This is a genomic window from Ruegeria sp. G2 (assembly GCF_056533505.1).
Map to the genome: position 1 here is coordinate 1 of NZ_JBQFON010000013.1, position 57,671 is coordinate 57,671.

At 54.2% G+C, this 57,671-nt stretch carries 50 protein-coding genes and 3 pseudogenes (1 of these 53 running past the window's edge); 22 read left to right on the top strand and 31 right to left on the bottom strand.

Annotation, left to right across the window (positions count from 1 at the left end):
- The first annotated feature begins 283 nt into the window (after positions 1–283).
- Complete coding sequence (locus ACR0DU_RS19155; protein ID WP_480876699.1) at positions 284–1,339, top strand: tyrosine-type recombinase/integrase; 1,056 nt, start codon at positions 284–286, stop codon at positions 1,337–1,339.
- Positions 1,340–1,420: 81 nt separating this feature from the next.
- On the opposite strand, the gene ACR0DU_RS19160 is transcribed toward ACR0DU_RS19155, so the two are convergent.
- Positions 1,421–2,476 carry a ParB/RepB/Spo0J family partition protein gene (locus ACR0DU_RS19160; protein WP_480876702.1) on the bottom strand — a complete coding sequence of 352 codons (1,056 nt, stop codon included), beginning with the start codon at positions 2,474–2,476 and terminating at the stop codon, positions 1,421–1,423.
- The gene (locus ACR0DU_RS19165) at positions 2,473–3,783 is read right to left on the bottom strand and encodes an AAA family ATPase (RefSeq protein ID WP_010442314.1); all 1,311 of its coding nucleotides are present in this window, start codon (positions 3,781–3,783) and stop codon (positions 2,473–2,475) included. The genes ACR0DU_RS19160 and ACR0DU_RS19165 overlap by 4 nt, the downstream gene beginning before the upstream one ends.
- A gap of 373 nt (positions 3,784–4,156) precedes the next feature.
- Here ACR0DU_RS19165 and ACR0DU_RS19170 point away from each other — a divergent pair, with 373 nt between their 5' ends.
- The 4 genes from ACR0DU_RS19170 to ACR0DU_RS19185 all read left to right on the top strand — a co-directional run bounded on the left by ACR0DU_RS19170 (position 4,157) and on the right by ACR0DU_RS19185 (position 8,618).
- Positions 4,157–4,855 carry a DnaA N-terminal domain-containing protein gene (locus tag ACR0DU_RS19170; RefSeq protein ID WP_480876705.1) on the top strand — a complete coding sequence of 233 codons (699 nt, stop codon included), beginning with the start codon at positions 4,157–4,159 and terminating at the stop codon, positions 4,853–4,855.
- A 574-nt stretch (positions 4,856–5,429) separates the two neighbouring features.
- Positions 5,430–5,552 (top strand): hypothetical protein, encoded by a 123-nt coding sequence (locus tag ACR0DU_RS19175; protein ID WP_480876708.1) that lies wholly within the window; start codon positions 5,430–5,432, stop codon positions 5,550–5,552.
- Positions 5,553–5,989: 437 nt separating this feature from the next.
- Positions 5,990–7,699 carry an ABC transporter ATP-binding protein gene (locus tag ACR0DU_RS19180; protein WP_480876711.1) on the top strand — a complete coding sequence of 570 codons (1,710 nt, stop codon included), beginning with the start codon at positions 5,990–5,992 and terminating at the stop codon, positions 7,697–7,699.
- Between the two features lie 7 nt (positions 7,700–7,706).
- Positions 7,707–8,618 carry a glycosyltransferase family 2 protein gene (locus ACR0DU_RS19185; RefSeq protein WP_480876714.1) on the top strand — a complete coding sequence of 304 codons (912 nt, stop codon included), beginning with the start codon at positions 7,707–7,709 and terminating at the stop codon, positions 8,616–8,618.
- A 262-nt stretch (positions 8,619–8,880) separates the two neighbouring features.
- On the opposite strand, the pseudogene ACR0DU_RS19190 reads toward ACR0DU_RS19185, so the two are convergent.
- Positions 8,881–9,540 (bottom strand): annotated as a pseudogene (locus tag ACR0DU_RS19190) (IS6 family transposase).
- Positions 9,541–9,666: 126 nt separating this feature from the next.
- A complete protein-coding gene (locus ACR0DU_RS19195; RefSeq protein ID WP_170781411.1) occupies positions 9,667–10,377 on the bottom strand; it encodes a GntR family transcriptional regulator in 711 nt (236 codons plus the stop codon).
- A gap of 228 nt (positions 10,378–10,605) precedes the next feature.
- Here ACR0DU_RS19195 and ACR0DU_RS19200 point away from each other — a divergent pair, with 228 nt between their 5' ends.
- The 8 genes and pseudogenes from ACR0DU_RS19200 (at position 10,606) to ACR0DU_RS19235 (ending at position 18,314) form a co-directional block, all read left to right on the top strand.
- The gene (locus tag ACR0DU_RS19200; protein WP_480455284.1) at positions 10,606–11,793 is read left to right on the top strand and encodes an ABC transporter substrate-binding protein; all 1,188 of its coding nucleotides are present in this window, start codon (positions 10,606–10,608) and stop codon (positions 11,791–11,793) included.
- A gap of 95 nt (positions 11,794–11,888) precedes the next feature.
- The gene (locus ACR0DU_RS19205; protein WP_480876718.1) at positions 11,889–12,758 is read left to right on the top strand and encodes a branched-chain amino acid ABC transporter permease; all 870 of its coding nucleotides are present in this window, start codon (positions 11,889–11,891) and stop codon (positions 12,756–12,758) included.
- Between the two features lie 4 nt (positions 12,759–12,762).
- The gene (locus ACR0DU_RS19210) at positions 12,763–13,749 is read left to right on the top strand and encodes a branched-chain amino acid ABC transporter permease (RefSeq protein WP_010442323.1); all 987 of its coding nucleotides are present in this window, start codon (positions 12,763–12,765) and stop codon (positions 13,747–13,749) included.
- Entirely contained in the window at positions 13,746–14,528 is a 783-nt protein-coding gene (locus ACR0DU_RS19215) for an ABC transporter ATP-binding protein (RefSeq protein WP_010442324.1), read from the top strand. Before ACR0DU_RS19210 ends, ACR0DU_RS19215 begins: the two co-directional genes overlap by 4 nt.
- A 3-nt stretch (positions 14,529–14,531) precedes the next feature.
- Entirely contained in the window at positions 14,532–15,254 is a 723-nt protein-coding gene (locus tag ACR0DU_RS19220) for an ABC transporter ATP-binding protein (RefSeq protein WP_010442325.1), read from the top strand.
- Between the two features lie 7 nt (positions 15,255–15,261).
- Entirely contained in the window at positions 15,262–15,939 is a 678-nt protein-coding gene (locus ACR0DU_RS19225; protein WP_010442326.1) for an aspartate/glutamate racemase family protein, read from the top strand.
- Positions 15,940–16,470: 531 nt separating this feature from the next.
- A pseudogene (locus tag ACR0DU_RS19230) lies at positions 16,471–16,956 on the top strand (aldehyde dehydrogenase family protein); the annotation flags it as partial.
- A gap of 20 nt (positions 16,957–16,976) precedes the next feature.
- A pseudogene (locus tag ACR0DU_RS19235) lies at positions 16,977–18,314 on the top strand (aminotransferase class III-fold pyridoxal phosphate-dependent enzyme).
- A 471-nt stretch (positions 18,315–18,785) separates the two neighbouring features.
- On the opposite strand, the gene ACR0DU_RS19240 reads toward ACR0DU_RS19235, so the two are convergent.
- Positions 18,786–19,706 carry a haloalkane dehalogenase gene (locus ACR0DU_RS19240; RefSeq protein ID WP_480876724.1) on the bottom strand — a complete coding sequence of 307 codons (921 nt, stop codon included), beginning with the start codon at positions 19,704–19,706 and terminating at the stop codon, positions 18,786–18,788.
- A 385-nt stretch (positions 19,707–20,091) separates the two neighbouring features.
- On the opposite strand from ACR0DU_RS19240, the gene ACR0DU_RS19245 reads away from it, so the two are divergent.
- The 5 genes from ACR0DU_RS19245 (at position 20,092) to ACR0DU_RS19265 (ending at position 26,408) form a co-directional block, all read left to right on the top strand.
- Positions 20,092–21,822 carry a sensor histidine kinase gene (locus tag ACR0DU_RS19245; protein ID WP_480876727.1) on the top strand — a complete coding sequence of 577 codons (1,731 nt, stop codon included), beginning with the start codon at positions 20,092–20,094 and terminating at the stop codon, positions 21,820–21,822.
- On the top strand, positions 21,819–23,159 hold the full coding sequence (locus ACR0DU_RS19250; protein WP_480876730.1) for a sigma-54-dependent transcriptional regulator: 1,341 nt from the start codon (positions 21,819–21,821) through the stop codon (positions 23,157–23,159). Before ACR0DU_RS19245 ends, ACR0DU_RS19250 begins: the two co-directional genes overlap by 4 nt.
- A 125-nt stretch (positions 23,160–23,284) precedes the next feature.
- Complete coding sequence (gene dctP / locus ACR0DU_RS19255; protein ID WP_480876733.1) at positions 23,285–24,295, top strand: TRAP transporter substrate-binding protein DctP; 1,011 nt, start codon at positions 23,285–23,287, stop codon at positions 24,293–24,295.
- A 68-nt stretch (positions 24,296–24,363) separates the two neighbouring features.
- Positions 24,364–24,996, top strand: coding sequence for a TRAP transporter small permease subunit (locus ACR0DU_RS19260; protein ID WP_480876735.1), 633 nt, complete (start codon positions 24,364–24,366; stop codon positions 24,994–24,996).
- 11 nt (positions 24,997–25,007) lie between these two features.
- Entirely contained in the window at positions 25,008–26,408 is a 1,401-nt protein-coding gene (locus tag ACR0DU_RS19265; protein ID WP_480876738.1) for a TRAP transporter large permease, read from the top strand.
- Positions 26,409–26,787: 379 nt separating this feature from the next.
- On the opposite strand, the gene ACR0DU_RS19270 is transcribed toward ACR0DU_RS19265, so the two are convergent.
- From ACR0DU_RS19270 to ACR0DU_RS19345, 16 genes are all read right to left on the bottom strand, one after another.
- A complete protein-coding gene (locus tag ACR0DU_RS19270) occupies positions 26,788–27,069 on the bottom strand; it encodes a hypothetical protein (protein WP_480876741.1) in 282 nt (93 codons plus the stop codon).
- 826 nt (positions 27,070–27,895) lie between these two features.
- Complete coding sequence (locus ACR0DU_RS19275) at positions 27,896–28,993, bottom strand: M56 family metallopeptidase (protein WP_480876744.1); 1,098 nt, start codon at positions 28,991–28,993, stop codon at positions 27,896–27,898.
- The gene (locus tag ACR0DU_RS19280) at positions 28,980–29,375 is read right to left on the bottom strand and encodes a BlaI/MecI/CopY family transcriptional regulator (protein ID WP_010442339.1); all 396 of its coding nucleotides are present in this window, start codon (positions 29,373–29,375) and stop codon (positions 28,980–28,982) included. The genes ACR0DU_RS19275 and ACR0DU_RS19280 overlap by 14 nt, the downstream gene beginning before the upstream one ends.
- A 65-nt stretch (positions 29,376–29,440) precedes the next feature.
- The gene (locus ACR0DU_RS19285; protein ID WP_170546425.1) at positions 29,441–29,842 is read right to left on the bottom strand and encodes a DUF2160 domain-containing protein; all 402 of its coding nucleotides are present in this window, start codon (positions 29,840–29,842) and stop codon (positions 29,441–29,443) included.
- An 8-nt stretch (positions 29,843–29,850) separates the two neighbouring features.
- Positions 29,851–30,648 carry a carbohydrate ABC transporter permease gene (locus ACR0DU_RS19290; RefSeq protein WP_010442341.1) on the bottom strand — a complete coding sequence of 266 codons (798 nt, stop codon included), beginning with the start codon at positions 30,646–30,648 and terminating at the stop codon, positions 29,851–29,853.
- The gene (locus tag ACR0DU_RS19295) at positions 30,645–31,508 is read right to left on the bottom strand and encodes a carbohydrate ABC transporter permease (protein ID WP_170546422.1); all 864 of its coding nucleotides are present in this window, start codon (positions 31,506–31,508) and stop codon (positions 30,645–30,647) included. The genes ACR0DU_RS19290 and ACR0DU_RS19295 overlap by 4 nt, the downstream gene beginning before the upstream one ends.
- Complete coding sequence (locus tag ACR0DU_RS19300) at positions 31,505–32,581, bottom strand: ABC transporter ATP-binding protein (RefSeq protein WP_170546419.1); 1,077 nt, start codon at positions 32,579–32,581, stop codon at positions 31,505–31,507. The genes ACR0DU_RS19295 and ACR0DU_RS19300 overlap by 4 nt, the downstream gene beginning before the upstream one ends.
- A gap of 1 nt (position 32,582) precedes the next feature.
- Complete coding sequence (locus ACR0DU_RS19305; protein ID WP_170781405.1) at positions 32,583–33,632, bottom strand: ABC transporter ATP-binding protein; 1,050 nt, start codon at positions 33,630–33,632, stop codon at positions 32,583–32,585.
- A gap of 87 nt (positions 33,633–33,719) precedes the next feature.
- Positions 33,720–35,459: an ABC transporter substrate-binding protein gene (locus ACR0DU_RS19310; protein ID WP_010442345.1), complete on the bottom strand. Its 1,740-nt coding sequence runs from the start codon at positions 35,457–35,459 to the stop codon at positions 33,720–33,722.
- 227 nt (positions 35,460–35,686) lie between these two features.
- Positions 35,687–36,112 carry a hypothetical protein gene (locus ACR0DU_RS19315; protein ID WP_319544307.1) on the bottom strand — a complete coding sequence of 142 codons (426 nt, stop codon included), beginning with the start codon at positions 36,110–36,112 and terminating at the stop codon, positions 35,687–35,689.
- Between the two features lie 28 nt (positions 36,113–36,140).
- Entirely contained in the window at positions 36,141–37,196 is a 1,056-nt protein-coding gene (locus ACR0DU_RS19320) for an ABC transporter ATP-binding protein (RefSeq protein ID WP_319544308.1), read from the bottom strand.
- Positions 37,196–38,443, bottom strand: a complete 1,248-nt coding sequence (locus ACR0DU_RS19325) for an MGH1-like glycoside hydrolase domain-containing protein (RefSeq protein ID WP_480876752.1) — start codon at positions 38,441–38,443, stop codon at positions 37,196–37,198. The genes ACR0DU_RS19320 and ACR0DU_RS19325 overlap by 1 nt, the downstream gene beginning before the upstream one ends.
- 5 nt (positions 38,444–38,448) lie before the next feature.
- The gene (locus ACR0DU_RS19330; RefSeq protein ID WP_480876755.1) at positions 38,449–39,657 is read right to left on the bottom strand and encodes a carbohydrate ABC transporter permease; all 1,209 of its coding nucleotides are present in this window, start codon (positions 39,655–39,657) and stop codon (positions 38,449–38,451) included.
- Positions 39,657–40,892 (bottom strand): carbohydrate ABC transporter permease, encoded by a 1,236-nt coding sequence (locus ACR0DU_RS19335; RefSeq protein WP_170772447.1) that lies wholly within the window; start codon positions 40,890–40,892, stop codon positions 39,657–39,659. The genes ACR0DU_RS19330 and ACR0DU_RS19335 overlap by 1 nt, the downstream gene beginning before the upstream one ends.
- A 65-nt stretch (positions 40,893–40,957) precedes the next feature.
- The gene (locus tag ACR0DU_RS19340) at positions 40,958–42,313 is read right to left on the bottom strand and encodes an extracellular solute-binding protein (protein WP_170772445.1); all 1,356 of its coding nucleotides are present in this window, start codon (positions 42,311–42,313) and stop codon (positions 40,958–40,960) included.
- A gap of 18 nt (positions 42,314–42,331) precedes the next feature.
- A complete protein-coding gene (locus tag ACR0DU_RS19345) occupies positions 42,332–43,471 on the bottom strand; it encodes a LacI family DNA-binding transcriptional regulator (protein WP_480876759.1) in 1,140 nt (379 codons plus the stop codon).
- 104 nt (positions 43,472–43,575) lie between these two features.
- Between ACR0DU_RS19345 and ACR0DU_RS19350 the strand changes: the two genes are divergently transcribed.
- On the top strand, positions 43,576–43,866 hold the full coding sequence (locus ACR0DU_RS19350) for a hypothetical protein (RefSeq protein ID WP_480876762.1): 291 nt from the start codon (positions 43,576–43,578) through the stop codon (positions 43,864–43,866).
- Positions 43,867–44,020: 154 nt separating this feature from the next.
- Here ACR0DU_RS19350 and ACR0DU_RS19355 read toward each other — a convergent pair whose 3' ends face one another.
- The 10 genes from ACR0DU_RS19355 to ACR0DU_RS19400 all read right to left on the bottom strand — a co-directional run bounded on the left by ACR0DU_RS19355 (position 44,021) and on the right by ACR0DU_RS19400 (position 54,508).
- Positions 44,021–45,175: a Gfo/Idh/MocA family protein gene (locus ACR0DU_RS19355; RefSeq protein ID WP_480876765.1), complete on the bottom strand. Its 1,155-nt coding sequence runs from the start codon at positions 45,173–45,175 to the stop codon at positions 44,021–44,023.
- Positions 45,175–46,230 carry a sugar phosphate isomerase/epimerase family protein gene (locus tag ACR0DU_RS19360; RefSeq protein ID WP_480876768.1) on the bottom strand — a complete coding sequence of 352 codons (1,056 nt, stop codon included), beginning with the start codon at positions 46,228–46,230 and terminating at the stop codon, positions 45,175–45,177. Before ACR0DU_RS19360 ends, ACR0DU_RS19355 begins: the two co-directional genes overlap by 1 nt.
- A gap of 27 nt (positions 46,231–46,257) precedes the next feature.
- Positions 46,258–47,286, bottom strand: a complete 1,029-nt coding sequence (locus tag ACR0DU_RS19365; protein WP_480876771.1) for a LacI family DNA-binding transcriptional regulator — start codon at positions 47,284–47,286, stop codon at positions 46,258–46,260.
- A 37-nt stretch (positions 47,287–47,323) separates the two neighbouring features.
- The gene (locus tag ACR0DU_RS19370; protein ID WP_480876774.1) at positions 47,324–48,946 is read right to left on the bottom strand and encodes a dihydroxyacetone kinase subunit DhaK; all 1,623 of its coding nucleotides are present in this window, start codon (positions 48,944–48,946) and stop codon (positions 47,324–47,326) included.
- An 11-nt stretch (positions 48,947–48,957) separates the two neighbouring features.
- Positions 48,958–49,950 (bottom strand): ABC transporter ATP-binding protein, encoded by a 993-nt coding sequence (locus ACR0DU_RS19375; RefSeq protein WP_480876777.1) that lies wholly within the window; start codon positions 49,948–49,950, stop codon positions 48,958–48,960.
- Positions 49,943–51,040, bottom strand: a complete 1,098-nt coding sequence (locus tag ACR0DU_RS19380) for an ABC transporter ATP-binding protein (RefSeq protein WP_170546374.1) — start codon at positions 51,038–51,040, stop codon at positions 49,943–49,945. Before ACR0DU_RS19380 ends, ACR0DU_RS19375 begins: the two co-directional genes overlap by 8 nt.
- A gap of 2 nt (positions 51,041–51,042) precedes the next feature.
- Positions 51,043–51,231 carry a hypothetical protein gene (locus ACR0DU_RS19385; RefSeq protein WP_480876782.1) on the bottom strand — a complete coding sequence of 63 codons (189 nt, stop codon included), beginning with the start codon at positions 51,229–51,231 and terminating at the stop codon, positions 51,043–51,045.
- Complete coding sequence (locus tag ACR0DU_RS19390) at positions 51,228–52,166, bottom strand: carbohydrate ABC transporter permease (protein ID WP_480876785.1); 939 nt, start codon at positions 52,164–52,166, stop codon at positions 51,228–51,230. The genes ACR0DU_RS19385 and ACR0DU_RS19390 overlap by 4 nt, the downstream gene beginning before the upstream one ends.
- Positions 52,163–53,110: a carbohydrate ABC transporter permease gene (locus tag ACR0DU_RS19395; protein WP_010442362.1), complete on the bottom strand. Its 948-nt coding sequence runs from the start codon at positions 53,108–53,110 to the stop codon at positions 52,163–52,165. The genes ACR0DU_RS19390 and ACR0DU_RS19395 overlap by 4 nt, the downstream gene beginning before the upstream one ends.
- A 78-nt stretch (positions 53,111–53,188) precedes the next feature.
- On the bottom strand, positions 53,189–54,508 hold the full coding sequence (locus ACR0DU_RS19400) for an ABC transporter substrate-binding protein (RefSeq protein ID WP_029622076.1): 1,320 nt from the start codon (positions 54,506–54,508) through the stop codon (positions 53,189–53,191).
- 386 nt (positions 54,509–54,894) lie between these two features.
- On the opposite strand from ACR0DU_RS19400, the gene ACR0DU_RS19405 reads away from it, so the two are divergent.
- From ACR0DU_RS19405 to ACR0DU_RS19415, 3 genes are all read left to right on the top strand, one after another.
- Positions 54,895–55,674, top strand: coding sequence for an MOSC domain-containing protein (locus ACR0DU_RS19405; protein WP_480876790.1), 780 nt, complete (start codon positions 54,895–54,897; stop codon positions 55,672–55,674).
- A 231-nt stretch (positions 55,675–55,905) separates the two neighbouring features.
- Positions 55,906–57,363: a xylulokinase gene (gene xylB / locus ACR0DU_RS19410; protein ID WP_480876793.1), complete on the top strand. Its 1,458-nt coding sequence runs from the start codon at positions 55,906–55,908 to the stop codon at positions 57,361–57,363.
- A protein-coding gene (locus tag ACR0DU_RS19415; RefSeq protein WP_480876796.1) for an aldose epimerase family protein crosses the window boundary here: on the top strand, positions 57,360–57,671 show its 5' end (the start). The gene runs 636 nt beyond the window's last position; 312 of the gene's 948 nt are visible here — the first part of the coding sequence; its start codon is at positions 57,360–57,362; its stop codon lies off the right edge, out of view. Before xylB ends, ACR0DU_RS19415 begins: the two co-directional genes overlap by 4 nt.

Below are 57,671 nucleotides of genomic sequence, written 5' to 3' on the forward strand. Positions count from 1 at the left end.
CTCAAGTAACCTGTTCGAAATCTATTCGGCGGAAACAATCGTCAGATCACACAGGCTCGTCAACTAGACCCCAGAGTTTGCGACACATCCGCTGCAAGTCCTCAGAGTTTCATTTCACCCTGTACCGTAAGCTACCCCTAGCAGCCCCCTGCCCGCTTTACACGCATAAATTAGCCTTTTTGACTATTAGTTCTGCTGCAATATAGATTCTCTGTTAAACTCGATAAATATCCCTTATCATGTTTGATTGATTTTACGGGGAAATCAGCACAGAATGTGCCCCATGAAGCCGCCCGCCCTCTATCTTCCAGCCGCCTCCCCTGCCCTGTCGCAGGCGGATCAGAAAACGCTGACCGACCTGTATGTGCGCGGCACGCCGGCCAATACGCTGCGCGCCTATGAGCGGGATCTGCGCTACGTGACGGCATGGAAAGCCGCGCGTTTCGGGTCAGCCCTGGATTGGCCGGAAAGTGAGGCCATCGCGCTGGCTTTTATTCTCGATCACGCCCGCGATCTGAACGACGCACCAGAAACGGATGTAGCGCGCGAAAGCGCAGAAGCGCTGATCGCGCAAGGGCTGCGCAAGTCCCTCTCCTGCCCGGCCCCGTCTACGCTCGACCGGCGCATCGCCTCCTGGCTGGCCTTCCACCGGATGAAGAACCTGACTTCGCCCTTTGACGCGCCCCAGGTCAAGCAAGCCCGCGCCAAGGCCCGCCGAGCGGCGGCCCGTCCCCCTGCCCCAAAATCGCAGCATCCGATCACCCGCGATGTACTGGAGCAGCTGCTGGCCACCTGCCACGGCACGCGCCGCGATGGCCGCGACCGGGCGCTGTTGATGCTCGGCTGGGCTTCGGGCGGTCGGAGGCGCTCGGAGATCACCGGGTTGATGCGCGAGGATGTCTCGCTCAAGGAATTTGACAAGAGCGGCATCGTCTGGCTCTCGCTGCTGGAAGCCAAGACCACCCAGAAGGGCGAGACCCCGCGACTGGTGCTGAAGGGGCGCGCCGCGCAAGCCTTGGTGCATTGGATCGAGATTGGCGGGATCGAGGATGGACCGCTGTTCCGCCCTGTCTCAAAAGCGGATCGTGTGCTGAAACGTCGTCTGAGCCCGGATGCGATTTATCAGATCGTCAAACACCGCCTGAAACAAGCCGGATTGCCCGAGGATTTTGCCTCGCCCCACGGGCTGCGCTCGGGGTTTCTGACCCAGGCCGCACTGGACGGTGCGCCCATCCAGGCCGCTATGCGCCTGTCTCTGCATCGGTCTATGGCGCAGGCACAGAAATATTATGACGACGTCGATATCGCCGAAAACCCGGCAACGGACATGCTGGGGTGAGTTGGAGCTAAACGAGGAAGGCGGTAACCCATGGGTTACCGCCATTAAAATCAAAAAACGTAAGCATGGGTAACCCGCGGGTTACTTCTCGTTCAAAACAGCTTCGAAAGCTTCAACCGCCCTCTGGAGCTTAGAACGGTCAATCGAACTAAAGTCTTGACCGGACAATATTCTGCACTCTCCTTTTCGCGCAGTGATTTTTGAAGCGCCCACATGAAACTCATACTTCACGCTCTCGACTTTCTCACGTCGCTTGCCTTTACCCCGTTCAGAATCAGTATCCGCCAAGAAAGCATCAAGCACCGCGTTTTGCTCATCAGCTGTGGATGCGCGCGCCAACACATCTTTTAACACAGCAGCTGAACCCGACGAAGCTCGAAGTTTCCGCGCAACCTCAACGCCAAGATTTCTGGAGACACTCTTAGGAAACGGCAACGCGCCATCAAGTTCATTGAGCAGGTAAACAAAGCTACGAATATAAGAGCGTTTCATCTTGTGCAGGGATGAGTAAAGCCTTCCGACCAAAGCTTCTGCATCCCCTGCCCCCAACTCAGAATCGTTGGAAGCAAGAATTGCCACTTGCGCCATCTCAGCAAAAGTCAGGTCCTCTCGAACAACGTTCTCTTCAACCATGTCAATGTAAAGGTCGATGCGGTCACTCTGGGATTCAGCAACTCGCGCTGTAACACTGGAAAACCGTTCATCACCGGTCTCCTCATAAAGCTGCTTGAGAGCAGTTACTCGTCTCCAACCCTTTTTGAGCTGGAATCGACCATCTGAATCCTTATAAAGCTCTATGGGCTCCTTCTGGCCGCGTTCCTGAATAGAAGCCTTGAGTTCATCCATCTCATCCGAACTTGCGACGGCCGATAGATCCAAGCGATCTCTTGGAAGATCTGTCGTAAGAATTTCATTGATGCTGACCGCAACCAAAACTCGCCCCTCGTCACGAGCTTTGCGATACTCCTTGGCATCGGAGGCATTTTGCCGTCGCTGTTCGACACGGTTCTCAGTGCTTTCATTTAAACTGTTTGCTGTCTCGCGTACCGCAGCCCCCATTGGGCCCACTTCGCGGCGGCGTGTTTTCTTGATGTCATCTTCATCAATTGGAGTGAAGCCAAATTTGTTACCGCTCATTCTACCCGCTCCTCAACTTTAGTACGCGCCTCCCAGGCCCGTAGGACGACGTCCTTAAATTCACTGTATGCATTATCAAAGGACAGACGCGCCCGTTTCCATGTGTCCCGAGTCATCTGCCTATAGTCCTGCTCGTAGACAGACATCTGGAACCTACCAGATTGCTCGACCGCACGTGTCATTTCGATGGGATTTTGACAGACATCGGCCCCGAAGACATTTTTGAAAGCGTCCATCATCGCGACATGCAGAGAGTTGCTGGCCTCGAAGCGAGTCATGAGAACACGTATGTCATCGAACCTTTTAGGAAGAGTAATACCAGCATCCTGTGCAATACGTTCGAAACCGCTGGTTATGTCTTCCAAGGCGTCGCCAAGCTGACCAAGATAACTCGTTGTGCTGTCGTACTCCCAATAGCCAGGACCAGACGGAATATAGAGGATATCAGCCGCAAAGGCCGCATTCAAAGACTGGTATCCAATTGCAGGCGGACAATCGAAAACAATCAAATCATATTGATCGTCTGGCAACTCATCGAGATATCTTGCGACGCATCCAAAAAAACTCCATGCCTTATGAATGGACCTATACTGAGCGGAAGCAAATTCAACGAAGGCGGCGTTCGCGCAGCTCGGAATGATGTCAATCGTCGACCATGAAGTTCTTTGAATGAAATCCTGTACACGCTGTGCGCCGATTGACTGAACATCTTCTGGCAACTCGTCGGCAGTAGGGTAGGGGCAATCTGCAGGATCATCATATTCGTCCGCGATCCGGTTCGCCTCACGGCAGAGGTCGCGACACATAATGCCCCAGACAGTATTCCACTCTCTTACTTCAGCCAGACCCATTGAATGAGTGAGTGTCGCCTGGGGGTCAAAGTCCACCACCAAAACACGATAACCATCAAGCGCAGCCGCATTCGCCAAGTGCTGAGCAACGACAGTTTTGCCAACACCACCCTTAAAGTTCGAAACCGCCACTCTCATAGCCCGGCCTGCCGGCCTTTGAGGCAGAAGGCTCTTACCCCTAAATCTCAGACGCCGTCTCAGTTCATTAATCTCAGCAAGAGAAAACCATCTTTGCCGTCCATCATCTTCAGTCGCTCCTTGCGGAAGAGACGGGTCTTCGGCCAACTTCTTTCTCAAGGTGTCGGCCGGGACATCAAACATGAACTGGCTAATTTCCCAGATTGAGAATGGTCGAAGAACTTTCTCGTCTGCAGGCGAGAAAGTAGCGCGGCGGACGGCAGCCTGTTGAGCCAGGCTTCGTTCGTTCATAGCTTGAAGGTCGGTGTGGTCACGCATGATGTTGCTCTTGTTATATGACGGTTGTCTTTTAATAACGCGATTTTCGGAAACTGCAAAACGTAAAGAATAGAAATTCCGCTTTTTTGCCTATGATCCGTTAAATACGGGATGAAATTCAAATGCCAGGCTATGTTTTGGTGACAAGTGGCAATCACTAACTAGATATATGGTGACATTCACCCTCTAATGGGGTGTCATCCTGTATGTCACCTATTACCTATTAACCGAATTTTCTTTTGATTTTGAAAATGAAGTAGGTATCCTGCTTTTCAAAGTTCGTTGACAAACTACGGGATTTCATCACACTGAACCCAATTGATGGAATCGGACAGCAAGACCGATCCGTTCGAGGCACAGTGGCAGTATCAAAATGGAAATAAAACGATTTACAGGACATCAGGCCGGTTCACAGAAGTACGATCTACTAACTGCAATCTCTGTTGCGGGATTATGTGGTACACCCGGTTTTCAAAATTCAATGATGCGGCTCATTGCGTTGATAACCGCCCGATACAACTGGCGCACTGATGAGCTGACGGTCGGACAAAAGGAAATGGCCCGCCTCTGGTCCGTGGACCAGCGAACCGTCAAGCGAGAAATTAAGCGGTTAACGAGTTATAACATGCTTCTTCAGCTTAGGCCCGGAGTTAGAGGCCGTGTTGCGGCGTACCGACTCAACTACGCGGAAATTTATCGCCTAAGCAAACCAGTTTGGCAAAATGTTGGTTCTGATTTTGTATCACGCATGGAAATGCAAATACCAAAACCATCCGAAAAGGTCGTTCATGTTCAATTTGGTCAAGAAAAACAATTAGAAGTCGAACCTGAGAGACAAGATCTTCAAAGTCCGTGGGGCAGGGCGCTCCAACGCCTATCAGAGTCAGAAATGTTTTTGTTCAAATGCTGGTATCGTGACCTTCAACTTGTTGAAACCCAAGATCAGACGATCACCTTGCGTGCGCCAAGCAAGTTCATTGCACAGTACATTCAGTCTCACCATTTGAAGCCTTTGCTTGGAGCTATCCAACTTGAATTTGGGCGAATTCAGAAGGTGCGTCTGATAGGCTAACTGGAACATGCCGTTGCTTTGCTTGAATTTGTTTGAATTAAACCAGTCAGATTTTCAGATTGAAACTAGTAGAGAACCGTTCTTTGTCGCAGTCGTTGGTCGGAGTGTTGCAGCTTCGCGTGTTAATTCCAATTGAGGCTTGGTCTGCAATGATATTTGGGAAAGTCTTGTGATCTATTTCAATGGCGCGCTCTACCCAGTATCTGTGATCCTATTTGCGGTCTACTTCTGCGTTCGAAACGGCGTTTCCTGTCGTGATCTAGAAGAAATACCGGCTGAAAGTAGTGTTAAGGTCGAACATGCGAGGATGAACAGCTGGTTAGTAATGTATTCATCCTTGGCGGGTCGCAAATCAAAGAAGTGAACAAAATCTACAAGCAGGATCACCGGTTCATCAAGCAGCTTACGAGGCCCGTGCTTCGCTTCAAATGCTTCACCCCAGTTGTTGCAGGCATCGAAACAGCCAATTTGATCGGTAAGAGGCCGCTGGAACGTTCGGCATGCGGATTCCGCTAATTTGCAGAGTTCGCTGAATAATTGAAGCTAATCAGAGTGATAGCTTTATTCCTCTGCAATGTTTGCGACAGTTCCACAGATTCTACTTGGTACGGTTGAGGTCTGGCCCATTATCGGATCAGACATTCAGGATCGGATGCAACATGAATCCGATCAGTACAACAATATTGTCGCGTTTTAATCAAAACCAGCTACCTCTCTCCCTCGAAGAGAGGGGGGCTGCGCGCAAGTTCAGACCATCTTACATGGGTGCGATCCCGAGTTTTGGGTCAGTTGGTTTCAACATTTGAACGAGGCCGAAAGGGTAGGGGCCCAGGCTATGCTTGTCGCGCCTTCTCGTTTATTGCCCATTACATTGCATATCAGTGGTCAGGGCGGGTTTTGGCGGTCGACACACCGATCAGGACATTGCGCATCGAAACCGTGGAATAAGGCGGAATACCGCGTGGGCTTGCCCAATAGAGAGCGGGCGACTATCTAGCGGGCACGATTTATGAGTCTGTCATAACAGACATGTCTCGATCCTGATCACAGTGGGCATGTGCATTGCAAAAGATCAAATCAAAGTTTGCGGCAGTACTAAGCGATTCCGTCTTGTGGCGTTTGCTGTCAGAGAACATGCGGGAGCAAATGCTGCCGTATACCATTGCAATTATCGCGATGGTGTTTGTAGCGGGGACTACAGCTGGTATCGCGTTCATCATGCGCGATGTCGTTGACTCGCTGTTCGACAGTGAGAATTCGGCCAAGATCTTTGGCGTTTCGATGGTCGTGTTCACTATTTTCTTGGTTAAAGGTGTCGCCACCTACGTCCAGGTTGTAGCATTGACCCGCGCTGGGAACCGGATCGTATCAAAACAGCAGATCAAGCTATATGACAAGCTTTTGCGGCAGGGCGTATCTTTCTTTAACCTGACCGAAAGCTCGGATTTGCTTTTGAGAGTGACACAGACAGCACAGGCTGCGCGGACGGTTATCGAAATAATGGTCACGACCGCCGTTCGAGACATGCTTACATTGATCGGTTTGCTTGCCGTGATGTTCTATCAGCAACCAGTCTTGTCCCTCTTTACGCTAATCGTCGGCCCGCTTGCAATTCTGGGGGTTCGGATGCTGCTTCGTAAGGTCCGCGATATTGCGGATATGGAGTTGCAGTCGATGAGCGCGATCATGAAGGTCATTCAGGAGACGTCGGCTGGAATTCGGGTGGTCAAGTCCTTTGGATTAGAAGAACGCATGGCCGAACAAATGAATTCGGCAGTGAAAAGCGTCGAAAAACGCCGAAATAAGCTTGCTCGCTTGCAAGCGGCAACCAGCCCACTGACTGATATTCTGGCAGGATTTGCAATTGCCTCGGTCATCGGGCTGAGTGCAGGTAAGTTGTTTGGTGCAGCGGCCTCTACCCCGGGCGAACTGATGTCATTCGTTACCGCTGTGATGATGGCGTATGAACCTGCGAAGCGTCTGACCAAGGTGCGGGTGAAGATGGAAGTGGGTTTGCGGCGTGTTAAAATGCTATTCAGCATGCTGGACGAGCCGGAAACCCTGCCTGAGGACGTTAATCCCAAAGCGTTGCCGGATGGGCCTCGCAAAGTCGTGTTTGACGATGTTGTATTCGGCTACGCCCGGCGTGATCCGATCTTGAAGGGGCTTTCGTTGACCTTTGAGGCCGGCAAGACGACCGCTTTGGTTGGCTTATCTGGTGGCGGAAAGTCGACCATTTTGAACCTTGCATTGCGCCTATATGATCCAAATAGTGGTTCGATTTCGATCGATGACCAAGACATAAAATACACCTCTTTCAAGACATTGCGCCAGAATATGTCCTTTGTCGGCCAAGAGACATTTCTTTTCTCAGCATCGATCGCCGACAATATTCGCTTTGGCCGAGAGGGAGCGACACAAGAGGACGTGATCGAGGCCGCCAAGGCCGCAAACGCCTATGATTTTATAATGACTTTGGAGCAGGGCTTCGACACCATGGTGGGCGAAAACGGAGCCTTCTTATCTGGCGGTCAGAAACAGCGCCTTGCGATCGCCCGTGCGTTGTTGCGCGATAGCCCCATTCTGTTGCTGGACGAGCCGACGAGCGCTCTGGATTCAAAGTCGGAACATCTGGTGCAGGAAGCGCTAAACAGGCTTACAGAGGGGCGTACAACAATTATCGTTGCGCACCGCCTTTCAACGATTATGCACGCGGACAAAATTGTTGTGATCGAAAGTGGAGAAGTGTTGGAGCAAGGGAGCGCCAAACAATTGTTGAAAGAACAAGGCCCCTTCAAAACCTTGTACGACCATCAGTATTCCAACGCAGTTAGCGCAGAGTGAGCTTGGTTTGACGCAGCAATCTGCAAGACGACCGGCGCGGCAACCACTGGCCGCGACCGTCATTATTCCAACTTACCACAGTTGGAATCAACTGCAGATCTGTCTGGACTGTTTGGCTTCCCAGACCCTGAATGCCGATCAGTTTGAGATTATTGCGGTAAACAATGATCCGTCCGACCAAACTCCGTCTGAGTTTCGCTTGCCTGCAAACGCTCGTATATTGAGCGAAGCAAAGCCAGGCTCATACGCGGCACGAAATCGCGGTATCGATGAGGCGAATGCCGACCTATTTTTCTTTACCGATTCAGATTGTCAGCCTGTCCCACAGTATCTGGAAGCTGGATTGAAGATAACCCAGGATCACCCTGAGGTTGGGCGGTTCGGAGGCAATGTTGTTCTGATCCCTAACGGGGAAGAATGGACGACAACGGAATTGTATGACGTTCATCTTGGTCTGGAGCAGCAGAAGTGGGTTGAGCGTGGCAGAGCTGTTACCGCCAACCTGATTTTGCGTCGCAGTGTGATAGATCAAGTCGGTCGGTTCAACGACACGGTTTTGTCAGGTGGTGATATGGAATGGAACGATCGCGCAAAAGCTGCAGGCGAACCTATCCTTTTTGCCGAGGAAGCCATCGTAAGACATCCAGCGCGTAGAAGTCTTGGTGAACACATCACCAAAGCCCGCCGAATTGAAGGCGCGCGTTTGCGTAGGAACGCGAAGCGTGGAATTGTGAATTACATACCACCCGTTCACAAGCTGATCCCGTCGTTTAAGACTCTGAAAAATCTTCTTGGAAAATCCGATCTATCTACCCGACGAGCCCTTGGAGTTTGGGGTGTCCATTATGTTCTTCGAGTGGTGAAGATAACTGAAACTATTCGTCTGCTCTGGCTACGACGCGCCGATCAGCGGAAGTAGGGCCAAGTAGACAGATCTCTTCATGTACTTAGTTTGAAAACTCAAATTCTTAGCGAAACTCGGCTTTTATGTAATAGTCATAAACATAATATTTTGACTATTAAGGCGCGTTGATGATTTGTCAGATGTTCAAAAGGAGGATGTGTAGCAAACTCTGGGGTCTAGTTGACGAGCATGCGTGATCTGAGTGGTTTTGTTGCGAAGTTTCAACTGGCAACGTTGATAGCTCTATGCCGGCGGGCTAAGCAGCCAGTTCTGCAAATTACCAAAATGGACAGAGTCCCGGCGCGATTTGACCTTTTCGTATCATGTTCGCCACTTCTATGCCGCCCAGCGTTGCCGCCGCTGAAGCGAAGGCCGTGAACTCTAACATTGGCCGGATACGTCTCTTGATGAAACGATGGTCCTGTTCCACGATGTTGTTCAGGAATTTCCGCCTCACCGTCTCGATCGGAACCGGACAACCAAATCCCTTCAGCATTTGTTGACAGCTTTGATGCCAGCTGTGTTTGGTCCGCTCTTGTCGATCACAATCTTCCTCGGCAAACCATTGACCTCCAGCATTCGGGCAAAGAACTTCGTGGCGGCGTGTTTGTTACGGTGCACGGACAACATGAAATCAAGCGTCTTGCCGAGCTTGTCGACAGCTCAATAGAGATAGACCCAAGTCCCCTTCACTCAAATGTACGTCTCGTCCATTCTCCAGGAACGGTCGCAGTGGTCCTTTGCGACGCCGTGCAATTTCAGCGATCGCGCTGGAATACCGTGTTACCCAACGATTCAACGTGGTGTGGTCCACTGATACGCTTCGTTCGGCCATGATTTCTTCCAGATCACGATATGACACTCCGTATCGGACATAGAAGAACACCGCGAACAGGATCACATCTTTCGGATATTGCGCGCCTTTAAATGATATCATGAACCAACCTTCGATTATAAAATAGAGAGAGTTATTCGCTCGCTATATCCTTGACCGTCAATGGTCAAAACTTTGCAACAGATCCGTTTTTGCGCGTAATGTGGGCAGGGGGGCGTGGCAAAAAAATTACATGCGCCCGGTGAGTATCTTAGCCAGATCGGGTTCAACCTTTCGGGTTTGTTCCAAATCCAGACTGTTTTTTACGTGGAGGAGGTGGTGTTGAATGTTGTCTTCCGCGGATTGTGGGTCACCACTCACGATCGCATCAATGATCGAAGCGTGTTCATCATCGGGACACGAAGAGTCCCTGTTGGTTCCGAACAATGCCACGATCAGAGATGACCGAGTCACCAGCTCGCGCACAACGCGTGTAAGTACCGAATTGTTGTGGCATTTGGCCAGCTCCACATGAAATTCACCTGAAAGCCGGATGATCTCAGTTCGATCATTTGCTGCCCGAGCTTCATCTTCTTCTTTGACATGTGTCCGTAGCGCGTCGATTCCTAGGCTGCCGTTCTCATGTGCCAGTGTACGTACGATGCCAGATTCAATCATCAAGCGGGCCTCAAAAACCTCTCGAGCTTCGTCAGGGCTTGGACAAGCTATAAAGGCGCCACGGTTGGAGTGCAGTTCAACAATGCCTTGGCTGCTCAATAACAACAAAGCTCGGCGAACGCGCATTCGGCCTACGCCAAAAGTCTCGCACAAGGTTTGTTCGCTCAATTTGGTTCTAGGCGCCAGCTTCTGTTCCATGACCGCAGAATAAATTCGGTCAACGATCAATTGCTCATCCGGATCGGATTGGACGGCGTCGAGTTTTTGTTGGGCGTCTGTCATCTTGTTCCGATTTGGCAGGAATACATGTCGATCGTACTTAACCGTACAACTTCTAACTGACAATATATTGGTCTTCTGTTTGCAATATCAACAATCACGTTTACTAAAAGTGTTGACACAGATTGTTAACAATGCAGTATCCAAGAGGCATTCCGGGATTCGACCGGTCGCATTGTATACTTCGCCAAGCGCCCAGAAGAGGCGCCGAGACCTCATAGGGAGGAAAGAATGAAACGTAGAAAACTGATTAAATCCTCGGTCGCATTGGCCTTGACCGCATCCGTGCTTGGCTCGGCTGCCTGGGCGGATAACCCCGTACTTAAGATCGGCTTTGTCGGGGTTACCTCGGGTCCGGCGGCGGCTTGGGGCATCTCTAACCAGCGATCGATGGAGGCGAGGGCAGACTGGATTAACGAATCCGGCGGTTACCAGATTGGCGATACCACTTACGATATCGAAATCGTTTCATTCGACGATCAGAAAGATCCCAAACGCGCGATCGCTGGCATGGAAAAAATGGCGCAGGAAGGGATCCACTATGTGGTTGGTCCCAACGTGGATGACGGCGCAGCCGCCGTTCGCCCAGTTGCCGAAGCAAAAGGGATCATGTATTTTCCATATGCTTTCCCTAAAGAGCTTTACACAGCGCCGGCATCGAATGCGGTTCTGGGCATGGTTGCAAACTACCAGTCAGGTCCAGCGATTTATAAGTATCTTAAGGACGAAAAGGGCGTGAAGACGGTGGCTTTTGTTGCTGCCAACGAGTCTGATCCGCTGAGCCAGCGTGACGGCGGGATCGCTGCGGCCAATGCGCTGGGTCTTGAAGTTGTCTCTGACAATGTAACGTATCAGGTGGACACTACGGACTTTACCCCAGTTCTGACGCCGGTCATGCGGACACAACCTGATCTGCTGGTCCTGTCAGGTGTTTCACCGGCCAATGCCCCTCAGCTGATCCGTTCGGCTCGAGAGCTTGGGTTCCAGGGCATAATTTCAACTGAGACGGCGCAGGATGCGACGGTTTTGCGCGAAGGCGCAGGTGATCTGGCCAACGGGTTCATCTCGGTGGGTGGTGCTTCAACCCCTGAAATCGCATCGGATGACATGAAGGAATTCGTCAAGCGCTACACTGACATGTTCGGCGAATATAACGACGAGTCGAATACCAAGGTCTATGCGCTAGAGTATATTCTGGCGACGCTAAACGCCAATCCGGCAGGTATCGACGATGTGAACGCTTTCCAGACCACAATGGACACGTTCGAAGCACCAAATCCCTTCATGAAGGGCGATGCTAAGATGCGGTATGTCGGCACGACATCGTTCGGGCAAAAGCGTCAGATCGCGGTTCCGCTGGTGGTAAATGTCTACCAGGACGGAGAGTTTGAAACACTCTTTGTCGCCGAAGTCGACTGAGGCAATACTTCCAACCAAGGCAATCGCCTAACGAGCTTCAATCCCTCCCGGGCTGATGATCAGCCCGGGATACCCGAACCTTACGCGGGACTCCAATGGAACAGATACTAGCAAATGGCATCTATCTGGGCGCGCAATATGCGATGATCGCCTTAGGACTGACGCTGATCTTCGCCCTGATGAACGTACTGAATTTTGCTCACGGACAGATGTACGTTCTCGGCGGCTTCGTCACTTACACCATTTACGGGCAGCTTGGTTTGCCATTCATCCTGGCGTTGCTTGCGTCCTGTATCACCCTGGCAGTACTTGGCGCACTCATCGAACGGTTCTTGTTTGCGCCAGTGATACGACGATCGTCGCGCGAAGAAAGCACAATGCTGCTGGCGGCGGGACTGGCGTTTCTGTTTGACGCGGTCATCCTGCTTGTCTTCGGAGAAAAACAGCGTGGCGTGCCCAAGATTGTCGACGGTGTCTTCAACTGGGATTTCAGGCTGATCATGCCTTATGATCGAATCCTGATCTGCGTGCTGGCCATTCTCTCAATCGTTACCTTCATTCTGTTCATGCAATATTCCAAAACCGGCCGCGCCTTGCGTGCGCTGGCGCAGGACAGAACCGCGGCCCAGCTTATGGGTGTGAATGTTGCCCGGTACTCTATGATCGGGTTTGCCCTAGGTGCGATGCTGGCTGGTCTGGTAGGAGGTCTGCTGGTGACCATCACAGGCGTCAATCTGGGCATGGGCGGACCGACCTCGATCAAAGCCTTCATGATGGTAATGATCGGCGGCGCAGGTGTGATTTCCGGCGCGATTGCAGGCGGCATCATCCTTGGCTTCATGGAAGCTATTGGTTTGGCGGTTCTGTCGCAATATGGCGATATCACCTATTTGCTGATCTTCGTCTCACTGATGATTTTCCTGGCCATCCGCCCGCAGGGCTTGATGGGCAAACCGTGGGGTTAACACTGTGCCGAAACTTTCCACGATCCAATGGGCCGGTTTGGCGTTTTTCCTACTGGCCATCTTCGTCGCGGTTCCCGGCTTTATCGCGGCGTCCGGGCGGTCTGACCTTTACTATACGCTGACCTCGGTTGCGCTGCTTTCGATTGCCAGTGCCGGTGTCTGGCTGACTTTCTATATCGGCCGCATCAATATCGGGCAAGGCGCTTTTGCCCTGATCGGAGCTTATGTCTCGGCCATTCTTGTGACGAAGGCTGGCATGTCCTTTTGGTTGTCTCTGCCGCTCGCGGGTCTGTTTGCGGCAGGGGTCGCCGTGTTGATTGGCTTACCGATCCTGCGGCTGCGGGGGGTGTACTTTGCGATGATCTCGCTGGTACTGACGCAGGTTGTCACCCTGACCGCGCTAGCCTTACCAATCACCAATGGGGCCAAGGGGATCACCTCGATCCCGCTGCCGGGTGGCGTGTCGATCCTGGGTCTTACCCTGATCCCGGATTTCGCGACGCTCGAGAATCCACGGCTGGCCTTCTACTACTCGGCCTGTGTGCTGATGGTGCTGACCTTTGCCGCCATGTACCGGCTGGTGAATTCGCGCCTCGGCCACCTGTGCCGGTCGATGCAGCAGAACGAGGAACTGGCCAGCTCCATTGGCGTGAATATCTCATATATCCGCATCATCATCTTTGCTATTTCCTCCTTTCTGGGCGGCATTGGCGGAGCCATGTTCGGATCGATTGCACAATCGGTCTATCCGTCCAGCTTTCAGGTCGCTGACAGTGTGAACTTCATGCTGAACTGCTTCCTCGGTGGTCTGGGCTATGTGTTTGGCCCGATGTTGGGCACACTGGTTCTGTATTTTGGATGGGATCTGTTGTTCGAGTTGGGGCGCTTCCAACTGCTGGCCTATTCCAGCCTGCTGATCATTCTGATGCTGTTCCTGCCGAACGGGCTGCTTAGCCTGCGGCTGCCGGGCAAGAAAGGAGATGACAAATGAGCCATCTTCTGGAAGTCCGCCACGTCACCAAAAAATTCGGCGGGTTGACCGCCAACAGCGATATCTCATTCAACGTCAATGAAAACGAGATCCTGTCGGTGATTGGACCAAACGGTGCTGGAAAGAGCACATTGTTCAAGATGATCTCGTCGTTTCTGCCGACGACCGCCGGAGAAGTGCTGTTCAAAGGTGAGAGGATTTCGAACCTGAAACCGCATGTGGTGGCGCGCAAGGGGGTGGTCCGTACCTTTCAGGAAACCACGATCTTCAAGTCAATGACCGTGCGCGAAAGCATCATCGTCGCTCAGCACCTGCGTGCGCGTGCCTCGCTGGCCGGGTATTTCTGGGGCACGAAAACGGCACATGAAGACGTCGACAGTTTTGGCCAGTATGCCGATGACCTGATCGAATTCCTCGGCATGACCGAGATCGCTAACGAGCAGGCCTCGAACCTGCCGCAGGGCAATCTGCGCGCGCTGGGGATCGCCATCGGTCTGGCCACTGATCCCAAGGTCCTGCTGCTGGATGAGCCTTTTGCGGGTATGAACCACGACGAGACCATGAAAATGGTCAATCTGGTCCGCAAGGTGCGCGACGACCGGGGTGTCACAGTGCTGTTAGTGGAACATGACATGCCCGCAGTGATGAACATCTCGGACCGGATTGTTGTGCTGAATTTCGGCGAAATGATCGCCGAAGGCACCCCAGCGGAAATCCAGAACAACGAAAAGGTCATCGAAGCCTATCTGGGCAGCGCCGATGACGAGATCGGGATCTGAGCCATGAGCAAGATGTTGGAATTCAAGGATGTCGAGCTTTACTACGATCACGTCTATGCGCTGAAGGGCGTGTCGATTGATCTTGAGCAAGGTGAAACCGTCGCCCTTATCGGTGCCAATGGTGCGGGCAAAAGCTCCATCCTGCGGGCGATCACTGGGCTGGCGAAGATCAAGTCCGGTTCGGTTGCGTTCGAGGGCGAAGATATCGCAGGAACCAACCCGGCTGAGATAGTCTCGAAAGGCATTGCGATGGTGCCAGAGGGGCGGCGGGTCTTTCCTTATATGACGGTCAAAGACAACCTGCTGATGGGTGCATTCACCCGTTCAAATAAAGCGGATGTGCACCGCACCTTGGATTCCGTTCTGGAACGGTTTCCGCGTCTGAGAGAACGCTATAGCCAGTCCGCTGGTACACTCTCGGGCGGCGAACAGCAGATGATGGTGATTGGGCGCGCCTTGATGGCGAAACCTCGACTACTGCTGCTGGATGAACCTTCGCTGGGCATCGCGCCCAAGTTGGTTCAGGACATTGCCCGCTCAATAGTGGCGATCAACCGGGACGAAGGAGTGTCGGTGCTGCTAGTCGAGCAGAACTCGCGCATGGCGCTGTCGATCTCACACCGCGCCTATGCGCTAACGACAGGAAATGTGGTCATTTCAGGAAACTCCAAGGAACTTTTGACCGATCCGCGGATAAAAGCTGCCTACCTGGGCGGAGAAGTGTGAGGATGTTGTGAAACTTCTAGTCGTCAATCCCAACACTACCAGTTCCATGACGCGAAAGATAAAAGAGGCAGCGCGGGCGGCTGCGCATCCTGAAACCATGATTATCGCTGCCACGTCCCAAAACGGTCCTGCCAGCATACAGGGCTATCTGGATGTCTCTACCTGCGTTCCCGGACTGCTGGAGGTTGTGAACGCGCATCCGGACGCAGATGCAATTGTTGTGGCCTGTTTCGACGATACTGGGGTCGACGCCGTGCGCTGCGTCACTTCGGCGCCAGTCATCGGTGTTGGGGAAGCGGCCTACCATGCGGCATCCATGATCAGTCCAAAGTTCAGTGTCATCACCACATTGTCCCGGTCTTTAGCAGGGCTGGAGGCCAACTTGTTGCGATACGGTCTGGATCGTCGCTGCGTTCGAGTTCGGGCATCGGATGTTCCGGTTCTGAAGCTCGAGGAAAACGATCCGGCGACAATCGACAAGATACGGGTCGAAATTCGCGCTGCCATCGAGGAAGATAGGGCTGAGGCCATTGTGTTGGGCTGCGCGGGGATGACCGACCTCATGTCGCATCTTTCGGAAGAATTCAATCTGCCCGTTGTCGATGGAGTGGCCTGTGCCGTTACCTTTGCCGAAGCCTTGGTCAAAGCCAAGCTCACGACTTCGAAACTTTGTTCCTATTCCTGATCCGATTAACCACCTTTCCTGCGGTTCATAGGGTTGTGTTGCAAATTTTTGGAACGATCAGAGTACCAGTCGTTCGCTGCGGGTGCGAACGGCATTGTTAACCATCGCGAAAGCGGACATACGTACATCGACTACCACTAGGTAAAATTTACGACTCTCGAAGTATCGGCCGCTACGACCTACTCAATTAACTGGCTTTTCAGTTGGTAATTGTTTTTGTCAGGCGTTCACCCCATCAAAATGTTCTTTGGAAACCTTCAAACCCGTTGTGTTCATAGAGCCGATGATGCGGCCATGCCGACCAAAAAGCTCTCTACTTCTGAGCGAGCCACTTCGGGTTCTTCCGACCTTATCGCATCTGCGATCTTTGAAAGACGGTCATGAAAATGCTTGCGTACAAGATTTGCAACGGGCGCCTGATTTGTGCCGCCGTCGAACTTGTTAGCGCGGCGCGCAGAAACAATCTGGTCGAAAGTCCAACACAGAAATCTGTTGCCAGCTTCGACGTAGTAGAGCTTTGCGAAACCATAGATTAACGATTCAGACCTCGGGCCGCTGATAAACGCGGCAGCAGTCGCTAAGCAGATCGAACAGGTTGAAGACGCAGTCGCGCATGGCGCAAACTGTTTACTCGGAGGGCAGATATCGGACAAAGGCCCTCTGTTCTTTGAGGCCACTGTCCTCAGCGATGTGCTGACAAGCGCAAAGATCTTTCACGAAGAGACGTTTGGCCCTGTGGCAGCGATTGCGCCCTTCGATACTGAGGACGAGGCCGTTGAGATCGCAAATGCGACGGAATACGGGCTGGTCGCGTATGTCCACACTCAGGACCCACGCCGCATTTATCGAACCAGCCGGGCCTTGCAATTCGGCATGGTCGCCGTGAGCCGGACAAAAATTACCGGCGCGCCGATCCCTTTCGGCGGCGTCAAACAGTCTGGGCTTGGGCGCGAAGACGCAAGACAAGGGCTCGAGGCGTTCACAGAAAGCAAATATATCTGCCGAGACTGGGCGTGACAAAGGCGAGGAACAAAACAATGCTGACAAATGATCAACTGGCCGCATGGGATCGCGAAAATTTCTTCCACCATTCAACGCATCTGGCCAACCATGCACATGGCGAGACGCCGTCTCGTGTCATCACAGGCGGAAAAGGCGTGTATATCGAAGACCGGGATGGCAAACGACTACTTGACGCGTTTGCCGGGCTATATTGCGTCAATGTTAGCTATGGGTGTCAGGAAATCGCTGATGCGATTGCCGAGCAAGCCAAGGAACTGGCCTACTATCACGCTTGCCAAGATGATCCTGGATCGCGCGCCGGATCATATGTCCAAGGTATATTTAGGACTGGGCGGGTCCGACGCGAATGAGACCAACATCAAGCTCGTCTGGTACTACAACAACATCCTCGGCCGCCCTGAAAGGAAGAAGATCATCAGCCGGTGGCGGGGTCATCACGGATCAGGCCTAATGACCGGATCACTCACCGGGTTAGAACTCTTCCACAAGAAATTCGACCTGCCGCTTGCTCAGGTTATTCACACCGAAGCACCATAATACCTGCACCGACACGAGGCCGGCATGAGCGAACAGGAATTTTCCGGCTGGTGCGCCGCGCGTCTCGAAGACCTGATCCTCGCCGAAGGGCCCGACACGATTGCTGCGTTTATAGGCGAATCCATCCTTAGAACCGTCGGGATCGTCCCGCCGCCAGATGGGTATTGGGCAGCCATTCAGGAGGTTTTGAACAAATACGATATTCTGCTGATCGCGGACGAGGTGGTCACCGGCTTCGGGCGGCTCGGCAGCATGTTCGGCTCGACGCATTATGGATTGCAGCCGGACATCATCACAATCGCCAAAGGCCTGACTTCGGCCTATGCGCCGTTATCCGGTTCGATCGTGTCCGAAAAGATGTGGTCTGTTCTGGAACAGGGGACAGATGAAACGGCCCCATCGGTCATGGATCGACATACTCCGCCCATCCCATCGGGGCCGCCGCCGGTATTGCCAATCTGCAGCTGATCGACACGCTGGATCTCGTAAGTAACGCAGGTACCACCGGCGCCTATCTGAATGCCGAGATGCAAAAAGCATTGGGTAACCATCCAAACGTCGTTGAAATTCGCGGCGAGGGCATGCTCTGCGCTGTCGAATTTGCGCGTGATCCTGCATCGCGGGCATTATTCGAGCCCAGCAAAGGCATCGGTGCAAAGGTCGCCGGAGCGCTCTTGGGGGAAGGCATCATCGCAAGAACCATGCCGCAAGGCGACATACTGGGCTTCGCCCCTCCACTATGCCTCACGCGCAACGAGGCCGACCGGATCGTCGAGGCAACACGCCGAGCCGTTGCGTCCACCCACTTTGCATAGGCCCATCGTTTCGTTGCCACCGTAGAGTCACAATTCGAACGTGCTGGGGCGTTAGGGATAATTGAAGCTCGACGCCTCGGCAGCGATTGTGGGTTCCTTTGAACCTCAATTGCTACCGTCGACGCGTTTGAAAGGATGCACGTCCGATAGCCTTTTGTGCTGACATTGCCCTGCTCTCTTCAACCGTCGTTCTGAACTCAGGTCCCTTAAAGCGGTCGTTTGAACAATGGCCGGTCTGTCCTGCGTTTCCGACTTCCGTCTTTTATCAACTCATGCAACTGAAGCGAATGGCGGCTTTGGCCGGCTGCACCGCAGCGGAGTAGGCCTTTGGCCAGTAGCAGCTGGGCCGTCCTCGTGATCAGTTATTGGCGGGGCAGCGGGCTTTGCTGCAATGGCACAGAGGTCGGTAGCGAGCCCAGAAGTAACTGATGCTGCGGTCTGCAGGAACGTCCGATTTCTAAACCATTAAGGCTAAATGGGAGGCCCTACATCTTCCCATGCAGACAAGCACGCGCGAGCAACTTGTTCGCCGTTGGTCTCCTGAACGAAGTGTCCTGCGTCTGGCAACATCAGAGGTGGGCGAACTACGCCCAATATTTCGTGCATGCGTTTCATCAGCCTCGGCGGGATCAGAACATCTGCTTCTCCTATCGCCATGAAGCTGTCGCCAGACCAGTCAGTTTTCCACCATGCCGCTGCACGTCGTGACACATCAACGCCCTCCATGTCGGGTTCGGTCATCACCAGCGACGGGAACTTCCGTACGCCGCCCCGATAACGCGCGTCCGGGAACGGGGCGGCGTAAGCGGCCGCAACTTCATCACTCATGCCGGGCACGTATTTTTGAAACAATGCGGCCACGTCATAGTCCGGGTAGGTTCGGTGGAAATCCCTCCATGCATCGAACCCTTCGCTGCTACCGCCACCCAAGCCAAGAACCGTGTTCATAACCAATAGCCGATTGAAGCGATCAGGCATGTCTGGTGGAATTGTAAGACCAAGAAGCCCACCCCAATCCTGTACAACGAGTGTAATTCCTTTGAGATCGAGCGTTTCAATCAACTCGATCAAGCTCTGTCTGTGAAATGTGAAAGTGTAGCAATTATCTTGGATAGGTTTGTCAGACCGGCCGAAACCGAACAGATCAGGAACGACAACTCGGGCGCTAGTCTCGAGAAAGACCGGAATCATATGCCGATACAAAAAACCCCATGAAGGCTGCCCATGAAGGCACAAGAACACCCGCTCTGCATCCTGCGGACCTTCGTCTATTCTTGCCATCCGCAGGCCTTCATACCCGGCCAACTGATCTTCGTACTGAGGACGCCAGGCGAAATCAGGCAGGTTTAGAAAACGGTCGTCTGGCGTACGTACAGCGTCAATAGGTGACAATCCTGTTCCCTGCATTTCTGTTTCTGTTGGCTAAAATTGCATCTTTCAGAGTTTTCCCACAAGCGGACATTCGCAATTCACAACTGAATGGCAACTTCGTCCGCATCCTGTGAACTCGCAGACGTCGAGATTTTGCATTTGCAGCGAATGTCAAAAAAGCGGGCTGCGTCCGCAGAATTGCGATACTGTGCTAGATGCCTCCTTTGGGCCGAATCTGCTTGCGGAATGCAAATAGTTGTTTCGGCATGTTCGTTCATTGCTTCGCGTTCTCAAATTACTCGGTCATTCTTGTTCGGCCAAAACATCCAAATGTCAGTTTAGAACTCTTGGGATGGACGGCTAATACCTACTGTGATCCTATGCCGTCGCAGTTCATGGGCATTCAATGCGATCAGCTTCGTATATTGTAGGTATTTTGATAGCCATTGCCGCCAGCATTGGCCTTTATTTGGTTTCTTACCAGTACTTCGTTTCGGAGGAGCTTTCGAAAGCTCAGGGCCGGCTCTCTCTTTACCAAAGCTCGGTGAACAGCGAACTCGAGCGATTTTCCCACCTCACATATGTGCTGTCACAGGATTCCTTTGTAATTGGAACAGCCGAAGGGGACGGCACCGGAACTTTAAACCGACGCCTCGAGGATTTTGCGGCGCAGGCGGGGCTGGATGCGATCTTCCTGATGGACGAAGACGGGATCACGATTTCCTCATCGAATTACCGCGACACTGGGAGCTTTGTTGGCCAGAACTACGCTTTCCGCCCGTATTTCCAAACTGCCATTTCTGGTAAACAGGGCCGCTTCTATGCCATCGGGGCAACGACTGGTCTGCCAGGCTATTTCATTGCCAACGCAGTGCTTGACGACCAGGGAGCTTCAACTGGCGTTATAGCGATTAAGATCGATTTCTCTAATCTTCAGGATAGTTGGAAAAACTCGGGTGAACAGGTTCTTTTGGCCAATGAAGACGGCGTCGTTTTGCTTTCTTCGAACTCGGATTGGCAATATCGCTCGTTGGCGCCATTGTCAGAACCTCAGCAAGAACGGATTCGGGATGCTAGGCAGTTTCCGGGGCAAGACTTAGATGCGTTGGATTGGGTTGAGTTGCCGGGAGATCAGGCCAGAATTGCTGGGACGAAGCGCCTGCACCTTGCAGCAACGGATTTACCCGATGGCTGGTCGCTACACTACTTTGCAAGTGACGATCAGGCCGTAGCACGTAGTTGGCTTGTAACCGCAATCTTTGTCCTTTTTGCGGGGCTCACATTTATCTTCTTCCAGATACAACGCGCGAGACGCGTTAGCGCGGCCTTGGCGCGGTCCGAAGAGGAAGAAGCAAAACTGCGGGAGGCAAATGAAAGGCTCGCTATCGAAGTCGACGACCGCAAGACAGCCGAGCGGAGCCTCAAACGCACCCAAGGCGAGTTGGAGCGCGCAAGCCGACTGGCGGCTCTGGGGCAATTATCCGCGTCGGTCACGCATGAACTGGGCCAGCCCATCGCTGCGATGCGCAATCACCTGGTGGCGGAAGAGATCTCATGTTCCGGCGAGTCCAAGCTGCCGCAAAAAATTGGAAGTTTGGTCGACAGGATGGAAGGGATCACGCGCCAATTGCGGTTCTTCGCGCGCTCAGAGAGCGAGGCGTTCGACGACGTAGACTTATGCACTTCGGTCAATGCCGCGTTGACTCTGGTTGCGCCAAACATCGAGCAGGGCAAGGTGAAAATCTCAGTTGATGCGCCGACCGGTCCGGTTTTTATCCGGGGCAGTGCATTGCGGATCGAACAGGTCATCACTAATCTTTTGCGCAATGCGATTGACGCGATGGACGAAGTGGATGCACCTGAAATCCATATCGCTGTCATAGCTTCTGATGATGAAGCGGCGTTGGAAATTCAGGACAACGGTCACGGGTTGGGCGAGGCAACTTTGGCTGAGTTGCAAGAGCCATTTGTAACCACAAGAGAGAGCGGGAAAGGCATGGGCTTGGGACTGGCCATTTCCACCAGCATTGTCAAAGATCACGATGGCACAATGACGGCCCGAAACCGTGATGGCGGTGGAACAACTTTCCGCGTAATATTCCCGATTGCCTCAAATACTGAAGAAACGGACGAATGACCCAGCAGCAACCCTTCAAAGTTCTGGTCGTTGATGATGACAAATCGATGCGACAATCTCTTGTCGAGTTGCTTGAGGCCGCTGGCTGGACTGTTAGCGCCCTGTCGCGCGCGATCCAGGTGACGGAGTATCTGGCCAGCACGTCGCCCGATGTCATTCTGTCCGATGTGCGTATGCCCGGGATGTCGGGGCTTGAATTGCTGGCCAGTTTGGACAGGCATGTGGCACCTCCGGTGGTGTTGATTTCGGCACATGGTGACATCCCGATGGCGGTTCAGGCCATACAGGAAGGGGCATACGGGTTTATCGAGAAGCCATATGAACCTCGGCGATTATTGACGGTGCTGAGACACGCCGCGGAACAGAACCGCATGCGGAAAAGCAATGCCCGCCTGAAAGACAGGCTGTTCAAACTGTCAGGGCTGGATCGCAACCTGCTGGGACAAACCGACGCCATTACAGACTTGCGACAAGACGTACTTGATCTTGCTGATACATCGGTTGCGGTTTTGTTGCAGGGAGATACGGGCACCGGGAAAGAGCTGGTCGCCCGTGCTTTACATGATTTGGGCCGCGCGCCGGAGGCACCGTTTCTGGCGCTGAATTGCGCTGCATTGTCGACCGATACGTTTGAGGCGGAAATGTTCGGTGTCGCGGGTAAATCCGACGGAAGGCTTGTGGCAGCATCGGGTGGGACCTTGTTTCTGGATGAAATCTGCTCGTGCCCACCAGCGGTGCAGGCCAAGCTATTAAGGGTCATCGAAGATCAGCAGGTGCTGCCGGTGGGGGCTGTGTCGCTGGTGCCGGTAAACTTCAGGGTCGTGTCGGCAACCAACGAAGACGTTGTACTGGCAGCCGAGGAAGGCCGCCTGCGTCAGGACCTATTGTTTCGGTTGAATACTGTCGTCCTGTCCTTACCTCCGCTACGACACAGACGGGATGATTTGGTTCTGCTGGCAACGCATTTCTTGAGCGAATACGCGCAGGTTTATGAGATAGACGCGCCAGAACTCGATCAGGACGATTTGGCCGCTCTGCTTGCCCATGACTGGCCCGGGAATGTACGCGAATTGCGCCACGTCTGCGAACGGCGCATTTTGGCGGCCCGACGCGGAGGAGGGTCGGTGGTGCAGGCTATCCAAAGCGATCAGCACTTCGACGAAGTGCCGGATACGCTGCGCGAAGCTGTTGCCGCTTTTGAACGTGAACTCATCGGCAAAGCTATCAAGGCGCATAAAGGCCGCATGGATGCCGCCGCTGAAGCGCTGGGGATTGGCCGCAGGACACTCAACGAAAAGATCGTCAAACTCGGTCTCGATAAAGAGGCGCTGTTGTAGGAGAAATCACTCTGCGGATATCCGCAGGGACTCCGAAACTTCACGCGCATTTTCCTTCATAGGCAGGCTGCTGCGCATCCTGAATACTCTGCCCAAACACATTGCGTGATCTGGGAGGAGCCATTATGCGCAAACATCTTAACCGGGCGGCCATTGCTGCCCTGTCACTGACCGTTGCATCCGAAGCACTGGCCGTCGAATGGAACGTTTCCCTATGGGGCAAGCGTCGTGCCTTTACCGAACACGTCGAGAAACTTGCCGAACTGGTGAGCGAAAAGACGGGCGGTGAGTTCACACTCAACATCAGCTATGGCGGCCTGTCGAAGAACAAAGAAAACCTCGACGGGATTTCGATCGGTGCGTTTGAAATGGCCCAGTTCTGCGCTGGCTATCATCGCGACAAGAACCCCTCGATCACGGTTCTGGAACTGCCGTTTCTGGGTGTGACATCGCTGGACCAAGAGGTCGACCTGTCGATGGCTGTCTACCAACACCCGGCCGTTGTCGAGGATCTGGCCCGCTGGGATGCTACGCTCCTGATGCCGTCGCCGCTACCGCAGTACAACCTTGTTGGCGTCGGTGAAGCACCTAAATCCCTAACCGATTTCGAAGGTCTGAGCGTTCGGGCGACTGGCGGCATCGGTAAAGCGATGGAGACGGTTGGGGCAGTTCCGACCTCGATGTCTGCATCCGAAGTGCGTCAGGCAATGGACAGCGGCATCGTCAAAGCGGTCAGCTTTGCGCCACACGCGCATATGTCCTTTGGCACCATTGAAAATGGCACGTGGTGGACGACGAACCTCAATCCCGGCACCGTCAACTGCCCTGTCGTGGTGAACACGCTGGCGCTGGAAGATCTGTCTGACAAACACCGCGAAGCTCTGCTGGGATCAGTGGAAGAGGCGTTGGATCACTACGTGAGCCACTACCAGACCAAAACGATGGAAGCGTGGGGCCCTGAGCTGGATCAACGCGGCATCGAACGGGTCACTTTCAGTGATGAAGAAATCGCAGCGTTCAAAGAAGCTGCTGCCGCCCCCGCGGCCGAGGCCTGGATTGCAGAAAACACCGAGCGTGGCCTACCAGCACAAGAGCTTTATGACCTTGTGACCGGGAAGATCGCTAGCGGCAGCTAATCCACTCACTGCCCGGCGTCAGCTTGATTGGCGTCGGGTTCTTTCTTTCTTGACAGCGGAGTACAACGATGGCCGGGTCATCCCAGGTGCTGTCCGACGACAGCCGTCTCAGCATTCTCGATCAACATCTCTACAAACTGGAAAGCTTTCTGGCTCTGATCAGCGGTCTTGCAGTTTTCTCGCTGATGGTCATGGCCGTAGTCTCCGTTGGTGGTCGGAATTTCGCCAATGCGCCACTTCCTGGTTACGTGGACTGGATCGAGCAGGCCATGCCGTTAATCGCCTTCATGGGGATTTCCTATGCGCAGCGCGATGGCGGCCACATACGAATGGACATGGTCGTTGGAGCGCTTAAAGGCCGGACGCTCTATATCGTTGAGTTTATCACGACCGCTGTCATTCTGGCGCTGATCGTCTTGCTGATCTGGGGGAGCTGGGCACATTTCGCACGCAGCTTTGACTTTGGTGCGCCACTCTGGAGCCGCGACAGCTCTATCGACATAGGTATCCCGTTGTGGCCCGCAAAGCTGTTGGCCCCCGTCGCCTTTAGCGTGCTTTGCCTAAGGCTTGCTCTACAGCTCTGGGCCTACGGGCGCGCGATCCGGCACCCCGATCAGGCACCTATTGCCGTCCCACTGATAGCCGATGCAGCCACTCAAGCTGCAATGGAAGCCGAGCACGTCTCGGGCCACGACAACTGAGGTTAAATCTGATGGAACCCATTGATATTGGTCTGATTGTCTCGGGCGGTATGCTTGTTCTTGTGGTGCTGGGGATGCGCGTGGCCTTTGCCGCCGCGACAGCTGGCATGATTGGCCTGATCTGGATCTTCTGGGCCAAGTTTGGGTACGACCCGGCGCGGTTCGGCAAGGCTGTGACTGTGGCTGTCAAAACAGCGGGGCAGGTTCCGCACTCCAAGATTTCAAGCCAAGCGTTGAGCCTTATCCCGACTTTCATCCTGATTGGCTACCTCGCCTATTACGCGGGCTTGACCAAAGCACTGTTCGAAGCCGCGAAGCGTTGGCTCGCATGGGTCCCGGGCGGGCTGGCGGTTTCGACCGTTTTCGCAACCGCTGGGTTTGCGGCGGTATCTGGGGCCTCGGTCGCCACTTCCGCTGTGTTCGCCCGTATCGCCATCCCCGAGATGCTGAAGATCGGCTACGACAAGCGTTTTGCTGCAGGTGTCGTTGCTGCAGGCGGTACGCTCGCCTCGCTCATCCCGCCTTCGGCCATTCTGGTCATCTACGCGATTATTGTCGAGCAGGACGTGGGCAAACTGCTGTTGGCGGGATTCATCCCGGGCATGTTCTCGGCAGTAATTTACGGCTTGCTGATCATTGGCATGGCCGTTGTGATCAAAGGATTTGGCCCCGCAGTCACCGGATTTACATGGAAAGAACGTTTCCTCTCGTTGCCGCCCGCATTGCCCATCGTGATTGTTGTCGTCACCATCATCTTCTTTGTTTACAACCCGTTCGGCGGCGATGCCTGGGGTACGCCAACCGAAGGTGGCGCAATTGGAGCATTTGTGGTGTTCCTGATAGCGCTGTATCAGGGCATGCGCTGGTCCGAACTCAAAGACGCGCTTTTGGAAACCGCCAAGCTGAGCGTCATGATTTTCACGATCATCTGGGGCGTTTTGGTTTACGTTCGTTTTCTCGGTTTTGCCGAACTGCCAAGTGCATTCTCCGACTGGATCACCTCGCTTGAGATGTCTCCGATGCTGATCCTGATCTGTATTCTTCTGGCTTACGCTGTACTGGGCATGTTCATGGATGCGATAGGTATGCTACTGCTGACGTTGCCGGTAGTTTACCCCGCCGTCATGGCGTTGAACGGAGGTGAAGCCGTAAGTGCAGCCGAAAGTACCTTCGGTATGTCCGGACCTATGTGTGCCATCTGGTTTGGCATTCTGGTTGTCAAAATGGCCGAGTTTTGCCTGATCACCCCACCTATTGGGCTGAATTGCTTTGTCGTGGCCGGCGTTCGTGATGACCTAAGCGTTCAGGATGTTTTTAAAGGTGTAACGCCTTTCTTTCTGGCGGATGCTGCAACCATCGCGATGCTCGTTGCCTTCCCTGCTATCGTCCTATGGCTTCCTGGTCAGGTTTGAATCACATGGAATGATTTTGGAGTGCGGTATGCCGGTGCAGCTAAGGCCTGCATCAATCAGCTGCACTGCAGAATACATGACACTTGTTCAATGGCCGGTTTGGGCCGAATGGTGGCGAGCTATCCGTTTCAGTCGGGCGCTGCTAGCTCCGCTTTCTCGACAGTCTCAGTCGTGACACATTTTACAAGATCCCGCGAACAGCGGGCATGTGTACAAGTTCAGAATAGATAGCTCGCAGCAAGTCGTCGCGCGGCAGGGGTTCTACCAAACGGCCACCATGCACTGTACCAGGATACAAGAGAAATAGTAGCGTCGGTGCAGTCTCAGTTTCGGCATTTGGGCCCAAGTAGTCAAAACATATTGGAACCGGGCCTTGCAATCAATCGCGTGGAAAAAGCTCATTGGCATCGCTAAGTAAGAACAGATTTGTTCGCTTGCTGCCTTGAACAATCTCCGTGAGCGCGTCCCGCCAACCTAGGATTTTTTTCCTGTCACCTTTAAGCCTAGACCCATCAACCACCCAAAGCATGTTTTTATAAAAATCCTGGCGGGCTCGACGCTCTTTGGGATCGAGATGGGAATGTTGGATCTCCAAAGTGAGGCCTGCCAGCGTGTAGACGTCGGCAATGTGCTTCTCACCAGTATTTTGATCAGTAAACACTTGTTCTTGCCAACGAAGTGGAAACTCATTTTTCCAGTTCCGATTCCAATCAGTTTCTGGTTCCCACCAAGGATCACATTCCACTTTGCATTTGTGCGCCCTATGATGAACCCTAACCTCACCACAACGCGGAATCATTTCAGATTTGCAAAATGAGCATTGCCTTACAGTCCTAGGGATCGGTCTACTTCGGTTGCCATTTATGATTGCTGTTAACATTCCTGCGCCTGGAGCCTGTGGTTTTGAGGTCAGCTAAACGTAGCAGCTTTTCACATCCATCTCGGACTGTTTCGCGAGGCTTAGTGCCATTGGCTTCAGAGCAGCGCATTGCGAAACAATGGGCCCGAGTCTGGCTCAGTGAGGCGCAATGTCCGCTTTGGGGAAGCTGCGATGCTGCATCGGATGGTGTTTTCAGAGTCCGCCATGGTCCGTCTTCATAGGAGCTGTAAGTTGGTTGATATCGAATGCTGCTCTTACCCCGATGTCGGCAGCGAGCCCATAGTTCTAGATGCTGCATCTTGAATGAGTGACTGCGAAGCTATGATTGCTGCCATTGGTCTGCGCAAGGCGGCCTATGGCTGACCTTCATCTGCGGGTTGCGATACTACGTTGCAGCAGGTTGGAGCCGCCATTGGCTGCTATCAAATCGTTCTCGGACAATCGGTGTCGAGCAACACGGGCGCCCGCATTAAAGCCAGTGATAGCGGCACATTGAACCCGGTCTCATTGAAAACCAGCAGCATCGTAGCGCCGAATCCGCGACCAGCTTGCTAGCAAACCCGTGAGGCCGACTTTCCAATCCACGCCGGACTTAAAATTCGGCCTTTCAATTTCCCTGATTCCGAGCTTCCAGCCGTTCCAGATTTACAACCGTCGAAAGCATAAGACGATCATGGCTCCAATCCTGGGTTTGACGAACCGAGGCCGACCCAATGGCAAGCACAACAACCAGAGAAAGCGTCAGCCCAAAGAAATTTGCTGACAATTGTGTGGTCGTTACGGGCGAATCGGTCAGGGCGATCACACGCTGGCGCAGAACATGCTTTGCTTTCGGCCCGTTAACCAGGGCCACACGAAGAATGCGAGGGTTCTTCAGATTAATAGATCGTGTGCAGTAGTCCAGTAGACAGGTGGTATAGTCGGTCGCGTCAATGCCTTTGCGCGAGACGACAGACTGGTCGCAGGCTAATTCGCGAAGCCGATCAAACTGATGTTTCATGGCCAGATAGGCCGGATTCCAAAACAGCAGAGGGCGCATAAGCTCGAAACCCAGTTCCCATTCCACGTCCAGCGCGCGGATGTGCTGGAATTCATGCGCCAGAGCAAAGCGCAAATCGCGTGGCGAGTTTAGCAAATGGCTGGGCAAAACGACGTGACGGCGACAAAGGCCGCGCACTGCAAAAGGCACAGTTACGCGATCTGAAAGGCGAATGTCCACCTTTGCCGATTGTCGCCAAAGAAAGCTGGAGCTTACGGCCTTGCGAATTGTGAGCGCGTTGCGGACAACCCGAATTGCCAGAACAGCCGATAGAAGAACCAGCGCAATCAACGCGCAAGTCACGAAGACAGAGGCGCCTGACAAGACATAGTCGAGCCAGCGTTCGCGTGTATTCAAAAGGGTTTCGAACTGCGCAGCGGGCATGGCGATTTCGCCGCGCAAATAGGCCGCCACTGCGATATCCCCCAGCGCGACAACACGTCCGGGCCACACCTGAGCGACAAAGCCCGAAACACCGATCGCCAGAACCGGGCTGAGCATAACGCCGATGCAAAGTATCTTGAGCGAACGAAGCTGAGCAACAAAGCCGTACCTCATGGGCGTCAACGCAAGGCCCCCACGCACGGCCAGCCAGATCAGCGCCGATAATCCAAGCACAACGTTGAACTCGAGAAACGCATCGAGAACCGGTTTAACCGCTGTCATTTTGCAGTCTCCTCTCTACCAGTGCTCGAATCTCCTCTAGGTCATCTTCTGTCAGGCCCTCATCGTCGACCAGCCTTGCAACCAGAGTTGCGGGCGTGTCGTCAAACAGGGTCCGGGACAGATTCTGCAACGACCGCGACTGATACCTGTCCTTCTCGAGAAGGGGTCTGTAGATCAGCGACTTGCCGTTCTTCTCGCTTTCGACAAAGCCCTTCTCATCAAGGATCCGCAAAATTGTGGCTCCGGAAGTGTAGGCCAGATTGCGATCAGGTGGCAGGCGATCAAGGACTTCACGGACCGTGCCCTGACCAAGCGCCCAGAGTTCGTTCATGAACTCAAGTTCCACTTCGGTCAGAAGATTTGTTGTCTTTTTCTTTCGCATCAATCTCGGTGTCGCCATTATTAGTATGCCTGACAGACAAGCATCCTTTCGCTGTTTCGCAAAGCCTAAACTTTCCAGAAGACGAAGACGCCCCAACCGATGGACAGGAAAAGCGGCGTCCAAACAGGTTGGCCAACCAGCCCGAGCCAGGCCAGGAAGATATAGGTCGAGCCCAGCAGGGTGATGAACAACCGATCCCCCAGCGTGGTGGTCAGTCCCAGCACGCCGCGCCGCTCGATCCCGTCTCGGAATTTGAACCCTTCCAGCAAACCGATTAGGGCGATGGCCGAAAATATACCGATGAACACCGCCAGTGTTGCCGGAGTCCATGCCATCCAGAAATCCGGCCACAAAGGAGCGGTCCACGAGAAACCTTTTTCCTCTTGCTGGCCGACACTGCCCCAACCGGCCTGTTGGGCGTAGGCCACTGAAGGCAGGAATGGCAGAGTGACAAGAAGTTTACGCATATCGAACCTCACACACGTCCCATCGCGAAACCGCGCGCGATGTAGTTGCGGACAAACCAGATGACGATGGCGCCGGGGATGATGGTCAACGTGCCGGCGGCGGCCAGCAGGCCCAGTTCGTACCCCGCGCTGGAAGCGGTGCGGGTCATCACGGCGGCAATTGGTTTGGCCTCGACTGCCGTCAGGGTCTTCGCCAGCAACATCTCGACCCATGAGAACATAAAGCAGAAGAAGGCCGCGACCCCTACGCCGGCTTTGATGTTTGGTAGGAAGATCGTTACGAAGAAGCGCGGGAAGGAGTAACCATCGACATAAGCCGTTTCATCCAATTCCTTCGGGATACCTCGCATGAAGCCTTCCAAAATCCAAACCGCCAGCGGAACGTTGAACAGCGTGTGTGCCAGCGCCACAGCCAGATAAGTGTCGAACAGGTGGATCGACGAATACAGCTGGAAAAACGGCAGCGCGAACACAGCTGCCGGTGCCATCCGGTTGGTCAGCAGCCAGAAGAACAGCTGTTTGTCCCCCAGGAACCGGTAGCGCGAGAACGCGTAGGCCGCAGGCAGCGCCACACAGACCGAGAGCACCGTGTTGATCGTCACGTAGATGATCGAGTTGATATACCCCCAGTACCACGTCGGGTCGGTGAAGATCGTGAAATAGTTCTCCAGCGTGAAGGTTTGGGGGAACAGTGAAAAGCCCGACAGGATCTCGTTCGTGGTTTTGAAGGACATCGCCACCAGCCAATAGATCGGTAACATGAGAAACGCGATATAGAGGATCGGGATAAGGGACCGCTTCTTCATTGCGCGTCATCCTTTGTCATCAGAGTGTAGAAGACCCACGACACAAGCAGCGTGATGGCGAAGTAGATCAGGCTCATCGCGGCTGCAGGGCCAAGGTCGAACTGTCCCAGCGCGATCTTCACAAGATCGATTGACAGCAAGGTGGTTGAGTTACCGGGGCCGCCGCCGGTCAACACGAAGGGCTCGGTGTAGATGTTGAAACTGTCCATGAAGCGTAGCAAAACGGCGATGGTCAGGACGGTTTTCATCTTGGGCAGCTGGATGTAGCGGAACACTGACCATGGGCTGGCACCGTCAATCTTGGCAGCCTGATAATAGGCGTCAGGGATCGAAACGAGGCCCGCATAGCACAGCAACACCACAAGCGAAGTCCAGTGCCAGACATCCATGACAATGACGGTGATCCAGGCCGAAAGCGGCTGTTGCGTCATGTCATAGTTGATGCCCAGAACGTCATTCAGGAAGTATCCCAGAAGACCGATCTGGGGCAGGGTGAAGATGTTCCACATCGAACCGACTACGTTCCACGGGATCAGCATCGGCAGGGCCATCAGCACCAGACAGACCGGCACCCAGAATCCTTTGCGAGGCATCGACAGGGCCACGATGATGCCCAACGGCACCTCGATCAGCAGGATCAGGAAGGTGAACAGGAATTGCCGACCCAGCGCGGCTTGGAAGCGGTCGGATCGCAGGATCTGTTCGAACCAGCCCAGACCTTCCCAGAAGAACTGGTTGTTGCCGAAGGTTTCCTGCACCGAGTAGTTGACCACTGTCATCATCGGCACCAGCGCGTTAAACGCGACCAGCGCCAACACCGGTAGGACAAAGAACCATGCCTTTTGGTTTTCCGTTCTCATTGCGCGCGCTCCTCGGTAGCAATCCAGCCGTCGCGGTATACGCGCGATTGTTCAGGTTTGAATTGTAGGAAGACCTGTGAGCCGGGCTCAGGCACCACATTTTCCGTCACAACCTTTAGCGCAGTATTGCCGACCATGGCGCTGACCACATAGTGGCGTCCAATGTCCGAAACTTTGGTTACATGTGCAGGGATGCCTGTGTCGCCGAAGCCTACATATTCAGGGCGGATGCCCAGATCGGTGCGGCCTCCGTCGCCATGGGTCAGGCCTTCCAGCACAACCTCGTGACCTTCGAACACCGCGCGGTCACCCTTGGCCTCGCAGGGCAGCACGTTCATGCCGGGGGAGCCGATGAAGTGGCCGACAAATGTGTGTTGGGGTCGCTCGAATAGCTCAACGGGCGTACCGATCTGCACCACTTCGCCTTCCTGCATCACCACAACCTCATCAGCAAAGGTCAACGCCTCTGTCTGGTCGTGGGTCACGTAGATCATCGTGGCTTGCACACGCTGGTGCAGCTCTTTCAACTTGGAGCGCAGTTTCCATTTCAAATGGGGGTCGATCACTGTCAGGGGTTCATCGAACATCACCGCGTTCACGTCGTCTCGCACCAGACCGCGACCCATAGAGATCTTCTGTTTGTTATCCGGGCTAAGACCCGAGGCGCGAGTGCCCAGCATATCCGTGACGTCAAGCATCTCGGCAATCTCATCGACGCGACGCTTAATCGTCTCCGGGTCAACACCCCGGTTTTTCAGCGGGAAAGCCAGGTTCTCGCCGACTGTCATCGTGTCGTAGATCACCGGGAACTGGAACACCTGTGCGATGTTGCGTTGGTCGGGGGGTAAGGTGGTCACGTCACGGTCGTCAAACAGGATCTGTCCTTCGGACGGCGTCAAAAGACCCGAGATAATGTTTAGCAACGTGGACTTGCCACAACCGGACGGTCCTAGCAGCGCATAGGCACCGCCATCGCGCCAAGTCACGTCGATTTCCTTCAGTGCATAGTCTTGCGGGTCTTTCGGCGTCGACATGTAGCTGTGTCGCAGGTTTGAAAGCTTGATCTGTGCCATGTCAGGCTATCCTTTTGCCATCTTGGCCGAAATACCGGCAGTGGGCCGGGTTCATGTAGAAGCTGTGATCTTCGCCAACCTGATAGGGGTGGACGCCCGAGGCAAGTGACACCCACGCATCATCGCCATGTTGGAAATGCGCGCTGGAATCCGAGCCGGACAGTTCGGTCACAATCACGCGGCCGGTAAGCTCCACATCATCATCGGAAGAGCGAAACGGGGTCACCCGATGGGGACGCACGGCGACCATGTAATCTCCGTCGGCCATTTCTGTGACAGCCCAGCCACCTCCACCAGCCATTTGCGCCTGAGCGCCGGACACAGTGATGCGCGCGACATTGATCGGCGGATCCGAAAAAACTCGCGCGGCTGCGATGTTCTCAGGGTTGCGATAAATATCAGCGGTCGGCCCGAACTGGGTCACGCGGCCATCCTCCATCAGGGCCGTGTATCCACCCAGTAGCAGTGCTTCTTCGGGCTCTGAAGTGGCATAAACCACCACAGCACCACGACCTGCGAACAGATCGGGCAGCTGCTCGCGTAATTCTTCACGCAGTTTGTAATCAAGGTTGGCCAACGGTTCGTCGAGAAAGACGGCGCGGCTCTCTTTCGCAATGGCGCGCGCCAGTGCCGTGCGTTGCTGTTGCCCGCCCGACAGCTCATGCGGGCGGCGGTGTAACATCGGGCGCAGTTGAAGCAGATCTGCGGCTTCTTCCACGCGGCCCAAAATCTCGGACTTTGCCATGCCCGCAACGCGCAACGGAGAGGCGATGTTGTCGAACACGGTCATATGCGGGTAGTTCACAAAGAACTGGTGCACTAGGCTGATCTGCCGCTTCTGCGTGTTCAGTTTGGTCACATCCTGACCATCCATGAAGACCTTGCCCGAGGCAATCGGGTCCAGCCCGGCCATCATCTTGATCAGAGAGGTCTTGCCCGATCCTGTCGCGCCCAGTAGCACATTGAAATGGCCGGTCTGCAGCTTCAGGTTGGTTGGTTTAATATGGATGACGTTGCCGACCCGCTTGGTCGCGTCCTTTAGTTTGATCATTTTCGCGAATTCCGATCCCGCAGCGCGCCCGCGCTGTCTTGGTCTTGGTGTGGGGATGCCGCGAACGGCACCCCCGGTTGCTTTGGCTTACTGAGACTGCCAGCGCTGAACCAGTTCGTCATAGTTGACGGTCTGGCCTTGCGGCTTTTCGTTCTCAAGTTTGGCCTTGGGCGAACCTTCTTTCTCGAGCCAGAATGACGCATCTTGCGGCTCGTTCAGGCGCGGTCCGCATCCACCGTAAACACCGGCGCTTTCATCCGCGGCCTGCATACGGGCCATGGTGATGTCCATCTCTTCGGCCAGACGGTCCATCGCCTCTTGCGGAGTAAACGCGCCCGAATTCACGTCACCGATCTGCTGCCACCAGATCTGGGCCAGCTTCGGATAATCCGGAACGTTGATGCCGGTCGGAGACCATGCCACGCGGTCAGGAGAGCGATAGAACTCGACCAGACCACCCAGTTTGGGCGCGCGTTCGGTGAAGCTCTCGTGGTTGACCGAACTGTCGCGGATGAAAGTCAGACCCACATGGGATTTTTTCACATCGACAGTCTTGGACGTCACGAACTGAGCGTACAGCCATGCTGCCTGAGCACGATCCGCAGGGGTCGATTTCAGGAAGGTCCAGGAACCCACATCCTGATAACCAACCTTCTGGCCTTCTTCCCAGTAGGGGCCATGCGGGCTGGGCGCCATCCGCCACAGCGGCGTGCCTTCGTCGTCGACGGTGTTGTTGCCTTCGGACTTGGGCTTGACCATGTCGGCGGTAAAGGCGGTGTACCAGAATATCTGCTGGGCCACATTGCCTTGGCTGAGCGCCGGCAGCGACTGATAGAAGTCATAGCTTGCGGCACCCGGAGGCGCATAATTCCGCAGCCATTCATCCCACTTGCGGATCGCATAAACCGCAGCCGGACCGTTTGCAGCACCACCGCGCGAAACGGACGCACCGACCGGGTTACATGTGCCCGCTTCCATGCGAATGCCCCATTCGTCGACGGGAACACCGTTCGGCTCACCCACGTCACCGGCACCAGCCATCGACAGCCAGGCGTCGGTCATGCGCCATCCGAGGTCAGGCGCGCGCTTGCCATAGTCCATGTGGCCATAGATCGCGACGCCGTCGACTTCTTTCACGTCATTTGTGAAGAATTCAGCGATGTCTTCGTAGGCCGACCAGTTGACCGGAACGCCCAGATCATAGCCGTATTTCTCTTTGAACGCGGCTTTGTTGTCCTCGTCATCGAACCAGTCCTTGCGGAACCAGTAGAGGTTTGCGAACTGCTGGTCAGGCAGCTGATACAACTTTCCGTCCGGTCCGGTGGTGAACTGAATGCCCATGAAGTCATCCAGATCCAGCGTCGGCGAAGTTGTCGCCGCCCAGTCGCCACCCATCATATCGGTCAGCGGATAGGCCAACTGCAGGCGCGAATGTGTTCCGATCAGGTCGCTGTCGTTGACATAACCATCATATAGGTTCCGCCCGGTTTGCAGCTGAGTCTGAACGGCCTGAACCACTTCACCTTCGCCGAGAATCTGGTGATTGACTTTGATCCCTGTGATTTCCTCGAACGCCTTTGTCAGAACCTCGGATTCATAGGAATGCGTCGGGATACCCTCGGACAGGACATTGATTTCCATGCCCGAGTAAGGTTGTGCAGCTTCGATGAACCACTTCATTTCGGACAACTGTTCGTCCTTCGACAAGGTCGATGGCTGGAATTCGTCGTCAATCCAACGTTGTGCTGCGGCTTCGTCGGCCCAAACAGGACCATGCCCCGCAATGACGGCCGCTGCCGCCACGGCGGAAAGTAGATGTCTCCGCATCTGTCTCCTCCCAAGATTATGTGATCCGGCGCAGACCGGATGGCAATCAACATCGGTGATATTCGGCGCAGCTGTCAAACTAAAATTTTAGTAATAACTGATGTTATTGTTAACAATATGATAATGAACATTATTTTTACTATCGAGGTATTTATGATTTAAGATTTGTTCAATCAACTGGTATCCGTGGATGCTGAAAACATCGCGTAACTAATTCTTGAGTCGGTTTAACACCCGCTGCTCAAATGCGAATTCACAAATTGAAAAAGCGGCCCGTCAATGATGTCCGCATGTTTCGGATCTCCATCGAATTTCTTGCCAAGCGCGATCGCGAAGGCATAGAAGCCGCCATATTGCGGAAGATACGCTTCAGAGTTTGCTTCGAACTTCGCTTTACTTTCTTTCGAGGCAAAGTAGTAGGCACCGCCTTCATGTACGGTGGTGTAGACGGCTGTACCGCCCGCCACGGCACCTGTTGTGCCAAGGTCACGGCATCCGCCCCGTGCAACCCAAGGGGCACAAAGTAGTGGCCCAATTTTAGGGGGCAAAGACACTAGGTTCAGGCTGAATATAGCAGCCCACATTGATAGGGTTTGCTTCGGCTTCAGTTCTTTAGCTTTACACTCACTGTGTTCTTGAGTGTCAATGGTCAAGGTTTGCAACGGATACCGATGGGTTCATCTATCCAAGCCCCAAAGCCTGCCCATTTTCATCAAAAAAATGCAGATTGTCCGTGGGGAAGTGCAGACCAATGTGGGTGCCCGGTGTCAGGGCCGTATCGCCGTTCAGACGGACTGTGACCTTGTCCTCGCTTCCACAATCCACAATCAGGAATGTGTCTGCACCCAGATATTCGATCACCTCGATGACGCCGTCAGTCTGACCATCGCCTGCAGCGCCTACCCGAATGTGTTCGGGGCGGATGCCAAGCTTGGTGGCCGCTGCGGACCATGAAAACGGGCCACTGCGGCCGTGCTCAAGATGGAAACTGTCGCCCTCGGTCGCGCAGGGCAGGATATTCATCTTTGGGCTGCCGATGAACTGGGCCACGAACAGGTTCGCAGGGCGTTCATACAGCTCGCGCGGCGTACCGACCTGAGCGATCTTGCCGTACTCCAAAACCACGATGCGGTCGGCCAATGTCATCGCTTCGACCTGATCATGCGTCACGTAGATCATCGTGCGCTTGAGGCTTTGGTGCAGCTTGGCGATCTCATACCTCATCTCAACCCGCAGGGCGGCGTCGAGGTTGGAAAGTGGCTCGTCAAACAGGAACGCGGTGGGGTCGCGGACGATGGATCGGCCGATAGCAACCCGTTGCCGCTGACCACCAGAAAGGTCTTTTGGTCTGCGTTCCATGAACGGTCCCAGCTTGAGAACCTCTGCAGCGCGATTAACCTGTTCGGCGATCTCCGCCTTGGGAACACCGGCCACCTTTAAAGAGAACCCCATATTCTCGGCGACTGTCAGATGCGGATAAAGCGCATAGGATTGGAACACCATTGTCAGGCCGCGTTTTGAAGGCGGGTGATCGGTAACATCACTGCCATTGATCAACAACGACCCGCGCGAGATATCCTCGAGCCCGCCGATCATGCGCAACAGAGTGGACTTTCCGCAGCCCGATGGGCCAACGAAAACGATGAACTCGCCCTCTTCGATCTTGAGGTCCACGCCCTTGATGACCTGGGCCGAGCCGAACCATTTTTCGACTGATTTAAGTTCGATGCTACCCATCAGGCCCTCCCTGCCCAGTGAAGCCAAACCGCTGCTGTCCAAGAGAAAGCCTTACCACCAGCCGGGCTCCCGGTTATTGGATCGAAGTATTCTGCAAAACCAAAGCCCGAGATCAGATCGCCGGTTTTTTTGCGCAACTGATCTGCGTGCTCGGTATGACCCAGATCCTGTAGCCCGAATCCGATCATCATGTTCATGAAAGCCCAGGTGGGCCCGCGCCAATAGCGGCGCGCATCGAATTTCGGCATTTCCGGGTCATAACTCGGAACTGGATAGGGCACGGTTTCTAGTGTGGTTTTCAACCGTTCCAGCATCTTGTCCGACTCAACACCGGCATACCAGCACAGGTAGGACGCGTTCGATACGCTGCCTGACATCTCGCCGGTATGTGTGTCGCGCGCATCAAAGCTGCCCAGCTCTTCGTTCCAAAGCGAGCGAGCGCCGGCTTCCAGTTTTTCAATGTCTGTGCTTAAGCCTTCAGCTGCCAGACCAAGCTGTTCACTGATCACCAGCAAGTCCCGCGCGGCCCGCAGTGTAGCAAAGGTCATCGTCGGATCGGCGATACGGAACGGGTTCAGCGACAGCAGCTCCTGCTGATCCCAGCCTGCTTTTCGACCGATCTGTACCAGCCTGATGTAACGGTCATAGTCGAACTTTGTCGGGCGATCCTCGCTGTTAACATGGCTGGTGTCGCGGCGTTTGTACTCTCCCACATCCGACGCATCCATGCGCGCCATTGAATTGTCCCAGTCTGGCGCGTTATCACGACCCGCTTCCCAAGGGTGGGTTGTACAAACAGCCCCGAATTCATCCAAACGCCATTTCATGATCCAGCGGTGCCAAGCCAGCAGCTTTGGGAACAGCGCCTTCATCCGCGCGCCTCCGAACGCGGTGTCCTGTTCCCAGATTTTGCGGGTCATCGTGGCCGCGATGGGGGGTTGGATAATACCCGATGAGGGGATCGGACCATTGCAGCCCCAAACATCCGGGCCGGGGAAATACCCTTCATCCTGTTGGTGGAAAAGGATGTGCGGCACCATGCCATTATCCCATTGCCCGGTAAACAGTGTCTCGATCTCGACCCAGGCGCGGTCGAGGTCGAACTGGGCAAATCCAAGCGCAGTAATCGCGCTGTCCCAGTTCCATTGGTATGGGTACAGCCCTTCGGTTGGGATCGTGTAGCCACCGCGATCATTGGCAATCAGGATATTGCGTGCCTCGCGGTCGGGGTTTGTGTGTTGATTCATCTCGGTCATCCTTTGACAGACCCCGCTGTGAGGCCTTTGGTCATAAAACGTTCAAGCCCCAGGAACAGCGCCATGATCGGCACGGTGGCGATCACCGCACCGGCCATCAGGTGCTGACGGGGAATTTCTGAGGAGTTCAGCATCGTGACTCCTCGGGTCAGGGTAAATTTCGACGGGTCGTCCAGCAGCATGAAGGCCAGAAGGAACTCGTTCCATGCGATCATGAAGACATAGAGCGAGACTGAGGCCAGCGCTGGCAGGCTCAGCGGCAAGGTAATCTTCCAGATTACTGCCAGACGGGACAGGCCGTCCATCAGCCCGGCCTCTTCCACCTCGGTCGGCAATCCGCGAAAATAGCCCTGCAGCATATACAACGCGACTGGAATTGTCGTCACCGGGTAGATCATCACGATGCCGAGGATCGAGTTGCGCAGGCCGGTAAGCGAGAACGCAATATAGATCGGCAGCGCCAGAACGATCATCGGCACCATGTAGATCAGCAGAATCGAGCGTGAAAAGGCCTTTTGTCCCTGAAACCGGAACCGCGCCACGGCATAGGCTCCGGGTACGCTGAACAGCAGCGTTATGAACACCGTCAGTACCGAGACATAGAAGGACGTCCACAGATAGCTGCCGAAATTGAAGTCGCGGAACAGCTCGGTATAGCTGCGGAACAGGGCGGCGCCCTGGCTCAGGTCCACCGAGAAATCCAGCGGGTTCTGCAACAGCGCCTGCTGGGATTTCAGGCTGGTCATAACCATCACATAGAACGGAATGATCACGATGGCGGTGAAAAAGATATAACCAAAACCGGTGCAGAACCGGATCACCGCATCCTCGTATTCATGGCGGGTGAGCTCACCGAACGGTGTTTCCTTCAGGATCGCCGCCATCGACAGATGCATCACAACGGCAATGCCGATCACCGTGATCAGAACCGCCTGCAACGATGTGCCAGAGCCGATCAGAACCGGGCCAAATCCGGTGAGGCAAGACAGGCCCAACAGTGCCGAAATACCCAGACGCGCGCGCGCGCGCTGTTGCGGAAAACGGACATAAACAAGACCAGCCAGTGTGCCCCAGATCAGGCACAGTAAAACCTGTGGTCGGAATGCGTCGCCGGTCGAGAACGACATGGTGATGGCAGCGGTGGTGGCGATCACCACCATCCATAGCGCGCCCAGAACAGGGCCGGTTATATACCCTTTGCGCATCACAGACCCTCCTCTCGGCTGATGAAGCGGAAGAAGACGAAGCTAAACGCGATCAGGCACATCAGGATCACCACGGCGACGGCCGCGCCTGCGCCGATGTTCGAGATTGCAAAGGCCTGCTCATAGACATTTACGGTCAGCGTGCGGGTGCCCGCATTGCCGCCGGTCAGCAGGAAGATGTCGTCGAACTTGTTGAACGTCCAGATAAAGCGAAGCAGGAACAGCACCGACAGGATACCCAGCAGTTGCGGGATGCTCAGCAGCCAGAACTTCTGGAACGGAGAGGCGCCGTCCATATCCGCAGCCTCATACATGCTAGAGTCTATGGATTGCATTCGCGCCAGAATGAACAGGAAGGACAGCGGGAAATAGCGCCAAATCTCGAACACCGTCACCATGATCAGCGCCAGTGGTCGTTCGCCGAAGAAGTTGATCGGTTCGCTGCTCAGGCCCATTTGAACCAGCAGTGCATTGGCTGAGCCTGAGAATGGGTCAAATAGAGTAACCCAGGTGAACGCTACAGCAATCACCGGAGCGACATATGGGAACAGATAGAGCCCGCGTATGAACCCTTGACCGCGGAAACTTTTGTTGAGCAGCAGCGCGGCGAACAATCCCATGACCAATGCGCCGATGGTTCCGAAGACGGTGTAGAACAGCGTCACCCAAAGCACGCCCCAGAACTCTGAACCATCGAAGACGCGGGCGTAGTTTTCCAGGCTGAACTCGAAATTGGTCAGCACATTGGGACCGCTGCCTGTGACGCCGGGTTCTGACCCTTCAACCAACTCTTCGAATGCGTCAGGGTCTCCATCTACGGTGACCGGAATACGAATTCTCTCGCGTTGGCCGCCATCCAAGATACCAAAATCGCAGAACAGGTCTTGTCCTTCCAGCACACATGGCGCTGCGATCTCACCTGTGGGTGTCATACCCTTAGGCAGCACATCGCTGAGAGTGACGCCGCCGATGGCAATCTCCTGACTGGAATTACGCAGGCGATATTCGATCCGCAGATCATCGCCCGATCCACGCAGGCTTTCTCGGACAACCGGCGCCGGTGGGCGCAGGTCGGACAGGGTAAAGGGCTTGAAGCTGATCCAGATGATCGCCAGCAGCGGCAGGATCACAACAAGAGACACGCTTATCACGGTCGGAGCCAGCAATGCCCAGGCAAGACGCGCTTCGCGCTTGGCAAGAGCCCCGGTACCGTTCGGTGGGGTGGCCGAAGACATGAGAAACCTCGAAGGGTTGGGTGCAGCGGCGCGAACGCCGCTGTAGATGCCATTGAGTGGTAGCGTTACTCGACCTTGGCGAGTTCTTCGTTCATCGCCGCAACGGCTGCTGCGGCGTCAATCTCATCGTCGATATACTGACGGACGACGCGGTTGATCGCCTGGCTGTTGATTATCTTCGATGCCAGTGCCAGCTGACCCTCGGCCACGCCCCAGCGCTGTGCCACATCCAAACCGCCGACGATCTCGTCGATCATCGACTGTTCGTATAGCTCACCCAGCGGTGCCTTGCGGTCGACGCCAACGGGCAGTTCGGCCCAAGCCTCAGAGAATGCATTCGGGTTGTCCGCATTGCCGCGGCGCACCGGGAACTTACCCTCGGGCGCGATCGCCAGCGTCTGGGTATAGCCGTCATCCATCGCGAATTTCACGAATTCCATCGCCGCATCGGTGTCCGCGTCGTTGGTGATGCCAAAGTAACGGACGTCACCCCATGCTGCGCCATCGGGGTTCGACGGGCCGGACAGTTTGGTTACGATGCCGGTTTTGCTGGCCAGATCGCGCGAGGTCGGGTCGTCATTGATGGTGGGCGGAGCACTATCCCGCAGACCGGCCAGTTCATCCAGGATGAAGGGCGACCAGATAATCATCGCGGCCTTGCCGTCAAAATACAGCTCGCGCGATTGCTTCCAGAACAGCTCACCCGGAGGAGATGCCTTGGAGATCGCTTTGTAGAAATCCAGAACCTCGGTGGTTTTGGCTTCGTCCAACGGCTGGAACCCATCGGGGCCAACCGGCGACACACCATTAGCCAGGAAAACATGCTCGAGCACCTGGCTCATGAAGTTCTCATCAACCTTGGTGGCCGAGACAAAGCCATACATTTCCGGCGGGTTGTGCAACGCTTCCAGCGCGGCCTGAATGTCGGCAAAGCTGTCGGGCGCTTCCAGACCGGCTTCGTCGAACAAGTCTTTGCGATAGACTACCATTTGGGTCCAGCCGTCGACCGGAACAGAGGCCGTTTCACCGTTGAACGCCGCCATTCCCAGCGCGCCCGGTGCAAACGTATCGGCGCCCAGTTCTTCAATCACCTCAGACGCGGCTTCGGTGTCCAGAATTCCGGCTTCGGCCCAAGGCAGGGCGTATTGCAGCGGGTGGTAAACCACATCCGGCAGGTCACCAGCAGCAAAAGCAGCTGTGGCACGGGTGCCCAGATCGGTTTCTGTAACTGGGATCACCTCAACCGTGGTACCGGTTTCGGCTTTGAACTGATCGGCCATCTCTTGCTGCTTTGCCAGACGTTCTGGCTGTTCCTCGGTGGTCCAGAAGCGGATTGTGTCCGCCTGCGCAGAAACGGCAGCCAGCACCAGCGCCAGCGATGTGCCCAGCATCAGCCGAGATACTTTAGGTGTGAGTTTCATAGTCGGTTTCCTCCCCGGTTATGATCGTTGGATTAGGTTGATTTTTCGCGCCAGTGCCTCGGGTGTCAGCCGGGGTGGCCCGTCGGATTCGCGTGCGATAAGCACGGCTTCGCTGAGTTCGCGCAGGGTTGCGGGTTCTTCGCCTCGGGTTTGGCGGATCAGTAGCGTGGCCAGACGCTCTCCTGCGCGTCTCGAATCCACGCTGAATGTTGTCAGCCCCGGATTGACGTATTGGCATTCGGGAATGCCGTCATATCCAAGGATTGAAACGTCTTTTCCGATCTCAAGGCCAAGTTCAGCGCAAACTGGATAACACCCTAATGCAGCCAAGTCGGTCGCAAACACCATTGCGGTTGGCGGGTGGTCCAATTTCAACAGTGACCGCGCTTCGTTAGCCCCTTCTTCGCGTGTCCGTGCACCTTCCCGGATCAATTCTGGATCATCCCGCAAGCCGGCAACTTTCAGGCCTTCAAGATACCCGTCGCGGCGCAAATGACTGTAGTTGAACTTCGGATCACTGCCGACATAACCGATACGGCTATGGCCAAAGTTGACCAATCGAACGACCGCATTTCTGATTGCTGCTTCACCCGATATGTCAAACCAAGACATATCATCCATTGGATCCGATTGGCCGTATTCCGTCCGCCCGTATAGGATAAATGGGACCTGCAATTCTCCAAGGTACTTTACCCGCGCGTCGTCCACTTCGGTCCGGGGCAAAATGAAACCATCTGCCTTGCGTTCTTCGACAAGACGTCCCAACACATTGAGCATATCTTTCCCGGACTTTGCCGTGGAAATTGTCATTGTCCAGTCCGACGCACTGGCTGCTTCGCAAGCGCCTGCCAGAAAATCCTGAAGAAACGGGTTGTGCTGGTCCGGTTCTTCGCTGTTGATGACCATCGCAATAGCGCGAACTTTTCCTGTTCGAATAGCCTGCGCGTGACTGAGCGGGCGGTAGCCCATCTTCCTTGCCGTGACCTCAACTCTCTTTCGCGTGACTTCCGAGATGTCTGAATACCCGTTCAATGCGCGCGATACCGTGCTCTTTGAAAGCCCGAGATGATCCGCCAATTCGTCGAGTTTCACCCGCCGTGGCGGTGAGGCGCTCCTAGACTGAGATTGGCGGTTTTGCAGATTGGGATTCGTTGTCATCCTACTATTTGTTCGTTCCGAAACCGGTTTCGGCAACAAAAAAGTCGAAGTACCTGTCAAGTGACTTGTTTGAAACGTTATAGCGAGCGTAACGGGGCTGAGGCGTGGGCGAGAACGATCCCGAGTTTGATACGAGGGCCTATCCCAATGAGATGTGGGAAGAAGATCTTGCGGAGTTTGTCGCGATGGTGGGGGCTAGGGACAACCTGGGAACCAGTGACGCGGACCTCGCTGAAGACTCAGAAACGCAGTTCAAACTGATTGCAGCCGCTCATACTACAGGCGAGGCAGATGAGATCGATCGCGTCATAAATCACATTGCATTCATTTGGCATATGAAAAAGCAAGAGATTCATGAAGCTGGGGATGCGAATGACGAGAACCTCGGCGAGTGATGGTACAGCGTTAAGGTGGTTCACATAACATCCGTTCAGCGATGCTCGCAGCTTGTTGTACCGGAGTGTTCATCTATAGTTTGTGCGAGCTTCAGTTCTTGGCAGATACTCACAGCGTTTTTCAAGATGTCCACTCTATCCGCACAACCAGACTTTACTCCAACTTGACCCAAGCCGCATTTTTTGAAGAGCTTTGCACGCATGCGGCTACAAACTTAACGCCATTGAGGCCGTCGCGGACCGTTGGATAAACAACCGAAGCGTCAGGTGAAGTCCCGTTTCGGAAAGCTTGGATCGCCTCCGCAGCCTCCCCATAGATATTCGCGAACCCTTCCAGATACCCCTCGGGATGGCCCGGAGGAACTCTGCTCAACCTATTGGCAGGATCACCGGCCCCAGCTCCATTTCGGGTGATTAGACGCTTGGGTTCGTTGTATGGCGTAAACCAAAGATAGTTAGGATCTTCCTGAGACCACTCCAGCCCACCTTTTTCGCCATAGACTCGCAAACGAAGTGCGTTTTCATTACCAGGAGCCACCTGAGAAGACCACAACATACCGCGCGCTCCACCTTCGAAACGTAGCAACACATGCGCGTTGTCATCGACTTTGCGACCCGGCACAAAGGCCTGCAAATCCGCCGCCAGGCTTTCTGCCTTCAACCCGGTTACAAAGCACGCGATGTTGTACGCGTGGGTGCCGATGTCACCGGTTGATCCGCCCGCGCCAGAACGCTCAGGATCGGTTCGCCATTCTGCCTGTTTGAAATCCTGTTGCTCGGTCAGCCAGTCCTGCGGGTATTCAACCTGAACCACGCGTATCTTTCCAATATCGCCGTTAGCAACCAATTCACGGGCCTGCCGAACCATCGGATAGCCCGTGTAATTGTGGGTTAAAATGAATAGGGCATTCGCGCTTTCAGCTGCTTTGACCAGCTTTTTTGCATCGGCAAGGGTCGAGGTGAGTGGCTTGTCACAAATTACGTGAATACCGCGTTTCAGGAACTCACGTGCGGCTGCATAGTGAACGTGATTTGGCGTGACAATTGAGACTGCCTCGATCCCAGATTTCAGCCGGGCTTCCCTGATCGCCATTTGTTTGAAGTCTTCATAGACCCGTTCGAGCCCTAATGCATGACCACTTTCAAGAGATTTCTCTGGCGTCGAAGACAAAGCACCGGCAACCAACTCGAACTTGTCGTCCAGTCGCGCGGCTATGCGGTGAACGCCGCCTATGAATGCGTCGTTTCCGCCGCCAACCATGCCAAGCCGAATGCGGCCCAAGGCTTCTTCACTGCGTCCTTTGACCATCACTCAATCCCCAGCATTTTACGATTGGCGGCTTCGTCAGCGCCACCATCAGCGAAATCATCAAAGGCTTTCTCGGTCACACGGATGATGTGATCGGACACGAACTGCGCGCCTTCACGCGCTCCATCCTCGGGGTGTTTGAGGCAGCATTCCCATTCGACAACTGCCCAGCCATCAAAGTTATTCGCCGCCATTTTTGAAAAGACCGCCCCGAAATCCACCTGGCCATCACCAAGCGACCGGAAGCGCCCGGCACGATCGACCCAGCCTTGATACCCGGAATAAACACCCTGTCGGCCGGTCGGGTTAAACTCGGCATCTTTGACATGGAACATCCGGATCCGATCTTTGTAGATGTCGATATTGTCCAGATAGTCGAGGCATTGCAGCACGTAGTGCGACGGGTCGTACAACATGCAAGCGCGTGGGTGATTGCCTGTCCGTTCAAGAAACATCTCGTACGTCACGCCGTCGTGGAGGTCCTCACCTGGGTGAATTTCGTAACAGACGTCAACGCCGCATTCCTCGGCGTGATCCAGTATTGGCACCCAACGCCGAGCAAGCTCCTCGAATGCCGTTTCGATCAGACCAGCAGGGCGCTGCGGCCAAGGATAGACATAGGGCCATGCCAATGCGCCTGAGAATGTCGCATGCGCTGTAATACCCAAATTTTTCGAAGCAGATAGTGCTTTTTTGACTTGGTCTACCGCCCATTCTTGCCGGGCTTTCGGGTTTCCTCTGACGCTTTCGGCTGCAAAACCATCAAACGCGCTGTCATAGGCCGGATGAACGGCCACAAGCTGGCCCTGAAGGTGGGTTGAAAGTTCAGTGACTTCGACGCCATTATCCTTGGCTTTGCCTTTGAAGTCATCGCAATAGCTGGCGCTGGACGCGGCTTGTTCCAGGTCGAACAACCGGCCATCCCAACTAGGAACCTGAACGCCCTTGTATCCACAGTCAGCCGCCCATTTGGTGATCGCGTCCCACGAATTGAACGGCGCTTCGTCCCCTGCGAATTGCGCAAGAAACAAAGCTGGACCTTTAATTGTCTTCATAAAATTTCCTCCCCAAATCCTAAGCCTCTATGGCGGTAAATTTTCCTTCAGATAGATGTCGATACGGATACGTTCCTGGGCTTTGTTGAATGGCACTTTGTCCGAAGTTGCACGCAGCAGACGGACGGCTGAACGAACAATATGCCCGGTGTCTTGCGAGATAAGAGCGTCAAATGTACCCAGCGTAAGCGCCTCACGACTAAGCGGAGTAAGCTCATGAGCTATGATCACCAGATCTTTGCTGAGCTTGTTCTCGGAAAGAAATTGAATCAGTCCTGCATTGCCTGCTGCGGAGGAATAAATTCCAACCAGATCCGGGTAGGTTTCAAAGATCTCGGGCATCATCTTGTAAATCAGATCCGGGTCATCCCGGCCCTCGACAGACGCTACGACTTCGAGGTGTGGGAATTCCTCAGCCACAACTAGATCAAAGCCTTGACGACGCTCTAGGTGGTCACGTGCCAAACGGGATCCTGTAAGTACCAAGATCTTGCCGTCGCGATGCACAAATCGTCCCATCAGCTGAGCGGCGGTTCGCCCAGCCGAAACGTTATCAATTCCTACAAAGTGGTCTCGCTCAGAACTCGGCAAGTCAGACACCAACGCAACCACCGGAACGCCTTTGTCTCTCAGCCTTTTTACGGCGTCGCGGACAGAAGGCGTTTCGGGTCCGAAAACGGCGACCCCGTCAACCTCCAAACTGTCAACAGCATCCAGAATGTTAACGATATCCTGCGGTTCAAACGGAGCAACTTTCTTTATCGCAACGCGGGTCCGCTCGATAAATTGGTCGCGGGATTGTTCTGCGATCTGACTGCTGATTGCATCCACAAACTCGTTGTCCGTTTCCGGCAGAACAAAGAGGAAATTGTAGACACGGTTTCGTGCAAGGTTTGCTGCGGCCGTGTCGCGCACATACCCCAGCTCATCAATCGCCTTTTGTACTTTCTGTACGGTTACGACCCGTACGCCGGGGCGCCTGTTCAAGACCCGGTCAACAGTCGCCAGGCTGACACCCGCTACGCGCGCGATGTCATTGACGGTTGGCTTTTTCACCAATTCTAATTTTTGTTTTTGGTCTTCCACGTGTTTTTCATCCCTCAATCTCCCGCGCTAAGCCCTCAAACAACAAAGCAACAGCCTCAGCGCCGGGATCGTTATTTCCAACTAGGTTTTCTTCGGGAACATAGGCTGCGCGGCCTGCCTTCGCACGTCGAATATTCGCGGTGTTGTTTGCGCCTTCGCGGGCAGCCTCGGCCGCATGCGCCAGGCCAGATGGCAGTGCGGCAAGTGCTGGTGCCAGGGCGTCAATCATTGTCCTGTCACCTACCTTGGCACCCCCAACCTGGCTGACGCGATTCAGACCTTCGACCAGAGACTTCGGTACCGAAGCCCCGCTCGCAGAGGCATCTCCAGCCGCGTTGAAAAAAATTGCGAGTATCACGCCGGAAGAACCACCCATTGTCTGGCTTAACTCATTGCCCAACGCCGGAAACAGTTGTGTCAGGTCAGCGAGCGGCATTCGGTCAAGGCTACCTTGCAACGCTCTAGCGGCCGTCGCCAACGTGCTTCCTGTATCGCCATCTCCGGATTTTGCGTCCAGCTCGTTCAGGTTCTTCTCGGCGTTGATGAGCAGTTCAGACAATCGGGTGATCGTCTCCCTTGTGGCGGGATTGTTCGAAGGAATTGGATCGATAGGGGTCAGGCCATCAGGCAAAGGCGCTACTTTTATCGGGTCGATGGAATTGACGCCGGGCCACGCCGCCAGATCAACAGGAGCTTCAAGTGCCGCTAAATCGTCCTGATCTACAGGCAGAATAGAAACAGAAAACCCGTGCATATCCAGCGATGTCATCATTGGAGCTGGGCCGATGATATGGTGGGCAATGCCAGTCTCGGACAAGGCGTGCGTGAGGACTGCCATTTCCAGCGGAGTTGTAGAGCCAAGGTTGTTGACCAACGCCACACAATCCCCAGAGTCCACCCTTTGCTTCAGCTTTTCCACCACTGTGGACATGGCTGATACAGCATTTGAGAACTCGACTTGCTGTACACCGGGCTCGCCGTGGATGCCTAAGCCGAGCTCCGCTTTGCCGGGTGCGATCCGGTCTTCCTTTGGAGATCCCGGAACGGTACAGGTGTCCAGGCTCATACCGATGCTGACAACCTTTGCTATAGTGCTTGTTGCTGCTTTGGTAACGGTGTCTAGGTCAGCACCGCTTTCAGCGAGCGCTCCGGCGATTTTGTGCACGAACAACGTACCTGCCACGCCACGTGGTTGCGGAAGGTCGGGCAGGGCGATGTCATCATCAACAACAACCATCTCTACTTTGCGGCCCAATGCACGGGCGCGTTCAGCCGCCAGTCCAAAGTTCAACCGATCACCGGTGTAATTCTTCACGATAAGCAAGCACCCAGCCTCACCCGTAACCGCAAGAATACCCGCCAGTACCGCCTCTACCGACGGGGAAGCAAACACTTCGCCGCACACCGCTGCTGTCAACATACCGGGGCCAACAAAACCTGCATGGGCGGGTTCGTGGCCAGATCCTCCGCCGGACACCAAGGCGACCTTCGACTTGTCCCAATCCGACCTGAAAATCACCTTGATGTGTGGGTATCCGTCCAGCCGGGTAAGTCGCCCTCCGGAGGAGGCCAGAAGGCCGTCTATCGCCTCTGTCACCAGAGTTTCTTTTGTGTTGAGGAACTGGGCCATGCTTTTGCTCCTTAATTCACTCGCGCGCCGGACGCGTCAAAATACAAAGGGTTGTGGGGGCGGATTTTTATAATTTTTCCAGATGGATAATCCTGATGGACATCAATCAAGGTCACAACCGGGTGACCGCTTAAGTCCAGGTGCAACCGCGTTTGATCCCCCAGATGCTCAGCACGTATGACACGCGCTTCACTGCCTTCGCCTTCAATGATGTTTTCCGGGCGTAGGCCAATCTGCGGGCCTTTGTGATCGCCTTCGAACAACCCGGACGGCAGGATATTTATCCGCGGCAGACCTAATCGGCTGGCTACGTAAACACTGCCCGGGTTTTCATAAATGTCCCGAGGTGTTCCGTACTGAACCAACCGGCCGTTCTCCAAAACGCCGATATGCGTCGCCATTGTCATGGCTTCGACCTGATCATGGGTCACGTAGAGCAAGGTTGACCCCAGATCGGCCTGAATCCTTTTCAACTCGACCCGCAAATCCGCCCGAAGCTTGGCGTCCAAAGAACTGAGCGGTTCATCCATCAGGAAGATTTGGGGATCACGCACCAGCGCTCGTCCAATTGAAACGCGCTGCATTTCACCGCCAGACAGTTCAGTGGCCTTGTTATCCAGTTTGTGCGGGATCTGAAGAATCTCCGAGACCTCATTAACCTTCCTGGTGATCTCGTCCTCTGGGGTCTTCAGAATCGGCGACCGTAGAGGGAAGGACAGGTTTTCCCGCACTGTCATATGCGGGTACAGCGAGTACTGCTGGAAGACCATCGCTACATCGCGCTGAGCGGGAGTGTCTATTCCAACGTCACGCCCGGCAATGTGCACAGTTCCTGAATCCAGTTTCTCGAGTCCGGATATCAATCTCAGCGTCGTTGTTTTTCCCGCGCCAGTCGGGCCCAACAACACCACAAATGCACCGTTGGGGATCGTCATCGAAATACCGTCCACCGCTTTGACGTTGCCAAATGACTTCGAGATATTCTCCAAAACGACTTCAGCCATTGCTCAGTACCTCGTCGTTCAGAGCGGACCTCAACGCGCGCCCGGTAGATTTTTCAAACAAAGTTACTGCGGGGGAGCGGAACTCCAATCCCACTGTCTCACCGGGACTGACGACCTCGCGTGCATCAATCCGGGCTTTCAGCTCTCCATTCGGGCTTTGCAGCGTCACGATCTGAGTGGTTCCCAAATATTCTGCGGCCAGAACCTTGGCCCGATATGCGCTCGCATCAGATAGAAAAACATGCTCGGGGCGAACGCCAAAAACCAAGTCACCTTCCGCCCCTTCCATCAACCTCGGCACGGCTTCGTCATGGCCATTCAGCCGAACCATTTCCGAACCAGGCTCGACCTTTCCCTCAAACGGCAGGAAGTTCATCGAAGGAGACCCGATAAAATCCGCAACGAACATCGTAGCTGGTTTGTCGTAGATTTCCTGGGGTGTACCGAATTGCTCGATCACAGCGTTGTTCATCACAACGATCTTGTCGCCCATTTGCATGGCTTCCAACTGATCATGTGTGACGTAAACAGTGGTCGCGCCCATGCGATCATGAAGTGCGCGCAGTTCTTCGGCCATATGCTCGCGAAATTCGGCATCCAGGGCACCAAGAGGTTCGTCCATCATGAATGCTTTGGGTTCGCGAACAATCGCGCGTCCAAGCGCTACGCGCTGTCTATCGCCGCCCGAAAGCCCACCTACTGGGCTATCGAGGATGTCGTTGATCCCCAGAATTCCCGCGACTTCCTCTACTTTGGCTTTGACAGCAGCACGCGGCATGCCCTGCGATATCAGGGGGTAGCTGATATTCTTGCGCACGTTCATGTGGGGATACAGCGCGAACATTTGGAACACGAAGGCAATGTCCCGCTCCGACGGTGGCCGCTGGCTGATCTCTTCACCGTCCAGATAGATTTCACCCGATGTTGGAAGTTCCAATCCAGCTATCATTCGCAGCGTCGTCGTCTTTCCGCAGCCGGATGGCCCGAGCAGCATGAAAAACTCACCGTCCTCAATCGTGAACGAGCTTTCGCGGACAGCCGTGAAATCGCCAAACATCTTTCTTACGTTTTTGACTACGATCTGGGCCATTTCTACTCCGGGAAATGACTGACGATGATGAACATGACGGTTCCGATCAGCGTGACGATGAAGGAATAGGTGAAGCCCCAAAGGACAAAGGGCTGCATCAGCATGAAGACTCCCAGTGCGATAAGGATGGTTGCGACCATCTCCCACGGGCCGCGGCGGAGCCGCATCAATCCGGTTAGAAAATCGCTCATTTGCGCACGGCTCCGAATGTGATCCCACGCAGCAAATGTTTGCGCATCAGGATGGTGAAAATCATGACGGGGATCAGGAAGATCGTGGCACCTGCCGCCACAGCAGGCCAGTCCAGGCCGCCAATACCAATAATGGTCGGGATGAACGGTGGCGCAGTCTGCGCATTCGCGGATGTCAGCAGCACGGCAAACGCGTACTCATTCCAGGCGAAGATCAGGCAAAAGATAGCTGTTGAGGCTATGCCGGTTGCGGCTTGCGGCAGCACCACTTTGTAGAAGGCCTGAAATCTCGTGTAGCCATCTATGAGGGCGGCCTCTTCGTACTCTCTTGGGATTTCGTCGATGAAACCCTTCAGCAACCAAACCGCCAAGGAAATATTCACGCCCGTATACAGCAGGATCATTCCCAAATGCGTGTCGCTGAGACCAAGGTTTCTGAACATCAGGAATATTGGGATGGCGACGGCGACCGGGGGCATCATCCTTGTACTGAGGATGAAAAATAGTAGATCGTCCTTAAGCGGTACTTTAAACCTGCTGAAGGCATAGGCCGCCAGCGTGCCAAGGAAGATACTCAAGAACGTTGAGCCAAATCCGATGATCACCGAATTCATAAAGCGTTCCCCGAACTTGGATGGCCCGACAATCACCATGTCGTATTGGCGCACGATCTCATCGGCCCAGTTCTGCGGTGGGTTTGCTTCCAGAAATTCCTGCGTTTGCCGTGTTCGTGTGGTGAAGAGATTAACGTAGCCTTCAAGCGTGGGGTCAAAGACCACTTTGGGCGGGTAACTGATCGCATCGGCCGGGGACTTGAAGCCAGTCAGCAAAATCCAAACCAGCGGGATCATCGTGATCAGCGCATAAGTAATTACCAGGAAGCCTGCGATCCACTTGGACCGGTTCGAAGGTTCGGCGACGGAAAAACTGCTCATCTCTGTTTCACCTTGTTCAGGGCTTTGACGTAGATCGACGCGAGGCCGAACACGGTGACGAAAAGGATGATCGCATAGGCTGACGCATAGCCCGTACGCCATTTCTCAAAGGCTTCGCGCTTCAGGTTGATCGAAGTGAGTTCCGTTACAGAACCGGGGCCTCCGCCGGTTAGCTGAACAACCAGGTCGAACATCTTGAAGTTCTCTATGCCTCGAAACAGCACGGCCAGCATCAGGAATGGTAGCACCATCGGGATGGTAATCGTAAAGAACTGTCGCAGCTTGCTGGCCCTGTCGATTTCAGCCGCCTCGTAGATGTAATCGGGAATGCTGCGCAGACCGGCCAGACAGATCAGCATCACGAAGGGGGTCCACATCCAGGTGTCGACAATCACGATCGCCCACGGAGCCAACGTCACGGATCCCAGCATTTCAAAGCTCGACGGGTCCTTGCCGGTAAACCAGGACACGATGTAGTTAAACAGTCCGATTTGAGGTTGATACAGGAACTTCCAGAAGTTCCCGACAACCGCCGGGGACAGCATCATTGGCAGCACGATAATCGTGGTCCAAAGATCGTTGCCCTTGAATTTCTTGTTGATCAACCACGCCAGAGTAAACCCGATCAGGACCTGGAAAAAGATCGTCCAGAACAGGAAATGCGCCGTCGCCTGCATATTTAGCCAGGTGTCCGAGTCCGTCAGGATACGCTCGTAATTCCTGAGGCCGACATCTTTGACTTCACGCCCGATCCGGTTGGCCTTGTAGTTGGTAAAGCTCAATTGGATGGTCCAGATCAACGGAAAGATGTTGATCGCCAGCAAAAGAAAGATCGTTGGGGAGATGAATATCCAGGCGATCGCGCGGTCGGATAATCCTCGGATCTTTCGCGCAACTCGCTCGGGCGTTGCCTGCGCAACGCGATCTATTGTCCTGTCAGACATCTCTTTGCCAGTTCTTGTTGGTTTAGGACTCACGGGTGAAGGTGGAGCGGGTTTGCACCCGCTCCTGTCTGCGTCGGACTACAGCTTGCCTTCGTCTTCAAAGACTTCCGTCCAATCTTCGATTAGAAGATCAAGCGCTTCTTGAGCTGTACCTTGGTCGGCAACCACGTAGTCGTGGATGCGTTTCTGCATTGCCAGCAGCAGTTCCGCATAGGCAGGCTCTTGCCAGAAATCCTGTACACCTCCCATTGCTTCAAGGAAGTCGCCGGCAAACGGTTGGCTGTCTACGAAACCAGGATCTTCCAGTACGGAATTATGCGCCGAGTAGCCGCCGAGCTCCCACCATTTGGCCTGAACTTCCGGCTGTGCAAACCACTTAATGTACTCAAGTGCGGCGTCCTGTTTGTCAGAGTAGCTGACGACAGAAATACCTTGTCCGCCCAGTGTCGAACCTGCCTGATTTTGTGGTGGGTTCACGAAGAAGTCGATCTTGTCACCGCCAGTATTGGGGTCGGCATAAAGACCAGGGAAGAACGCAAACCAGTTCATAGCCATGGCGACCTGACCGGACTTAAAGGCGTCCAAGCTCTCACCCATGTAAGAGTTGGTATATCCCGGAGGCGTCGCCGTTTTGTAGAACTCCTTGTAGAATTCCAGTGCCTCAACCGCTTCGGGAGAGTTTACCGCGCCTTCCATGTCATATGAGCCCGGGGTGTTTTCGTATTTGAAGCCCCAAGGATACAGCGCTCCGGTCACACCCATGGTGATCCCTTCCGAGCCGCGCTCGGTAAAAATTGCGGCGCCATAGACTGTCTTGCCGTCGATTTCACGACCTTGGAAGAACTGCGCAATCTGCAGCAATTCTTTCTGAGACTGAGGTTCACGAAGGTCCTGACCAGTTGCTTCTTTGTATGCGGCTTGGATTTCGGGGTTTTCGAACCAGTCCTTGCGATAGAACCAGCCGTTTGCATCGCCCATCGCAGGCAGCGCGTAGTAATTTGGTGTGCCCTTAGGCCAGGTCGAGTAAGCGTAAACAGTGGCCGGCGCGAAATCGTCCATGCTGATGCCTTCAGCATCAAAGAACTCGTTCAGCTGGACATAATGACCATTCTCAGCGCCACCGCCAATCCATTGGCTATCACCGATCAGTAGGTCGCAGAGCTTACCCCCAGAATTCAGCTCGTTCAGCATCCGGTCCGCAAAATTTGGCCAAGGAACAAATTCGAAGTTCATGGTGTGGCCGGATTCTGCTTCAAATTCTTTTGATAGCTCAACAAGCGCGTTGGCCGGGTCCCATGCAGCCCAACAGAGCGTCAGATCTTCAGCATTTGCCTTGGTAGAAAGAGTAGTAGCGGCAAGGACTATTGCGCTGGTCGAGGCCAGTTTTGTGTAAGTCATCCATTCCTCCCTTTTTGCGCCGTCAATCGAGGATGTGCGAATCGCGGCATACATCCAAGGCTATTTGAGGTACGCACCTCAAGTCCAGATATTTTTGAGGTTCGTACCTCAAAAAAATCGGAAGAGATAGCCATTTTTTCTCTTAGCAATTGATTCATAAAGAAATTACTCATTGGCTTTGAGGCGAATGTATTTTCGGTGGCGAGGTATCGAATGGTCATATCGACTTAAATGGGCGCAGCCGTCATGCAGCCAACAGGCTCAGCTAACCTGCTTCTGAAGCGCTCAAATATTATTTGGTCGATACCTTTGAGAATTCGAGATAGCGTCAAACAGCGCGGACAATTCGGGACCGTGCATAACTCTTTTTGGTCAGGTGCAGACGTATGAGCAATCTCTCCATCGTCCGATTGAACCGCTACCCTATAAAAGGCTTGAGTCCCGAGCCTATGCGCACTGTGACGCTGCGAGTAGGAGATGGCATTCCGGGCGATCGCCTGTTCGGATTTGCTCGCTACAACTCCGGTTTCGACATGCAGAACCCAATGCCACTGTCGAAAGATCGTTTTGTCGTTTTGTTGAATGAGGCTGCACTGGCAGGCATTCAGACCGATTTTGAGATTGAGTCCCAGGCACTTGAGATCAATGCGAACGGAAAGATACGACGCTTTGATATGCGAGAGTCTGAAGATCGTGAGAAGGCGGCAGAGTTTCTTTCTTCAGAGATCGATTTAAAAGATCCAGAGCTGCCAAAGTTTGTCTCTTCTACTCCTCATAGGTTTACAGATGTATCTGTCGTATCACCGCAAATGATGAACGCGATATCCGTTTTGAATCTGGCCTCTGTGAAAAAGTTGGGCGAACAACTGAACGCAGAAATCCACCCGACGCGCTTCCGAGCGAATATTGAGATAGACGGATTACCTTCGTTTGCTGAGCTGGATGCAGTTGGATCAGTTTTAAGATTTGGCGATGTCGAGTTGAAGATACTCTCACGTACAAAAAGGTGTGCAGCAACTGAAGTGAACCCGAAAACGGCCGAGCGCGACTTGAAAATACCCTACCTTATTCGGAAATTGATGGGCCATATGGATATGGGCGTCTATGTCGAAGTGGTTAATGGTGGAACGCTAGCTGTCGGTCAAACTGGGGAAATACTCGCTTAGACCTTGCCTCTTGCCAAAGTGGCTTTTCTAAGAGGTTTGCGCCATGTTCGGTCAGACGATTTAACCCAACTCTTGCTCAGTCTTTCTTTTGGCTGTCCAGGGTATCGAAGGACGTCGCGTTCGTGTTTTCTGATCCAGATACGATTGGAGGGCACTCCTTTTACGGAGCCTTGACAAGATCCCTGTTTCAATAAATTTTAGCCATTAAAATATTTAGACAGGTGGTGCTCAATGTATCTGGGCTTGGATTTGGGAACGTCAGGTCTCCGCGGGATTCTGGTAGATGACACAGGACACGTTGTCGGTGATGCCGAAGTCAGCATTTCCACTTCGACACCCAAGCCTGGTTGGTCTGAGCAGGATCCTTTGGATTGGACCAACGCTTGCGAAGAGGTTGTTGGGAAGCTTCGCGTCGGCAACCGGCAAGCGTTCTCAAAATTGCGAGGTATTGGCCTAAGCGGACACATGCACGGCGCTACACTACTGGATCTTGATGGCGAAATATTGAGGCCCTGTATTCTTTGGAATGATACTCGGTCAGCCGACGAAGCGCGGACACTAGATCAAACACCAGAGATGCGCGCAATATCGGGAAACATCGTATTCCCGGGGTTTACGGCGCCGAAACTCGAATGGTTGCGCGCGAATGAGCCGGATGTATTCTCAAAGGTGGGCAAGGTATTGCTGCCGAAAGATTATTTGCGGTTTTGGCTGACTGGCGAGTATGTTTCGGACATGTCTGACAGCGCAGGAACATCCTGGCTGGACGTTGACACTCGGCAGTGGTCAGAAAAGGCACTAGCCATAGGTCACATGCGCGCCGAGCAGATGCCGAGCTTGGTTGAGGGCAGTGATCGGGGTGGAGAGTTGAAGGTCCGTTTGAGACAGGATTGGGGGCTTTCGAATCCGGTTGTCGTGGCTGGTGGTGCCGGCGACAATGCTGCCGCTGCCTGCGGTATAGGGAGCATCAACGACGGCACCGGGTTTGTCTCTCTTGGGACGTCTGGTGTGTTGCTCGTTGCGCGGGAAGCCTATGCTCCGGATCCGGAAACCGCCGTGCACTGCTTTTGCCACGCAGTCCCGGATCGATGGATACAAATGGGCGTCATGTTGTCAGCAACGAACAGCATGAATTGGCTTTCTCGCAATTTGGGTGAACCTGTGGAAAGACTCGCTGCATCTATGCCGGGAAAATTGAACGGACCTTCTGCGATCACGTTCCTGCCATATCTGTCAGGAGAACGGACGCCGCATAACAATAGCCATATTCGTGGCGCGTTTTTGGGTGTGGACATCTCGTCGGAGCCCGCTGAGTTGACCCAGTCTGTAATGGAGGGTGTTTCTTTTGGAATGAGAGATTGCCTGGAAGCACTGAAGAGCACCGGAACCCAGCCAAATAGCCTTATGGCAGTAGGGGGAGGTGCACGATCTCAGTTCTGGCTGGAAACCTTAGCTACTGTTTTGCAAGTTCCACTGGAAATGCCAAAAGGCAGCGAATTCGGTGCCGCTTTGGGCGCTGCGCGACTCGCGCTATGTGCTGTCAACGGCGCTGAACCGGCGCAAGTTATGACGCCGCCGGAAATTCGGGAACGCATTGAACCACGAGGCGACCTGATTGATGCCTACGAAAACGAATACCGGAGATATAGGCAATTCTATCAGGCGCTTGCGCCGCTGGCATTAAGATGAAGCTAGAAACGGGTAAGCCCTATCAGATTGAAACAGCTATTCTTACCGATGGGAATATGCGCGTTTCGGTTTTGAACTATGGGGCGATCACGCAGGGTTGGTGGTACAAGGACGTGCCGCTCATCCTTGGGTTTGACGATCCAACTGCGTATCTCACCGATACGCGTTACCTGGGCGCAATTGTAGGGCGTGTTGCCAACCGGATCAGCGGCGCGAAGTTTGACTTGGAGGGCGCTAGTTTTGAACTGAACGCCAACGAGGGAAAAAACACCCTACATGGCGGCGACGATGGGCTGTCTAAGCAGTTT

Bases quoted from the DNA above. Each gene is read 5' to 3' on its own strand.
- ACR0DU_RS19155 (WP_480876699.1), top strand. From the start codon at position 284: ATGAAGCCGCCCGCCCTCTATCTTCCAGCCGCCTCCCCTGCCCTGTCG.
- ACR0DU_RS19160 (WP_480876702.1), bottom strand. From the start codon at position 2,476: ATGAGCGGTAACAAATTTGGCTTCACTCCAATTGATGAAGATGACATC.
- ACR0DU_RS19165 (WP_010442314.1), bottom strand. From the start codon at position 3,783: ATGCGTGACCACACCGACCTTCAAGCTATGAACGAACGAAGCCTGGCT.
- ACR0DU_RS19170 (WP_480876705.1), top strand. From the start codon at position 4,157: ATGGAAATAAAACGATTTACAGGACATCAGGCCGGTTCACAGAAGTAC.
- ACR0DU_RS19175 (WP_480876708.1), top strand. From the start codon at position 5,430: ATGTTTGCGACAGTTCCACAGATTCTACTTGGTACGGTTGAGGTCTGG.
- ACR0DU_RS19180 (WP_480876711.1), top strand. From the start codon at position 5,990: ATGCGGGAGCAAATGCTGCCGTATACCATTGCAATTATCGCGATGGTG.
- ACR0DU_RS19195 (WP_170781411.1), bottom strand. From the start codon at position 10,377: ATGACAGACGCCCAACAAAAACTCGACGCCGTCCAATCCGATCCGGAT.
- ACR0DU_RS19200 (WP_480455284.1), top strand. From the start codon at position 10,606: ATGAAACGTAGAAAACTGATTAAATCCTCGGTCGCATTGGCCTTGACC.
- ACR0DU_RS19205 (WP_480876718.1), top strand. From the start codon at position 11,889: ATGGAACAGATACTAGCAAATGGCATCTATCTGGGCGCGCAATATGCG.
- ACR0DU_RS19215 (WP_010442324.1), top strand. From the start codon at position 13,746: ATGAGCCATCTTCTGGAAGTCCGCCACGTCACCAAAAAATTCGGCGGG.
- ACR0DU_RS19220 (WP_010442325.1), top strand. From the start codon at position 14,532: ATGAGCAAGATGTTGGAATTCAAGGATGTCGAGCTTTACTACGATCAC.
- ACR0DU_RS19245 (WP_480876727.1), top strand. From the start codon at position 20,092: ATGCGATCAGCTTCGTATATTGTAGGTATTTTGATAGCCATTGCCGCC.
- ACR0DU_RS19250 (WP_480876730.1), top strand. From the start codon at position 21,819: ATGACCCAGCAGCAACCCTTCAAAGTTCTGGTCGTTGATGATGACAAA.
- dctP (WP_480876733.1), top strand. From the start codon at position 23,285: ATGCGCAAACATCTTAACCGGGCGGCCATTGCTGCCCTGTCACTGACC.
- ACR0DU_RS19260 (WP_480876735.1), top strand. From the start codon at position 24,364: ATGGCCGGGTCATCCCAGGTGCTGTCCGACGACAGCCGTCTCAGCATT.
- ACR0DU_RS19265 (WP_480876738.1), top strand. From the start codon at position 25,008: ATGGAACCCATTGATATTGGTCTGATTGTCTCGGGCGGTATGCTTGTT.
- ACR0DU_RS19275 (WP_480876744.1), bottom strand. From the start codon at position 28,993: ATGACAGCGGTTAAACCGGTTCTCGATGCGTTTCTCGAGTTCAACGTT.
- ACR0DU_RS19280 (WP_010442339.1), bottom strand. From the start codon at position 29,375: ATGCGAAAGAAAAAGACAACAAATCTTCTGACCGAAGTGGAACTTGAG.
- ACR0DU_RS19285 (WP_170546425.1), bottom strand. From the start codon at position 29,842: ATGCGTAAACTTCTTGTCACTCTGCCATTCCTGCCTTCAGTGGCCTAC.
- ACR0DU_RS19290 (WP_010442341.1), bottom strand. From the start codon at position 30,648: ATGAAGAAGCGGTCCCTTATCCCGATCCTCTATATCGCGTTTCTCATG.
- ACR0DU_RS19295 (WP_170546422.1), bottom strand. From the start codon at position 31,508: ATGAGAACGGAAAACCAAAAGGCATGGTTCTTTGTCCTACCGGTGTTG.
- ACR0DU_RS19300 (WP_170546419.1), bottom strand. From the start codon at position 32,581: ATGGCACAGATCAAGCTTTCAAACCTGCGACACAGCTACATGTCGACG.
- ACR0DU_RS19305 (WP_170781405.1), bottom strand. From the start codon at position 33,632: ATGATCAAACTAAAGGACGCGACCAAGCGGGTCGGCAACGTCATCCAT.
- ACR0DU_RS19310 (WP_010442345.1), bottom strand. From the start codon at position 35,459: ATGCGGAGACATCTACTTTCCGCCGTGGCGGCAGCGGCCGTCATTGCG.
- ACR0DU_RS19320 (WP_319544308.1), bottom strand. From the start codon at position 37,196: ATGGGTAGCATCGAACTTAAATCAGTCGAAAAATGGTTCGGCTCGGCC.
- ACR0DU_RS19325 (WP_480876752.1), bottom strand. From the start codon at position 38,443: ATGAATCAACACACAAACCCCGACCGCGAGGCACGCAATATCCTGATT.
- ACR0DU_RS19330 (WP_480876755.1), bottom strand. From the start codon at position 39,657: ATGCGCAAAGGGTATATAACCGGCCCTGTTCTGGGCGCGCTATGGATG.
- ACR0DU_RS19335 (WP_170772447.1), bottom strand. From the start codon at position 40,892: ATGTCTTCGGCCACCCCACCGAACGGTACCGGGGCTCTTGCCAAGCGC.
- ACR0DU_RS19340 (WP_170772445.1), bottom strand. From the start codon at position 42,313: ATGAAACTCACACCTAAAGTATCTCGGCTGATGCTGGGCACATCGCTG.
- ACR0DU_RS19345 (WP_480876759.1), bottom strand. From the start codon at position 43,471: ATGACAACGAATCCCAATCTGCAAAACCGCCAATCTCAGTCTAGGAGC.
- ACR0DU_RS19355 (WP_480876765.1), bottom strand. From the start codon at position 45,175: ATGGTCAAAGGACGCAGTGAAGAAGCCTTGGGCCGCATTCGGCTTGGC.
- ACR0DU_RS19360 (WP_480876768.1), bottom strand. From the start codon at position 46,230: ATGAAGACAATTAAAGGTCCAGCTTTGTTTCTTGCGCAATTCGCAGGG.
- ACR0DU_RS19370 (WP_480876774.1), bottom strand. From the start codon at position 48,946: ATGGCCCAGTTCCTCAACACAAAAGAAACTCTGGTGACAGAGGCGATA.
- ACR0DU_RS19375 (WP_480876777.1), bottom strand. From the start codon at position 49,950: ATGGCTGAAGTCGTTTTGGAGAATATCTCGAAGTCATTTGGCAACGTC.
- ACR0DU_RS19380 (WP_170546374.1), bottom strand. From the start codon at position 51,040: ATGGCCCAGATCGTAGTCAAAAACGTAAGAAAGATGTTTGGCGATTTC.
- ACR0DU_RS19385 (WP_480876782.1), bottom strand. From the start codon at position 51,231: ATGAGCGATTTTCTAACCGGATTGATGCGGCTCCGCCGCGGCCCGTGG.
- ACR0DU_RS19390 (WP_480876785.1), bottom strand. From the start codon at position 52,166: ATGAGCAGTTTTTCCGTCGCCGAACCTTCGAACCGGTCCAAGTGGATC.
- ACR0DU_RS19395 (WP_010442362.1), bottom strand. From the start codon at position 53,110: ATGTCTGACAGGACAATAGATCGCGTTGCGCAGGCAACGCCCGAGCGA.
- ACR0DU_RS19400 (WP_029622076.1), bottom strand. From the start codon at position 54,508: ATGACTTACACAAAACTGGCCTCGACCAGCGCAATAGTCCTTGCCGCT.
- ACR0DU_RS19405 (WP_480876790.1), top strand. From the start codon at position 54,895: ATGAGCAATCTCTCCATCGTCCGATTGAACCGCTACCCTATAAAAGGC.
- xylB (WP_480876793.1), top strand. From the start codon at position 55,906: ATGTATCTGGGCTTGGATTTGGGAACGTCAGGTCTCCGCGGGATTCTG.